Raw genomic sequence first — 57,671 nt, forward strand, 5'->3', positions numbered from 1 at the left:
CAGGTTGTTGAAGCACCTGTTGCACGTGGATTGCAATCAACAACTGTTGTGCTAGTTGAGAAAGCATAATTTTGTGAATAAACGTATAGATTTATTTACAGAACCTTCCTACTTGTTGGTGCTTGAATCGACTGAGCTTGCTCAAAGTTGAAAGCACAGTGCGCTTTCAACGCAAGCGAGGGTATGGATGTGGCTGTGAGGAATAAGGGTTGCTAGCGCGACGACCTGCCTGAGCGCTTAAAGCTCACAATGATATTAGTTAGGCAGAGATTTGAGATTTTTCGCCCAGAGCGAAATGAACCTCAGCACGAAGTGGTGATTCATTGAGCGAAGAAGGAAAATTGAAAAATCTCGGTGATTAGCCGAAGATTAAAAGACTAAACATGCCAAGAGCTGTCGGAGTTTCTCTTAGAGCAATGTAAAAATCTTGCGATGAGAGAAACTCCGACAACTCAGCAACACTAGAATGGAGCTTAAAACGCACAATGCTGCGCTCTAAACGCGAAATCACGTCATCAGCGCGTATTTGGAACAAATTCAATCCTGCAAGTTGTATTCAAAGCATTCGCAATACGATTCAAAAGCGCAATAGTCGGATTCCTCGAGCCATTTTCCAACCTGCTAATATCCGACTGACTTATGCCAGTCTTCTCCGACAACTCAGCCTGAGTCAAACCAGCCTTTTTCCTGGCCATAACAAGAGACATAGTCAGGTCTCTTTCAGGCTGAAGCGCATCATACTCTTTCTTAAATTCAGGATCCTTAATAAGCTCGTCAGTGAGTTCATGTAAATCATTCATTCGTTTTCCCTGCTCTACTTGTTTTCCCTGCAACTCTTGCTTTTTCATTACAAGCCTATCTTTCTATTAAAATATTCAGCCCTTCTTTGCATAGCTACCAATATTTCACTACGCGGAGTTTTTTGCTGCTTTTTAACAAATCCGTTGGTGGCAACAATAATCTTATTCGCATCAAAAAAGTATAAAATACGCACTATGTTGCTACCTAAAATAGTGCGAAGTTCAAAAATATGGTTGCCAACATGTTTACTAAGCGGCTCCCTTGCATCACTTCCTAACATCTCCAAACGATGCAAATCCGAAACCACTTTCGCTCGCAACTTAACGTCTAAACTTTTAATAAACTCACGTACCGGCTTATCACCATCCTCGTCAGTGTAAAAAATCACATCAAACAATTCCCTGCACCCCCAACTTTTTATGTTATATATAGCATAATCGTTTGTGTATATATCGTCAAACATGTCAACTAGAGACACTCTCTCCAACGCGACGGCCTGCTTGAAGCGCAGCATTGCGCGCTTTAAGCGTAGTTTTCTTACGACTTAGCCGTTCGGCTGATTTGTTGATGGAGGTATAATAAGCTGACAGTTTTGCTGGATTGTTTTATCGTCTGACTGTTTTATTAGAGAGATTTTTAACAGTGAGTGTTAGATTTGGAGGTTTGCTATGAGTGATGCCAACAATGGTATTGATGATTATCGGAGCAAAAATCAGATGAATGGTACTTCTGGTAATAATAATTCCAGTAGTGGTGCTTCTGCTGGGAATCAGTATGTTATGAATCAATCTTCTCAGCATCAGTTTTCTGGTCAGCAGTATCCATATGGTCAGCCAGTTCAACCGCAAATGGGTCAGTCATATGGTAGGCATGCCCAGCCTCAGATGAGCCAACCGCAGTTTGGTAAGCAGCAGTTTGCTCAGCAATACTCATACAGTCAGCCGTATGGTCAGCCTGTCCAGCCGCGTATGAGTCAGCAGCCTCCGTATTGTCAGCCTCCTATGGGTCGCCCGTATGGTCGTCCTCAGTATGGCGGTGCACCTTTTGCTGCTAGAGCTGGTTATGTGAATGGTAGATTTAATCCTGCTTATATTGAAGAGCAGGCTCGTAAGTTTTCTTTTAGGTGGAATGCTAAAGAAATTATTTCTGCAATTATAGTTGTTGTTGTAGCAGCGATTTTCGCATTTGTTTTTACTTTTTCTGCTGAGTATGGTTTCGATTTCTCTTTTAATATATCGCAAATAATTAGAAGTATTGTTAAGTATCGTGATGAGTTTTATATTTTAGAAAATGTTATATCTTATATGCAGCGTATGTTCCCGCTTGTGATATTGCTTAGTTTTGCTCAAGTCTTACGTAAAAGATTCTTTACTATTGCAGGTGGCTTCGTTGTTGCTACTAGTGCATTCTTGACACTATTTTTTAATCGTTATACTTTTGGGAATAGTAAATGGATTTTGGGATATTTGCTTGAATGCGCCACTATTGTTGTTTTCTTTGTTTCCGTAGAAATATTGCAATGGCTTATAACCAAATATAAGCCTGAAAACGATTTAAAATATATGCTTGTTAATTTCATATCAGTTATAATTTTCTGCATTGCTAATGCTATTTCTACTTATTATTGGCTTACTTTTTGGGACTCATCAACCTTGAGGCTACTATTAGATATAGTTGAATCCTTTATTGTTGCAATTCCTATGTTGGTGTTTTTGCCATGTCTCGTAGCTTTACTGTTAAAGGCTGTAAAGTTCACGAAGTTCCTTAATCCAGAACGTGAGATGATGCATTTATAAGAGTTTGCTTATAGCAAGCATTTATAAAGCATACATCAGTGCTATGTGTCCAGAAATGGGCACATAGCACTTTTTAATAAACAAATTATGCGTAATGAAATCTCAGTGCTTAGTTAGTAAGAGGCATGCATATTTGAAATGTTTCACATGAAACTAAGAAGTTTTTATGTGTTTTATGTCCATAGAAGAATAGAAACTTGACACTACGTGCTTGTAAAAAAGAGGGTGGGGGTGATACGGAGTGGTAGAGTCTGCAGAAGAAACTATTAAACGTATTTTTGGAGATTCTGGATCTTCTCTCGGCAGTGAATTAGCTGATGTGGCTTCACGATATCATGCACTTGAAGGAGTTGAATATCCGCATCCTGCGCGAACACGTTTTATTGCAGTAGCTAATCAAAAAGGTGGAGTTGGCAAAACAAGTTCTACTGTTAATCTTGCTGCAGCAATGGCAATCGGAGGATTACGTGTACTCGTAATTGATATGGATCCTCAAGGTAATGCGTCTACAGCATTCAACATACCTCATCTTTCAGGGGATTTATCTGTATACGATGTTATTGAAGGCCGTAAAACAATAAGTGAAGTTAAGCAGACTTGCCCAGATATTCAGGGTGTAGATGTAGTTCCAGCTTCAATTGATTTAAGCGGTGCTGAATTAGAACTTGCAGATATGGATGATCGCAATAATTTGCTTAAAAATGCTGTGAATGAATTCTTGAATAATAGCGAAGAGCATTACGATTACGTATTTATAGATTGCCCTCCGTCTCTCGGATTGCTTGTTATAAATGCTATGTGTGCTGCTCAAGAAATGTTGATTCCAATTCAAGCAGAATATTATGCTTTGGAAGGATTAGGTCAATTAATTCGCACGATTGGATTAGTGCAAAAACATTACAATCCTATTCTTGTAGTTTCAACTATGCTTGTAACAATGTTCGATAAGCGTACACTTTTAGGCCGTGAAGTTTATCAAGAAGTTAAAAATCACTATCCAAATATTGTTCTTAATACAACAATTCCGAGAACTGTAAAAATATCTGAAGCGCCAAGTTTTGCACAAAGTGTTATTACATATGATTCACGTGGAACAGGTGCAGTTTCATATCGTGAGGCTGCGTTAGAAATAGCGCGTCGTTCTGAAACAGTATTATCAGTCATCGCTGCAAAAGAAGAGGAGAATAACAAACGATGAGTGGAATGAAGTCTCGTTTAGGTAAAGGCTTAGGCGCATTATTCCCAGCATTGCCAGGTGAAGAGGAATTAGTATCTCCTCAAGAAGATAATCAAAATGTTTCTCGTGAAACAAATGGCAATTCATCGTTATCTGTTGCAAAATCTGCTGAAATAAATAATGGCGATAAAATTAATGGCGATGAAAATAGTCGCGAGCACGAAAATAAAGACGAGTACAATCCTGAAAACAAAAATGCAGAGAAGCAGGAAAATACTCAAGATGAAGATAAAAGTGTAAATCATTTTTCCAGGTCTAGTGTTTCACATGAAACTAAAGTGCCTAGTATTACGCATGCTATTGCTCCACATAATAATGAACTTCAGAACAACAATACAGTTTCACATGAAACAAAATCTTATGACAATAAAAGTTTCAAAACTGGTAAGAATAATAAAAGATCTGCAATGCCCTCTTTAGAAGATGTGACAAGACCTATTGATTTCTTCTTCGGTGATTCTGCTGAAAGAACATTTGTAAGTGATAAAAATAAGAGTGTTTCACATGAAACGAGCAATAATAACAATGGTTCGCTAGAAGATAAAAATAATACAGAAACCGCAGAAAATCAAGGATTAAAGCCTGTTGAAGGTGGATATTTAGAGTATGTTAAGCCTTCGGATATAGTTCCAAATGCTCAACAACCGCGATTAATTTTTGACGAAGAAGAACTTAGAGAACTTGCTGCTTCTATTAAAGAAGTTGGAGTTCTTCAGCCAATCGTTGTTCGTAAAATCGATAAAAATAATTCCGAAAGCACTCTGCAAAACAATAGCTCTGCTCATTATGAATTAATAATGGGTGAACGACGCTGGAGAGCTTCGCAACTTGCAGGTTTAGATGTAGTTCCTGCAATAGTTAGAACAACGTCCGATGAGCACATGTTGCGCGATGCATTACTTGAAAACTTACACAGAGTTGCTTTGAATCCGCTAGAAGAAGCAGCAGCGTATGCGCAAATGATTGATGAATTTGGATTAACTCAGATTCAACTTTCTCAGTCTGTATCTAAATCTAGACCGCAGATTGCAAATACTTTGCGACTTCTTAATCTGCCTCTATCGGTACAAAAACAAGTTGCTTCAGGATTGCTTTCATCTGGTCACGCTCGAGCGTTGCTAGGCTTGGAAAATGCTGAAGAAATGGAAGCAGTAGCGCAAAGAATTATCAACGAAGGGCTATCAGTAAGAACTACTGAAGAAATCGTGTCTCTTAAAGGCGTAGAAACAGGTCGTAGATCTGCTCCTACTCGTAGGCAGCGGAACGATAGGTGGGCTTCATCTCCTATACGCCATCAGCTAGAAGAGCATTTTTCTACTAAGGTTTCAATCAAGGGAACACCTAAACACGGCCATATTGAAATCGTGTTCTCGTCTCCTGAGGATATGCAGCGAATAGTAGATATGCTGATGTTGAAGCAAGAAAATAAGTAGTTTGATTTACAAAGTATGCTTTGCTACCGATTAGGCAGAGATTTGAGATTTTTCGCAGCGAAAGAGGCGAGCCTCAGCGTCGCTAGATGGTGACTCGCCGAGAGAGCAAGAAAAATCGAAAAATCTCGGTGATTAACCAAAGATTAAAAGACTAAACATGCCAAGAGCTGTCGAAGTTTCTCTTAGAGCAATGTAAAAATTTTGCGATGAGAGAAACTCCGACAACTCAGCAACACTAAAACGGAACCTAAAGCGCGCTACGCTTTAAGCTCGGTCGATTCGCAGCAACACTAGATAAGGAATTTTGTAAAAATAGTCATAGGCTTTTAAAAAGGGAATCGCGACTAAAATGTTGTAATTCCCTTTCTAAATAGCTCCGAGTAATTCGAAGCAAGTCTAGTTAACTCGAATTAACTATAGCCAACTTGAGTTAACTAGATTAGTCCTTAAGAAAATCTCCTTTTAGATTATTTTTCCTCAAGTTCTGTTAAATAAGACTGCGCATCAAGAGCTGCATGGCATCCCATCCCAGCTGCAGAAATAGCTTGACGATATACGCTATCTACAACATCTCCAGCAGCAAAAACTCCAGGAATTGATGTTTTAGTAGACGTGCCTTGAACAGCAATAGTCCCATCTGAATTAAGCTCTAAAGATCCATGCAAAAACTCAGTAGAAGGAGTATGACCAATTGCAACAAATATTCCTTCAGCTTCGATTTCACTAACTTCGTTAGTTTTCACATTGCGCACGGTAACTGATTTGGCTTCCGTATCCGAGCCGTTTACAGACTCAACGACGCTATCTAAAACGAAATTAATTTTTTCGTTTTCCTTAGCTCTATCAACCATAATTTTAGATGCGCGGAATTCATTACGGCGATGAATAATAGTGACGGAAGATCCAAAACGAGTGAGGAATTGTGCTTCTTCAAAAGCGCTGTCTCCGCCTCCAATAACAACAATCGGTTTTCCGCGGAAGAAGAATCCATCGCATGTAGCACAGTAAGAAACCCCTCGGCCAGAGTATTGCTGCTCTCCTGGCACGCCCAATTTGCGTACCTGTGAGCCTGTAGAAACGATTACAGCCTGAGCTTCATACAACATTCCGTCTCCGGTTGTAACGCTTTTTATAGGCTTATTAAAATCAACATCCTTAACATCGTCATAAACGATTTCTGCGCCGAATTTTTCTGCCTGCTTTTGCATAGCGTCCATAAGATCCGGCCCTAAAATTCCATCAGGGAATCCAGGATAATTTTCTACTTCAGTAGTATTCACTAATTGTCCACCTGGAGTAAGCGCTCCTGCGATAACTAGCGGATTGTATCCTGCTCGCCCTAAATAAATTGCAGCAGTATATCCGGCTGGACCTGAACCAATAATAATTGCCTTGCGTGGTTTATCTGTCATAAATCCCCTCATATCTTTAAAACGCGCCTGAGCTTTGTTTAAATACTTCGTTTGAATGCTTCGTTTAAGATTTTCGTTTAAGATCTTCATTTAGATGAAGCCTTATAAAGCCTCATGAAGCATTATCAATCATTATTAGTAAATCTTTGCATAATTAATATACAAACTATTATTTGGCATACTTTCCCTAGGAACCCACAACAAGAAGTCCTGAGCCTTAACAGGATGCGTAAACTTGACTTCAGTCTTACCACTTTCATCAAAAGTGAACTCTGCTAATTTATCACCGCTATTTGGGTCGTCTTTAGTATTAGCAAAGAGATATCCGCGTCCTCCGGAAGAACGTATTGAAATAACGAATTTATATGCCAGTTGAGGCTGAGTTAAATGCATGTAATATCCGTAGCCGTCCATATTAGAAGGCCTGTTTAAGAATTGACGAATATCTACTTCATACGCCGTTTTGTTAACAGGAATTGCAGGAGCTGGTACAGCTTTAGCGTATTTGCGGCCTTCAGGAACCTTACGACCTTTAGCTTTTTCTTCAGGCAAAATGCCGCGACTGCCAAAAGGCACGCTGTTAATGTTTTTACTATCCCAAGGATTCGCGTCTATGAAAGAAGACGAAGAATCCCCATGGTTTAATAATCCATGTAAAGCTAAGAATGAGCCAGCAACAAGAATTATGACCATTGCGCCAATTGCTATGACTTTAGTAGATAAGCCACCAAAAATCTTAGCGTCAGCAATATCGTTCGCGTTTTTACGAAGTTGATTCTGTTTGTTTAAGCTTGCAGTATGCTCGCGAGGCTCAAAGCTTGGAGGCAAGGATGAGAACGAGGAAACAGTGTGCAAATCCGTATCCGTATCTTCAAGAGATTCTTCTCGCAAAGCTCTAGCTGACTCTTCTCCAGGAGCTATAAAATGACTTTGATTGTCGACCACAGGAACTCTGCCTGTCAGTTCAGTTTCTTCGCCGATAAGCGCATTTACGCGTGATAAAGGTTCGGTATGGCGAGCGTTTTCAGTGAGCAAATCTGAAAAATCAAAAACATTAGAAGCAACTGTTGAAATATGATCTAAATCTGTATTTTCGTTGCCTTCAGTTGAATTTCCTGAATTTCCTGAATTGCCTGAATCACTAGACGCACTTGCATCATTAGAATAGTTAGAATCGTTAGAATTATTTTCATCGACCCCATTATTTGAATTCTTATTTATAGGATTTTCGACGTTATAAGAATTACCTGCGTTAGAATCAGAACTTTCATTGTCAACAGTCTCAGAAGATTTCTTGGCTAATTTACGGTAATCTTCCTTTATAATTTGAGTTCTTTGCTCAGAAAGAGGGAATAAGGAATCATCCGCATCTAACTCTGTAGGAGCCAAAATACTAGCCATTTCTGCAGCTGCAATATCGTGGAAATCTACGTCAAAACTGCCAGTGCTTGTAGTATCAACTCCAACTTCATAAGAATTTTGTGTTTCAAAATTATCAGAAGATTTTTCAGACTTTTTATGAGAATTACGTCTGAATAAAGTTCCAATAGTTTTTCCTGCTTTTCTAAGACCTGTTCCAGCTGCGGATACAGCAGCAGAGTGTATAGATGAAGCAGCGTTAGATGCAGATGCAGCAGACTCTATTTCTGAAGCTTTTGCAGATGTAGCTGAAGAAGCTGTGCTATTAACACCATTAGCAATACTTACGCCCAGGAAACCTTTTTTCGATGAAGATTTTCCAGCATTCCCTTTGCTTGAGCTACTGTCAGATTTATTATCTGAATCATTTGAGTTAACAAGCATAGAAGGAATATCTTTAGCGTTTTCATAAGATCCGATTGATTCAATTGCAAAATTTTCATTTAGCAATCCAGAATTTTCAGCTTGCTCTAATGCTGAATCAAGTTCATCTTCGTTTTGTGAAAGACCTTCAGGGAAAGGCAGAATAGTTTTTTCGTCGCTTGGTTTTAGCTTTACGGAATTAATTGAAGCTTCGCCTTCTAATCTTGGTAACAAAATGTCTTGAGCGCTTAAATTGCGAAGCTGAGTATATGTGCCAAGCAATGCAGAAAGTTCAGCTATTGAGGCCATTGGGATAACTTTTGAATCCGCTTGGCTGTTGTTCTGATTGTTAACTTTCGCTAATCCTCGCTTGCAAATCATACGAAACTCGGAAGGTATGTTTTCAGGAAGGCGAGACATGGAAAAATCTTGCAAATTTTGTGACTTTGTGCGCGTAAGAAGTGCATAAAGAAGTGCTGCTAATTGACGCGTTGCAACTTGCTCATAAAACTCAGGAGATGGAGTTTGTATATTTTCCGCGCTGTTTGACTTGTTATCATCCGCAGAATCAGATTTATTTTGTAGCAAAGTTACATCTTTAATCATAGGGCTAACAGGAGTATCTGCTAGCTCAATTCCGCGTGCTGTGAGCCTCACTGTGTCAGTAGAAATAGCATGATGTGTTATGCCATTAGCAATCATTTTGCTTACAATACTTGCGGTTTCCGAAACTATAGTGCGTATTGCTTCGTAGCTTAAAGGATTTAATTGGACTTTTTTCTTTTGTTTGAAATTATCTGAAAGATAGTCGCTTATGCTTAATCCAGAATCTAAAGCTGTAATAATAATCGCAACATCGTCAATATGTTGAAGTTGTAAAACCTGAGTGAATTTACTGCTTCGAGCAAGTGCAAGAGTTGAAGAAATAGTGTTAATTTCAGGCAGGAATCTGGAGTCTCTTACGATGAAAAGCTGGCAATCGCGAGCTAAAATATTGTCGCTTGTCTGCCAAACCTGAAGTTCCTCGTCATTACGCAATGGAGAAATCAGTGCGTAACGGTTTAGAACTACATCTCCTAAACAAGGTTTCATCTATTGCTCATCTTCCTAGTTTTAAAAAATACATATGCCGATATCAATATTCTAGTGGTGACGTGCCATAAGTGCATCATACTTTTTGTGGATTTTGTAACAAATATATTATTAGTGGCGTGTTTATTACATTTTTGCCGATTTTAAAATTATCTAAGTTATTTTGAGCTATGCGATCTTATTATTCTCGGCTTACGAGGCGTATCGCTATTGTCTTTTGTTTCAACGTTTTTATTTGTTTCAACGTTCTTCTTAACAAATCCAAATGAAGCTAGAGCTGGAATTTTAGAAGATATTTTATGCATGAAAGAGTTATATATTGCAGTAAGCTCTTCAGTCTTCAAAACAATTAAAGCGCCAATGTAAGAGACAAGAATTGCAATGGTTAAAATAAAGCAGATAAGAATCGCGTGAATCCATCTTAAAGCTCCATGAAGCTGAGAAGATTCAATGTTAATTGCATGCATAACAGGTTTTCTTACTAGCATCGTAAAGGCAATAGAAACAACAGTAGCAATCGCGATTTTAATATGTGCAGTAAGCAGTCTTGAATCATCTAAATCGTTGTTAAAACGTTTCCTAAGCACCCATATAAGTGCTGGGAATGTAATAAGAAATTCAATCGTAACTGACGAACTTAAAACTTCCACCCATTTCATAGGTGGGAATATCTGTATGCATGCTACAAGTATTAAAAGCTCAACTATTACTCCAGCAAGAGCAAAAATAAACGGTCGTTTTCCATCTTCAAAAGCGTAGAAAGTACGTTGAATAATTAGATATGCGCTCGCGAAAGGCAAACTAAAAGCTAATAACATTAGCGGAGGTGCCATAAGATGCGCTTCGTTAATATTTATAGACGGCAACAATGCTAAAGAAAGAGGTAGCGGCATAGTTACAAAAGCAATCAAGAAGAAGCACATAAGAAGACTTACATGTCTTAAAGATTCACTCAAATCTTTTCTTGCTAAAGCTATATTATGCTCTGCGATTGAGCGTGAAATCTTAGGGAATATTGCTGTAGCTACTGATACTGCTATAAGCGAATACGGGAGGATGTATATAGTGTACGCATTTTGATAAGTAGCATTACTAGCTACGTAAAATTGATCAATCCCAAATCTAGTTTTTGCAGCAAAAGGCGCGCTTGTGATTATATGCGTAGTGGCCATAACTGATAGCTGAGTTATAAGAACAATTCCTGCGCTCCAAGCAGCAACAGGACCCATAGAACGCAATCCGATACCTTTGATTCCCCAGCTAGGCTTGTAAACAATACCTACTTTTGTTAAAGGTATGAAAAGTAGTAAAGCTTGTACTGCAACGCCTAAAGTCCAAAATCCTGCTGTTAGTAAAATACTGCCGCCGTTCCAAAAACTTAAAGGTTTTGTAGTAGCTCTACCAAACAAGATAATAAAAGTTGCAAAGCCAATGCAGCTTACTACATTTGCGGCTACAGAGCTCCAAGCGTACATGGCAAATTTGCCTTTAGCTGCTAAAATCTGCCCTAAAACTGTGTATAAGCCATAGAAGAATATTTGTGGTATGCACCACAAAGTAAAAGCATTAGTTAAGGCAAGCATTTCAGGACTGCCACCTGCGTAAAGCCAAGTTAACACAGGCGTTGAAATGCCCATAATAATCGTCACAGACAATAAAAGAATAATGGCGAAAGTAATAAGTTTGTTAAGGCGATCTTTGGCATCTTTTTTCTCTAAAGTTCGTACGATTTGAGGTACGAGAACGGCGTTGAAGATTCCTCCAGAAACAAGAGTGTAAATAAGCTGCGGAATCATAGATCCGGCTTGATAAGCATTGGCTGCTAGGCCAGTTGTTCCTAAAGCTGCAGCAAGTAAGATTGTGCGAATTTGGCCCGTAACTCGCGAGGCTGCGGTGCCACTGGCCATAATAACTGAATTTCGACCTACTGAGCTCATTCGTTTGGATCCTTCTTACGGTGGAATTGCCTCCAAAGCCCCCATATTCCAAGAGCGAAAGCAAACATTATAATAATCGTACCGCTTTTATCGCTAATCTGTAGAGTCCCTGTAATAGTGGTGAATTGCGATTGTGAAAAAGTATCGTGTTGTCTATCTTCTAAGCTTAATGTCGCTTTAGTTTGCGTTGATGTAGTAACTCGAACAGGCAAAGTTACTTGAGTTTCGCTATTGGCTGGCACGCTAACAAGTGTTTTTCTGGCTAAAACAATTTCCATGGATTGCGTTGTAGCAGCTACATAAACTTTTATAGGATAAGGATGAGAGTTGCTGACAACAACAGGCAAAGATGCTGTTTCGCTAACGACCGTTATATTTTTAGGCGGAATAATACGAATTCCTGATACAAGGCTGTTAACAAGAGTTCGTGTTGTAAATTCGTTTTGATTGCTGTTGTCGTTTTGTTTCGACTTTTCTTTATCTGCTTGGTTTTTGTTTGCTTTGTCTGTACTTTTATCAGTGTTTTTGTTGGCATCTTTAGCAGTTGCGTTTTCGTCGTTTTCGTCGTTTTCGCCGTTTTTACTATCTTCGCTATCTTCGTTGTTTTCGCTAATGCTATTCTCTGTGGTTTTATCAGGAAGCTTAGATTCTTTTCGTACAGAACTATTCTTATTTTCTTTTGATTGATTATCAGAAAAATGCGATTTTCCGCTATAAGAAAGTATTTCTATTAATGCCATTTCGTCAAAAGCATTAATAAGTTGATTTCCCCAAGTTTTTGAGTTTATTGCTTTATTAAGATTACCCATTTTTGCGTGCTGTTTTGCTAAAGCCTGGGCGTCTCCAGCGTCGCTTTTTTCTTTATTGATTTTTTTATCGTCAAGAATATTGTTATTAAAGTTCAGTAATTTTTCTCTATTTTTAGTTAATTGCTGCAGCTTATTATTTCTTAATTGCGTATCCTCAGAGTTTAGTCCACTATTATCTGGAACTAGCTTTCGTAAAACGTTATTTTCAAATGGCTCAGATGAAGTAAGAGATTCAAAATCCTGAAGATTAATCCACGGCGATTTTTCCAGAGCTTTCATTACTGCATCAACCGTATCGCTGCTAGTTTCAGAATCAAAAGTGACTAGTAAGTGACGCGATGCGTAAGGCTGTTCCATCTGATAAAACGCGCTTTGTGCGACTAATCTAATAATTCGTCCTGCTTCTGTGGATTCAGCTGTTGATAATTCGTTTGTTGCTTTACCGTTCGCTAATCGCGTTAAAACTTCTTGTGAAGAAAGAACCTTAATTTCTCCAGCGTTAGTTGGGATTTTGTATACGCCAGTGTTTATAGCAAAACGATTTGCGTTAGGGTCAAATCCATTTGTGGAAATAACAGTATTGTATCCGTTAATTTTAGCTTGCGTTAAAGCGTTAAGAGTCCATTGTCCACTTGTTTGCCAAGCGATAACAGGTGTTTTGAGATCCTTGCAATTTATTTCGTTATGAGATTTCTTTTGTGAATCTTGTAGTGATCCAGCTATTTTGCAAGATTCTTTAGCTGACCATTTTTCTGGCGCGATTCCAGCAGATTTATATAGGCTTGGATAATTATCTTCTGCGTAAGAGCTTATATCAAATCCATCTTTCTGCATAAATAAGTTTGGCGTATAGAGGATCTTTGATATTTTTAGCGTTTCAGGATCTGCTATCGTCTGTAATTTATTATGTTTTACCGCAAGATTTACCTGTTTAATAATTCGCTTATCTTCGCTTTGATCTAGTGAAAGTGTTGCTTTTATTTCGCTAGGGAAGTTGAATACAGAATGATTTGCAGAGCTATCTTTTGAACTATCTTCTTTTTCTTTAGTTTTCTCTTTAGAGTTATCGCTAGATTTGTTATCTTTAGTATCTTTGTTATCTTTAGTATCTTTATTTTTATTTTCAGTTTGACTATTTCCAACGTTTTCTTCTAATTTATGTGCTGGAATAGTTACTTTCCACTTGCGAGGATTTGCCAGAATTGGCATAACAGCTGTTATATCGATAGGCGGAGTATTAGGATTTGGTAAGCCATCGTTTGATCTAGTTAAGAAAGATGTAAGTGAAATATAGTGCTTTCCATCTTCAGAAGTATATGTAATTAATAGCGGCTTTGGTCCCCAATGGCGTATCGCCTTAATATTAGCGGAGTCTGATTTTACGTCAACGTTAATAGTTCGCGAGCTATTAGCTGCCATAGTTTTTACAGATGCTGTTCCTAAAAGCTGCATAGTTGGTATTCGAGATTGGCCTTCTGACCACTTTTGCATATCAGTTCGAGACACAAAAGTGTGATATGGGTTCACGAACACATTTACTGTTCCCTTAGGAAGAGTCTGATTTTTAGCAGTATAAAGAGATACAGATAAGTGATATCCGCTTGTTTCAGTTACTACAGGTGTTGCTTGGAGAATTTTTAAAGAAAGACCTTTACTTAGCAGATTTGTGCGTTTAAAGGTATTAGTTTTGTGTTTGGCTCTAAAAGAGTTAATATTCGATTTTTTACTGTTGTTGGCGCTGTTATTAGAGCTGTTATTGTCGTTTTTGTTTGTGCTATCGCTTGCACTATCGTTTGCGCTATCTTTGGCGCTATTGCCGACTTTGCTATCGCTTCCGCTGCCATTATTGCTTGTATTACTGTTAGCGTCATTGCCATTACTACTACTATTTGATTCAGCGGCTATAGCATTACGATTCGGATTAAAAACATGATTGAAAAGTTGGCAATCTGCTATGCTAACTACGCATAAAGCGAGGCACAATATAATAGCGCAAGCAATATCGCCCAATCGTTTGATGAGTGATGTTGATTGTTTATTCGCAATTTTCATATCTGTTAGACCGCCTATTCGACTTTCTAGCATAAAGCCACGCTATTTTGCGTTCGTTTGGATAACTAAGAATATTATTAAGCTCGGAAAAATCAACCCAACGAGCTTCTTCAGCTTCATGATCCGGATCGCCAAGTACAGATATTTCCCCACTTAAATATCGCAAAGCAAAATGATGCACTAATTTATGTACTCTCTGACTTGTGCCAGTAAACCAATAATCAATAGTGGCTATTGAATCAACAATCTCGCCTAATATACCTGTTTCTTCGCGTATTTCACGAACAGCTGTTTGTTGAGGTGTTTCGCCCTTCTCTATATGACCTTTTGGAAGACACCATTCTAGGTGTCCGCTTCTGGAATGTCGTGCAATAATCGCGACACGCCCGAGTGAGTCAAAAACAAGACCTCCGGCTGAATATTCTCTCACAATTGGTAATTCTTGTGAGTCTAAAGAAGCAAAAGTTTTTGGTATTTCCGAGCTTCTTCTTTGAGGCATCAATGCTGGAGAAGGAGTGAAAGAAATTTCTTCACGCAGCAAAGATTCTTCAACTCGAATCACATTTTCTTCTATGTCTTCACCTGCTGAAAATACTGGTATATCAATGAAAATAGACGAGTCTTCATCTATAATTTTCTGCTGTTGCAAGTATAGCGATTTCGCTACATCCAGAGGTGTTACAGACTGTTTTTTAGGTTTTTGAGCATGGTTACCCGCGCTCTTGGCGAGCATGCGTTTCAAATCTGCGGGAGTAACCATACTCTCAACCATACTCAATCCGCTGTGCATTGGGGTAACGGTATGCTGGAATGTAGTTTGTTTGAATGCTGAAAGGGTGTCGCTAAGCGTGTCTGGAAACTTTGAAGTTTGGCCTGAAGCCATAGAATTAGGACGTTTATTTGCCGAACATAATTATGAGCTTGCATTAGTAGGTGGGCCTGTCAGAGACATGCTTCTTCACAGAGTGTCGCATGATCTTGATTTTTGTACTTCTGCTAAACCAGAGGAATTTGAGCCTATTCTCAGATCTTGGGGTCACGATGGCTTTTGGGATATGGGGCGAAAATTTGGCACTTTAGGTGCTGTTAGACGACGTAAAGATGGTACAGAAGTAAAAGTAGAAATTACAACATATCGTTCAGATGTTTACGATGAGGATTCACGTAAACCAGAAGTTCACTATGGAGATACTTTAGAAGGGGATCTTTCTAGGCGAGATTTTACTGTTAACGCAATGGCTTTGCGTGTGCCAGATATGGAATTTATAGATCCATTTGGTGGAGCAAATGATTTAGCTAAAGGTGTATTAAGAACTCCTGTAGACCCTCGTCAATCGTTTGACGACGATCCACTAAGAATGATGCGTGCTGTAAGATTCGTCGCTCAACTCGGTTTTACGATTGAAGCTAGTACCGCTGAAGCCATTCTTGAAATGGGTAGCCGATTAAATATTGTTTCAGCCGAACGTATTCGCGATGAGTTAACTAAAATGCTACTATCGGATCGTCCTCGTAAAGGCATAGAAGCTTTTGTTGATTCAGGTCTTGCAGAATATGTTTTGCCAGAAATTCCAGCTTTGCGTTTAGAAATAGACGAACATCATAGGCATAAAGATGTTTTCGAACATACGATGATGGTTCTCGAACGCGCTATTGCATTGGAAACTGATGAAGATGGAGCTGTTCCTCGACCAGATTTAACACTACGCTTAGCAGCGCTTATGCACGATATCGGCAAGCCGCGTACACGCAAGTTTGAAGACGGAGGGAAAGTAAGCTTCCACCATCATGATGTAGTCGGCGCAAAAATGACAGCCAAGCGTTTGAAAGCCTTGCATTGCGATCATCATCTTATTGAAGATGTAAGCGAGCTAGTGAATCTTCATTTGCGATTCCACGGTTATGTTGATGAGCCTTGGACTGATTCTGCCGTAAGAAGATACGTTAAAGATTCCGGCCATTTATATGAACGATTAAATCGTTTAACTAGAGCGGATGCTACTACTCAGAATCGTCGTAAGTCTTTGATGTTTGAGCATGCCATGGATGAGATGGAAGATCGCGTGCGACAACTAAAAGCTCAAGAAGATTTAAACTCTATTCGTCCAGATTTAGATGGCAATGAAATCATGACTTTGCTTAACGTAAATCCGGGGCCTGTGGTTGGATCCGCTTATAAGCATATGCTTAATTACCGTTTAGATAATGGTCCTGTTGAACATGATGTTGCTGTTCAAGAATTGTTACGATGGTACAACGACGAGTATTTAGGTAAGTAGTTATCGCGACGACCTGCTCGAGCGCCTATAGCTGCATAGTGCGCTTTCAACGCAAGCGAGGCATGACTCTGGCGGTGAGGAATAAGGATTACTTGTCTCGCAGACGTTACGCTCTCGTACAGTACATGGTTTTTATGCTTGTGCTACTAGTGTTTGGATTCTTAGTTAAGTTTTGATTCCCAATAGGATTGGATTATGTGGGAATTTATTTAGAATCGCTCCACTCTTATATTGCTCGACCAAGCAATCCTTATCCCTCACTAGTATCTGGCGAATCGAAGGGGCTTAAAGCGCGCATGTCGTAGGCAGAGATTTAAGATTTTTCGCCCAGAGCGAAATGTATCGCTCGCGCGTTACAGCGCGCTCACGTCTTCGCTTGCGTTGAAAGTCCACTGGACTTTCAACTTTGAGCAAGCTCACTCATCGAAGTGCATTCGCGCGCTACGCTTTAAGCGCTCATGCAAGTCGATTCGCAGCACGAAGTGGTGATTCATTGAGCGAAGAAGAAAAATCGAAAAATCTCGGTGATTAACCGAAGATTAAAAGACCAAACATGCCAAGAGCTGTCGAAGTTTCTCTTAGAGCAATGTAAAAATCTTGCGATGAGAGAAACTCCGAGAGCTCAGCACCATTTGTTAGGAAAATCTTATAAAATAGGTAAGTCTACGCGCATGCTTATGCGCTTATGTAGTGTTTATCTATCTTTATTGTCGACTTTGTGTTTTGCGGCTTTAGGCAAATTTGTAATTGAATCTGCATCCTTGCAATTAGAGATAGGCACTATTTCTGCGCCAGCTGGAGGAACATCCGCCTTTGGTCGCAAATTCCTAAAATCTGATCCAAGTACAACGTCAACAAGGTCATCTTCGCGATCATCCATGCGCAAAATAACATTGTTAAAATTACTGCTCAACGTATAAGCGTCATTTACAGCTTTTTTCCCAAAGTAGATTGTTGTTCGCTTTACGCCTTGAGTATTGTTATTGCCGATTTCAATCAAATTAAAACCGCGAAGTCGTAAAGCCTCACCGACAGCGCTTGCAAAGCCTCTGAACTTAGTGCCATTTAGCACGCGAATTCGCACTATACGCGAATCTAGATAAGAAATCTTATCCCCATTCTTACTTCTCACTGGGCATGGGGCAATGAAGCCATAATTTTGATTATCGTTTTTAGCTTTTGGAGCGTTTAATCCAAAAATATGAAACTGAATCAGAAAAGATATGAATGTAGCTACAATTAGAACAATTCCAACAGTAAACATTACGGATTTAGTCTTCTGATACATGAACTCTTTGCGAGCAATGCGCTCATCGTAATTTTGCGCCATGATACTCCAAATCTATCCGTATAAATGTTTCTGCTATATCTAATATATTCAATGCTCGTGTATTGCTCATATTGGCTTATATATTCCGTTATTGAATTTCAACAGTTGCGAAATACTTTTAAGTTATTTAAGTCATGAGCAAAACACATCACTTTACCCGCATTTTACTTACTATGCATGACCTAGAGCTACTTGAGTATAACTTGCTGCTTTTGCAAGAGCAAAAAATTCGTCGCACGTAAGTGTTTCCCCTCGCCGAGTCGGATCTATTTTCGCAATTTCATAAGCAGATTGAGGCACGCGATTTTTTAGAGCGGCATTTAGAGTCTTCCTACGCTGCTGGAATGCTGCGTCTACAAGTGCAAAAACGTTTTTTCTTTCGTCTTCGCTCCCCTTATTATCGCAGTATCGAGTGAATGACACTAAAGCAGAGTCAACATTCGGTGCAGGCCAGAATACGTTTCGTCCTATAACGCCAGCTTTTTCTGCATTACCGTACCAAGCGAGTTTTACGCTTGGGGTTCCATAAACTTTGTTTCCAGGTTGCGCGCATAATCTGTCTGCAACTTCCTTTTGAACCATTACTACGAAATGCTTCAAGTTATTAAACTTTTCCAATAAAGTCAAAATAATCGGTGTTGCAACGTTATATGGGAGATTAGCTACGAGAGTAACAGTTTCAGCGTTAGCAATGGCAGGCAAATCTTGTGGCGTTACTTCAAGAGCATCTTTTAATAGCACAGTAAATCTATTAGTTGCCTGAGGCATAAATTCTGCAACTGTATTAGGTAATCTTTTTGCTAAAGGTGGGTCGATTTCTACGGCTGTAAGATTTGCTCCAGTTTGCAAAATAGCCAGTGAAAGGGAGCCTAAACCAGGTCCAACTTCAAGAACTGTGTCTTTTTCGGTAATGCCTGAAATATGGACGATTTTTCTTACAGTACCAGGGTCGATAACGAAGTTTTGTCCAAATTTTTTAGTTGGAGTAATACCCTCTTCAGCTGCGATTCTTCTTATATCAGCTGCTCCGAGTAGTTGTCCTTCGTTCGCATCGTTGAATTGTGTCAATTTAATACCGTCCAGTTAATGTAATCAAATTAATGTCGTCCAATTTATATTTAAAAACTATTAGATTTTTTATTTTGCTTTTGTTTTGCTTTCTAACTTTGTTTTTTGACTCTGCTAGTTTTAGCGTTAATTTTGCTTTTAATTTATTGGGCTATTTAGTACCAGCCAATCTTACGCGAATGTTCAACAGCTGCACTAGGGCTTCCGTATCTATTTAGTATGTAATTTAGTCCCCAATTGATTTGTACAGAAGCATCATTTCGCCAGTTAGGGCCGCCTCCGCGCGATACGTCACCGAGTTTGTCAGCAGGATAAGCTTGCGGTATTCCGTATGCGCCAGAGCTCTTGTTTTCAGCATCCCATCTCCAGTGCGATTCGCGATTCCATAACCAAACTAAAGCTTCCCAATCTTTTCCAGTCCAACCTAATTGTGCGCAAGCTGCCTTTGCATAGAGTTTAGCTTGTTCAGGAGTTGCATGAATCATGCTATTGCTATTTTCTGGCGCTGGAGCTGGTGCAGGAGCGTTTGAAGCAGGTCCATTTGCTGTATTATCTGCAGGCTTTTGAGTTTGCGTATTTTGTGAATCATTCTTCTGCCCATCGCTCTGGCCTTTATCTTTGGATTGGCCATTGGATTGGCCTTTGGATTGACCATCGCTCTGGCCTTTAGCAGAGTTTTCAGAGGATGTGTTAGAAGAATTATTATTGGAATTATTTGAAGGATTTTGTTTGTTAGTATTTGTTTTTGGCTTATTTTCGGACGTCTTTTCTTTTAGGCTTTCAGAATTATTTTTATTATTCTTTTTAGGCTTACTCTGATTATTTTGTTTAGGATTTTTTGTTGTAGTTTTATTTGTATTAGCATGATTAGTTTGTGCTTTTCCGCCCACTAATACTACAGAATCTATAACAGGTTTAATAACTTTTTGAGAAGCAAGAGTAGCTGATTCTGCTTTGCCATCAACGTATGTGACGTTATAGACGTCTTCTCTCTGCCCATTTACGCCAGCTGTTTGTACAATACGAGTTCCTATAGGAAGATTTGTATCTGTGATAGTTTGCGTATCAAATGGTATTGTTACCGTGCGTTTTTCTTGTCCGTGAGTTACTCGCAATATACGCAATATTGTTTTATTATTTTCGTTTTCTACAGTAACTCGATCTTCTCCGCCTAAAACAATTCCTAAGGAATCGAGTATAGAGCTAACTGGAAGTTTGCCGTTAGGTGCAACTCTTGTTTTCCCATCGCAAACTACAGTTACTGGACCTTCTTTATTTACTGATAAACCTCCTGAAAGCTTGTCGTAAATATTTTGAAGATTAACTGTTATTTTTTCAGCATTTTTTTCGTTTGCTCTAAAGAATCCAATAAGCTGCTCTATGCTTGTAGCAACAGTCCAGAACTGTATTGTTACTCCGTCAACAGTAACAGTAGTTTGATAAGAGCTTCTCACAGTAACAGTGCTGTGATCTGTGAGTATTCCTCCGGAAGATGTGATTACTTGGTCGTGGGTTTTTACGTGTATATTTTGTTCTTCAAGAAGACGCTGTGTGCTCATTGCATAAGTCGTTACTATTTTCGACTTTCCATTTACAGTAAGCGCAACTGCTTTTCGAGAAGAAAAAACGAAGAATCCTGTGCATATAAGAGCGATAGTTATTACGCAAGCTATAACTCGTGCTCGTCTAAACACAACAAAGCGTTTTGGGGTCCATCGACGTATCATGCAACCTCACTTCCCGAAATCAGAATTTAATTATAACTAACTATTAATATGAATGCGATTGAAAATAAAGGCTTTAAACAAAAATAGAGTGTTTATTTTCAAAATATAGCTAGTTTACGAAAAAATGAAGTCTGCAAATCAAAAAATAATATAAATTTGCGATATTCGAATTAACTTAATCAACCTGAATTAACATGGGCTAATTTGAGACAACTTGAGTCAGTTGGATTTCTTCTGATATTGGGTATGAAAAAGGGGCGGGAGAGAAGGGGATTTTCCCGCCCCTGCGAGGTGGAGCAGGTTGGGGGACGCTCCACTCTCGATTCTCGGAAACCCTGAGTTGGGGGAAGGTTTCCGAGTTCTTACTCGCAAAAAGACTACTTCTGTATTTATGCATTGTTTACGTATTTTCTATGTTAACGCGTAATTGTTGTAATTCAAGCTAGCGCAACATGTTAATAACGCATATTTGCAAAATATCGCAGTATCAAGACAGCGTATATTTTAGTTATATTTTTTGCTTATGAAAATAGGCGAATTTAAGCTAAAAATTCAGAAAATAAGTGCTAATTCTCAAAATAAAAGGGAAAAAGATTAAAACAAGCAGAAATTTTAGGATATTTTATTATTTAAGTTATTCTCGGAGCCTTCTGTCGGGATCGAACCGACGACCTGCCGCTTACAAGGCGGCCGCTCTGGCCATCTGAGCTAAGAAGGCAAAGCGCATAAATATACGCGTTAGCAAAACATTGATTAGTGTACCAGCACCTCCTGCCAGTGGCAAGTGTGCACGTGTCATATTTAAAAAGTATTAAATCGTGACGGCTATGTTTTACTTTGCTTAATACTTATGCGCGATATTTATTTATAAATGTTTATAAGTCATTTGGCTTGTGAGAATCGTCAAGCTTTGGCTTTACTGTGCTTGAACCGATATCCTTCTTATTCAATCCAATAGACTTCAAAACGGCATCTATTATTTCAAGATTCTTTTTGCTTGCTGCAGGTATATCAACAAGTTTTCCGTTGATTGTGACTGTTGGGGTAGTCATAGCGCCTGCGTTTGAACCGCTAACATTCCACAATTCCTTACGATCAGGAGTTGTGCCGTTCATGATTTTTTGCCACTTCAAGTAATGACGGTTAAATGCGACCTTCGCTACATCTTCTGGGACGCCAGCTGCCACAGCTTGCTCAGCGAGTTTTTCATTGCTTACCGGCTTGTAATCTTCGCCTTCGCTTGGCTGGAAGTTTTCAGCGAAAATCTTGTTGATGAATTCAACAAGATGTTGTGGGTTGCTATCGTGATCTGCAATGTAGTAAATGCCACCCATAACTCTTGAGGAATAATGATCGCTAGACAAAGTGTCGAGGAATGACATTGGATAAATTTCCAAGTTAATTTGGCCGGCTTCCATCATTGATATAAGTTCTCTATCTGCAGAGCGGTTGAAGCTTCCGCATCCTGGGCACAGGGAATCGGAATAAACGCCAATAGTAGGAACTCCACTAACAGGATTGTTATATCCGTTTTTGCTGATAGGAATACCGCCATCTTTATTCATGTTGATAGGCTTTTCCGAATCTTTAATATTTTTAGCTGCTTCGCGAGCTTGTGTTTTTGCAACCTCTTTTGGATGATTTGAATTAGAAAGAGTTGTAGAAAGAATAACTCCTACAAACATGCATAAAATCACTACTACAGTAACGATTAATGCTACTAATTGATTTTTGTTGGTTTTTGTTTCCATATTGCATATCCTTTCGATTTTCTTCTGCTTTTCTTTCGCTATCCCCTTTGTGCGCAACACAATTGCGAAGTATTTATTTTTTTGTAAGGAAGTGAATTATTTAGCTTGGAACATTAGTTTAATGTACGGTATCAACGGGATTAAGTTATTTTGACCTAAATATTGCACCTAATCCTAGTCGAATTATTGCAGATTTTCTAAGTAAAGCTATTATTATCCATCCGATTAAGACTCCTATTGTGTAGCCGATTGATGTAGGTGAAAGTATTTCTGGAGCATACGATGGGAATAGTATTGTCAAGTTTTTAATTGATAACCATTCTGGAAGATTAATATAAAATGCAATAAGTTGTGAATTAGATTGAGTTAAAAATGGGTAGATATAAGCTCCAAGTATTGATGTTAAAAGAATTATAAGCATTGAAGGAATTGTGTAAATTATGGCTTTTATAAAATGCCATGGTATTGAAAATATGCGTACGAAGTTATCTTTACGCATTGTGCCGTTTATTGTTTGACGATGTATATGGGATGAAACGTTATAGCCTACTGTTGCCGATATAAGTAGTAGTAATACGTGCAAGCAAAGTGATGTTGTTAAAGATAAACAGGTTATAACTAGAAGTATTGGAATAAAGATAAGAAGGAATATTGTTCCTCTGAACATGTATGAGCTAGTTAATTGTTTAAGATTTTCTTGATATTGGCTATCTGCTTCAGATTCTGAACCAGATTCTGAAGCAGATTCTGCTTCTTGTGTTGCTTCTTGTGTTGGTTGGATTGTTTCTTGCGCGTTTGTTTCTTGCGCTTCTTGTGAGAGTGTTTCTTGTATTGGCTGAATTATTGTTTGTTCTAGTTGCGTGTCTTGCAGTTGCGCATTTTGTAATTGCGTTTCCTGTAATTGCGTTTCCTGTGAGAGTACTACTTGCGCGAGTGTTTCCTGAGTATTTGTTTCGCCAGCATTTGCAGCATATTGCCAACTTTTTCTAACGTTTTTTGTGCTATTAAGATTCCCGATAGCCGTTGTTCCTGATATTACTGTTTCATGTGAAACACTAGCAGTTCTCAAAATATCAACTGTTTGTGAAGTATCGAAATCTTGAGCATTGTTAGAGAAAATAACTGTTTTCGGAGCGTCTGATTTATATGCGAAATCAGCGTCGTTATTTAAATCAAAAGGGTGCATCGCCTCCTGCCAAGCAAGAGGATCTTCTGCATCTTTTGCAATAGCTTGTTCTAGTTCGTCTGGAGTGCATCTTTTATTGCGATCCGGGTTTAATGCAGATCGCAACGCATCCATAGTTAATGGAGGTAAGCCATTAAGATTTGCATTTCCTGAAGCAGCTCTTTCTAATACAGCCATCATAGGCTTTGTGCCAAAAACAGGTTTTCCTGTTGCTGCGAAAGCTAGAACTGCTGCGAGTGACCACCAATCTGTGAATTCGTCAGAATCTCCGCCTTCTATGATTTCAGGAGCTATAAATCCTGGTGTTCCCATAACTAGACCAGTTCTAGTAACGTGGCTTTCGCCTTCTCCCATCGCAATTCCAAAATCGACTAAAACTGGTCCTGTGGCTGAAATCATTACGTTTGTTGGTTTTATATCTCTGTGAATAATGCCTGCTGCATGTACTGCTTTAACAGCTTCAATAAGCTTGTGCGCAAGTCTTTCTAAATCGTCAGAAATATAAGGGCCATTTTCTGATACATCTTCTTTTAAATTTAAACCGTCAATAAGTTCTGTGACTATAAATGCGATTGACGCATCGAGTTCCATGTCTACTATTGAGCAAACTCCACTATTGTGAATTCGTTGCAGTGCAATCGCTTCTCGACGTAGACGCGTTCGTGCAAGATCTTGATCATTATCTGAGTTATCTTCAGTGTTGCACATACTTGCGCGCAAAATTTTCATGGCATATTCTTGGCCGCCGTCGTCGCTAACTCTCCACACTGAGCCCATAGCACCGCCGCCGAGTCTTTTTATAAGTGTGTATCCGCCAATATTTTGACCTTGGCTTAGATTGAACATGCTAATTTCGTCCATGGTTATTATGGTAAACCTACTCCGAGCTTTACTGTTAACCATAAATTATGCGTATTTATTTATATTATTTGCGACACGCCGAGAAAAGTTAATAAAAAATTTGGTGTTTTGTCACCTCGAACATGTTATATTGGATTATGGCTCAACGAAGAGAACCTTCAATGGACCAGATAAGTAATGTGTGCGTAAGGCCTCAGCCGAAGTTGGAAGCGGGCTTGTGTGCACACCCTTCACAACGGATCGTTCGGCACGTACCTGCCGATGAAAGGAACATATCATGGCAGAAGTTATATTTGATCATGTCACTCGTATTTACCCTGGCAACGATAAGCCATCGGTTGATAATTTGTGCATGACTATTAAGGATGGCGAGTTTCTTGTGCTCGTTGGCCCATCCGGTTGCGGTAAGTCTACTACATTACGTATGTTGGCAGGCCTTGAAGAGGTTAACCGCGGTCGCATCTTCATTGGTGGTCGAGATGTTACTACTATGCAGCCAAAGGATCGCGATATTGCAATGGTCTTCCAGAACTATGCGTTGTATCCACATATGACTGTTAGACAAAACATGGGCTTTGCCTTGAAGATTGCTAATGTACCTGCTGCAGAAATTGAGAAGCGAGTTTTGAAGGCAGCTCAGGTTTTGGATTTGACTGAGTATTTGGATCGTAAGCCAAAGGCTTTGTCTGGTGGTCAGCGTCAGCGTGTTGCTATGGGTCGTGCAATCGTTCGTCAGCCAAAGGTCTTCCTTATGGATGAGCCTCTTTCCAACCTTGATGCAAAGCTTCGTGTTCAGACTCGTACGCAGATTGCAGCTTTGCAGCGTCAGCTCGGTGTTACTACTTTGTACGTGACACACGATCAGACTGAGGCTCTTACGATGGGTGATCGTATTGCTGTAATTAAGCTTGGCGTTTTGCAGCAAGTTGGTGCTCCAACAGAACTTTATGATCGTCCAGCAAACGTCTTCGTTGCAGGCTTCATTGGTTCCCCATCCATGAACATTAATCAGCATCCAGTCGTAAATGGCCGTGCTCAGATTGGTGAAGATTCTATTGTTTTGCCTCCGGAAGCTGTGAACATGCTTACTCCAGAAGATCGTGGACAGATTATTGTTGGCTTCCGTCCAGAAGATGCAAGCTTGGCTACTTCAGACGATCCAAACGCATTCTCCTTGAATGTTGTTAACGTTGAGGATCTTGGCTCTGACGGTTACATCTATGGAAACATCGTAACTGATGGTTCTCCTGCAGAAGTATCTACTATGATGTCCGATCAGAACAAGCTCACTACTATTCGTGTGAATCCTCGTGCGCTTCCAAAGGTTGGCGATATAGTAAAGATCAAGATCGATCCAGCAAAGATGCATTTGTTTGCACCTTCTACTGAATTGCGCTTGAACTAATTTCTGTTTTGCATGATTGAAATGTTAATATAATGCAATGTGATGCGGGGTTTGCTTAACGCTGCCCCGCTTTTCACATCATTATATGAAAGCAAATTCTCTTATTATTTGTTTAATGTATGGGGATTTTGCTTAACGGCATTAAAATATTTGTGCATCTTATATGAATATCAAATACAAAGCGTAGCTATAATTCGAACTGATGGGTATATTAAACAATATGGAATGGAATGAAGCTCCTCTTATGGATCCGCGTGCTGTTCAAGCAACATCTGTTTCGGCTCAGGATGAAGAGTCTACAAAGAAAGAGCCTTCAGCGTTAAAAATTACTGCTGCAGTGTCGAACCCTCGAATGTTTATGCTTCCGTGGGAGCTTCCACTTTCACAATGGCCTAAAGATTTGTTTGTTAATCTTCCTCGCGGTATTTCTAGGCACGTTGTGCGATTCGTTCACGTTGGCGACGAAGTTTATGCTATGAAGGAAATCACTAGGCAAGTAGCTGAACGAGAATATGAATTGCTTCGTCGTTTGAGGAAACTGGAATTGCCAACTGTAACACCTCTTGCCGTTGTTGCAGGCCGTAAAGATGCAAATGGTGAGCCTTTAGAGGCTATGCTAGTTACTCGTCATTTAAAGTTTTCTCTTCCTTACCGTGCGTTATTTGCTCGCACTTTAAGACCAGATACTGCAGAAAGACTTATTGATGCTCTTGCAGTTTTAATGGTTCGTTTACATCTTTCTGGTTTTTATTGGGGTGACGTTTCTCTTTCTAACGTTTTGTTCTTGCGCGATGCAGATGCTTTTTCTGCGTTTCTAGTTGATGCTGAAACTGGTGATTTGCATAATAGTTTGACTCAAGGCCAGCGTGAGTATGATATTGATTTGGCTCGAACGAATATTATTGGCGAGTTAATGGATTTGAGTTCCGGTCAATTATTGCCTGGAGAAGTTGATGAAATTAGCGTCGGCAATCGTTTGGTAGATAGATATCATTCTCTCTGGAGTACTCTTACAGATGTTGATAAATTTAGCCCTGACGAAATGTGGCGTATCGAACGACGCGTTAATCGTTTGAATGAATTAGGTTTTGACGTTGATGAGCTTGAGATGAAAACATCTGAAGATGGCCGTCGAGTTTTGGTTCGTCCGCGAGTTGTAGATGCTGGGTATGCATCGCGTAAGCTTTTGCGACTAACAGGCTTAGATGTGCAAGAAAATCAAGCTCGTCGTTTGCTTAATGATTTGGATGCTTACAGGACTTCTACTTGGAGGCAAGGAGAAGAGCTGGAAATTGTTGCAACAGATTGGATGCGCGAAGTATTTGAGCCAACTGTCCGCATGATTCCGCCTGAATTCCGCTCTCAAATTCAGCCTGCTCAATTCTTCCATGAAGTTTTGGATCATCGTTGGTTTATGGCTGAGAAAGTTGGCCATGATGTTTCTATGCAGGATGCGGTGACAAGTTACATTAAAAATGTGCTTCCTCAATACAAGATGGATAAGGGTGTGCTTGCTGCGATTAATGCTGATGCTGATTCTGGCGTAGTTGATGATGAATATACGTATTCGAAAGCTGCATACAATCCGGATGAAGATGAAGACCAAGATGCAAGCGTCTGGGCAAGCTAAAAATATGTAATTTTTTCGCAGTTTATCTATTAAAACAGCAGCTATTTTTGTAAACGTAATTTACGATATGAAAGTAGCTGCTTTTATTATCCTTATAGCATCTTCAGATTTTTATTTTTTAATTAAATTAGGTTATTTTTCTTATAATTTCTCGCATTTTATAATAATTCACTATATTTTCACGTAGTTATAATTTGTGCCTCTTTTTTGAAGTAGCTTATTTATTTTCTAGCGTATAAATATGAGGCATTTTTGGCTTATAAATATATTAAAAGTAAGGAATAAGTATTAAAATATTTTCCTCAAAAACAGAAAGGTAATAGGTAAAAAACGCTGTTATATTACAAATAATTAGAGTATACCCCTGAATAGTATAAAAAATATTTATTTTTTATTTTACTTTTTGGAAACTTCATGTACAATTATTTTTACTTAATATTTATTCATAATGAGTTTAAGGCGCGAAGTTGCACAAAACTCAATGGATAGAAGGAGGTACAAGCTCAAAATAACAGTTTTACCGTGATTAAAATATTCGTAATATTCGTGTTGATTGTTAAAGCGAGCTCATTGAAGAGCTCGCAATAATAAATGATAAAAATTAATTAATTATCAAAATTTTTTATCCAAAATTTCACTGGTAGAAAAGGTAAAATATGAAACGATTGGTGGCTGGCACTGTTGCTGCTACCCTATCAATAATGCCATTGGTAGGTAGTTTTGCTTTTGCTACTCCGGCGTGGGCTAATGGCTTAAGTGCCATATCGCAAATAAGCACAGGTGCAAAAGAAAATCCGCAATCTGATTTTGATTGGTCCTTAGATGAATCAACAAAAAAGGGTGGAGAAGTACTCGAAAAAAAGTATGGCTGGTATCATTTTAAATCCAGCAGTCAGAATGGTAATTCGGCAGAAAATCCTTTGCAATACCCTGCAATAGCTGTTAATAAAGCAGAATATAATTTTGCGGATTCTTCTGGAGTGTTCACAACTATTATTAAAACCAAAGAAGATGGAGGTAAGAATCGATTCGGATTCTATCTTGGATACAAAAATCCTAATAGCGGCCTTTTTATAGGATTTGACGCTCAAGGATGGTTCTGGCAAAGGTATGGCGGAGACGGCGAATACTTTAACGGGAAGCGCGTAGCTCCTCCACAAGCTGGTAGAAAAACCGAAGTAAATATTCGCTGGGGCGAAAACAAGGCTGTAGTTCGCGTAGATAGACGAATTGTCCTCCAAGTTGATTACTCAAGCATGAAAGATAAGCTTTCAAATAAATTAGCTATTAGAGCAGGTTCCTACGGCAATGAAATCACGGATATAGAAGTGAGAGATCCTAATGCTCCTAGCCTCACTTATAGCGTTTCTGGAAAAATCTTAGGACAAGATAATGCTCCTCTTAAAAATGCTCGAGTTCAATGTGCTAATAAAGTTGTTAACACTAACAATAATGGTGAGTTTTCTATTAATGATTTAGAGCCTGGTAAATTCACTCTTTCTGCCATCGCTGACGGATACGATGAATTCACCAAGGAAATTTCAGTATCTGATTCAGATTCTAAATTAGGCGATATAACGCTACAAAAAACAGGCGTATTTGATACTGAAACACTGAAAACTGAAGATATGGAAGCTGTTCTCCATAAGAATTTCCCAGCTGTTTCTTACTACAAGATGCTAAAGCTTGAAAATCGCATAATGGAAGCCCAGCGCAGTGACATTCGCACTGTTTCTATAAATGGTGTAAATGTTAAACTACAAGATTCTGACGTTACATTTAAGAAAATCGATAACACTAAGGCTCAATACGTTCTTAAAGTAAAAAATGCAGATAAAAATATTGATGCAGAAATTACTGTTGATATGAGCGTTAAGGCAAATCAATTACACTTCAATGTCACAAAAATCGTTAATAATGCTGGCGAAAGTCATCCTATTCAAACGCTTTATTTCCCTGGAAATAATTTAGTTTCTGTAACCAGCTCTCAAGAAGGAGCTACATTTACAGGAGCTCGCATGTCTTCGAATACGAATATTCCTGGAGATAAAACTGTTGCAGTTACTAACGGATATTCCATAAGGGATAAGGGCGATTACACTTATGGATTTGTTTCAAATAATCAGCTAAGCGCTGGTTTGTGGAGCAATTCTGAACATAATGGAACTGCTGCATATTCTGGAATTGAAGGTGGTTCTAAGAATACTCGCGTTATTGCATCTACTAAATCAGAATTTGCAGGAACAAGGCTTGGGTTAACTAGTGCACCATGGTATTACCATCGAGTTGTCGAAGACAGCAAAGGACGTAGATATACTGTTCCAGAAACAGATATGCCAAAAATGTCTGTGGCAATTGCTGGCGATTTGAATGGTGATAATTCTATTACGTGGCAGGATGGAGCTATCGCCTATCGCGATATTATGAATAATCCGTACAAGTATGAAGAAGTTCCAGAATTAGTTGCATGGCGAATTGCAATGAATTTTGGTGGACAAGCGCAAAATCCATTCCTTACAACTCTCGATAATGTTAAGAAAGTTGCTCTTAATACTGATGGTCTCGGACAGTCAGTGCTATTAAAGGGTTATGGCAATGAAGGTCATGATTCTGGTCACCCAGATTATGCTGATATTGGCAAGCGACTTGGCGGCGCAGATGATATGAATACCTTAATGAAAAAGGGTAAGAAATACGGTGCTCGCTTTGGCGTACATGTGAATGCTTCGGAAATGTATCCAGAAGCTAAAGCTTTCACTGAAGATATGGTTCGCCGTAGGGGAAGTAGCTTGAGCTATGGCTGGAATTGGCTTGATCAAGGTATTGGTATAGACGGTATTTACGATTTAGCATCTAATTCCCGTGAAAAGCGTTTTGATAAATTGAAGGAAGAAGTCAAAGACAATATGGACTTCATTTATCTTGATGTTTGGGGAAATCTTGTTTCTGGCAGTCGTGAGGATTCTTGGGAAACTCGCAAAATGTCTAAGATGATTAACAAGAATGGCTGGCGTATGACTACTGAATGGGGTGCTGGAAACGAATATGATTCCACATTCCAACATTGGGCTGCTGATTTAACTTACGGTGGATCTAAGATGAAGGGAGAAAACTCTCAAGTTATGCGCTTCCTTCGTAACCATCAAAAAGATAGCTGGATCGGCGATTATCCTACCTACTACGGCGCTGCAAACGCTCCGCTGTTGGGTGGATACAATATGAAGGACTTCGAAGGCTGGCAAGGACGTAATGATTATGATGCATACATTAGGAATTTGTTCACGCATGATTTGTCCACTAAGTTTATCCAGCATTTCAAGGTATCTCGTTGGGTAAATAGCCCGCTGGATTCTTCTTCTGTGCGCGATCGTAATACTAATAACGGTAGCGAGCAAATTGATTTAGTAGATAATCATGGCAATAAGCTTGTTATTGCGCGCGGATCGAATAATTCTGGCTTAACTGCTTATCGCAATCGCACTATTACATTAAACGGTAAGTTAATTGCGACCGGTGCTGTAACGCCTGGAGATGGTAAAGGTGTAGGAAACGAGTCTTATCTTTTGCCGTGGATGTGGGATGTCAATACAGGAAAACTTGTGGATGATTCAAAGCAAAAGCTTTACCACTGGAATACTGTAGGCGGTACAACTACATGGAAGTTGCCGAATGGCTGGGAAAATCTTGCTAACGTAAGCGTTTATAAGTTAACAGATCTCGGTAAAACCGAGCGAACTGTTGTAAATGTCGCTAATGGACAAATTACGTTAAACGCTCTCGCTAAAACTCCATATGTTATTTACAAGGGTGATGCCAAGGCAGAACAATTGCATGTAACTTGGAGTGAAAATATGCATATTGTAGATGCCGGATTCAATGGCGGTGAAGAATCGCTTAAGAAGAATTGGAATATTGAAGGAAATGGCACTGCAAGTATTGCTAAGAGTCAGTTTAGTAATCCTATGCTTAAACTTACAGGAAAAGTGAAGGCAACTCAGAAGCTAACTGATTTGAAGCCTGGTAAGCGTTATGCTCTGTATGTAGGCGTTGATAATCGTTCTGATGCTGCTGCTCGTATGACAGTTCGTTCTGGTGGTAAGGTGCTTGCAAGCAACTCAACTATGCGAAGCATAGCCGCGAATTACGTTAAAGCTTATTCTCATAACACTAGTTCTGCAACAGTAGGAGGTAGTAGTTACTTCCAGAACATGTATGTGTTCTTTGATGCTCCGCAAAGTGGCGAGACTACTTTAGAGCTTGAGCATCTTGGCGCTGAAGATACTTATTTCGACGACGTTCGTGTTGTTGAAAATGAGTATAAAGGTTTGAAGTTTAACTCCAAGGGCGAGGTAATCGGTCTTGAAAACGACTTTGAACATAATGCTCAGGGTATTTGGCCATTCGTTATCTCTGGATCAGAGCGTGTAGAAGATAATAGAATCCATCTTTCTGAAAAGCACGCTCCATTTACTCAAGCTGGATGGGATGTGAAGGAAGTAGATGATGTTCTTGGCGGGAATTGGTCTGTTAAAATAAACGGTTTAGTTCGCAAGAATAATCTTGTTTATCGCACAATTCCGCAGAACTTCACATTTAAGCCAGGTAAAAAGTACACAGTTGAATTTGATTACCAGTCTGGTAGTAATGGCACATATGCTGTTGCTATTGGCAATGGTGATTTTGCATCTGATAAGGTTTCAAAGATTCCTCTCGATGAAGCTAAAGGTACTACAAAGCATCATAAGTTCACAGTTATTGGTGGAGATGATGGTGATACTTGGTTTGGTATTTTCTCAACAAGTACTGCAGAAAAATTACCTAGCGGCGTAAGTCCAGATTCTGCTAGAGCAAACTTTGGCGGTTATAGGGATTTCATTCTTGATAATCTTAAGATTAAAGAGGATGATTCTGTAACAACACGTGAGCAGGCTCAGAATAAATACAATGAAATTAAGCAGAAGTGGGATTCAAAGCGTAAGAATTTTGCAGAGTCAGCACAGCGAACATATGTTGAAAAGATGGCACTTGCTCACTCTATTCTTAATCGAAAGGGAGCAAAATCTGAAGACTTTGCGTCCGCTGTAGCTATTCTTGAGTACTTGGATTCATTTATGAAGACTGCTCCAGCTTTGCCATTAGACGATAAGTTTGACGTTGCTCGCAACGAATATGACATATCTGTTGGAAGCGCTCAAGAAAAGTATGGTAATGAAGGACCTGCAGAGTTTGCTGTCGATAATGACCCTAATACTTGGTGGCATACCGCTTGGGATGAATCTGCGGTTCATCAAGGTGATGCGTGGTTTGAGTTTACTCTTAAGAAGCCTATGACTATTAGTGCTTTGCGATATCTTCCTAGAAGTAGTGGAGATAACGGAAAGATTATAATGTATAAGGTTACTATCACTCCTACTGAAGGAAATCCAGTAATAAAGAGTGGTACTTTTAAGAATAACGGTAACTGGGAAAAGGTTGATTTCGGTAAGCAAATTGAAAATGTCAAGAAGGTACGTTTGACAGCGTTGTCTTCTAGCGGTGCAAAAAGCGATGAAAGAAATAGATTTGCATCTGCTGCTGAATTGCGTTTGACAACTAACCGTGAGATTCAAGATATTAAGATTGCTGCTGATAAAACAGAGCTAAAGTCAGTTATTAAGAAGGCTGGCGGCCTTTCTGAAGCTGATTACGCTGCAGATAAGTGGAGTGCATTGCAAAAAGCAATCGAATCTGCAAAGTCTGTAGATAAGAATGCTGATGCATCTGTTGAAGATGTACAGAAAGCTATTGTTGAGCTTCGTGCTGCAATGAAGGAAACTAAGGCTGCGGAATCTATTAATGGTAACGCTCCGGTTGATCCTTCTACAACTGTTCCTGACCCAGCAAAGCCGGCTCCAGCGGTGCCAACTCCTACGGTACCTGCAGTGCCTACAGTTCCTGCAGTTCCTACGGTTCCGTCTCCAGTAAAGCCAGCTCCGGCAGTGCCATCTGTTCCTCCTGTAGAAACTGTTCCTTCGAAGCCTGCAGCTCCTGCTCCTGCTGAACAGCCTGCTAAACCGGCTCCGGTTAAGCCAGCTACTCCAACGGTGCCGACTCCTGCTCCTTCAGAGCAATCTCCAGCTCCAGTTCAGCCGGCTCCAGCAAATCCTGTAGCTCCAACAAATCAGCCTGCTCCAGCAGAATCTACTCCTGATTCGGTAAAGCCAGCAGAATCTGCTCCTGCTCCTGCAGCTCCAGCAACGGTGCAGCACCTTAAAGCGGAATTAAATGGCAAACTTACTGTTGGCAATGATAATGTTGCGCAGCCGGGTGCGGTAAATAAAGTATTGCTCAATATTACGAATTCTGAGTTCTATGAAACTTTGAAGCGTGATGGTGTTGCGTATGCTTATGCCTACATCTACTCGTCTCCGCGATTGCTTAAGGGCGCCGATGGTTCAAAGTATGTAACCGTTCGCATTGTTAACGGCAAGCCTCAGTTTGATGCCATGTTCCCAGCTGATTATTCTGGAAAGCATACAGTTGCTTTGGTTGATAAGAAGGGCAAGCAGATTGCTTGGACGAATATTGTTGTGGCTAATTCTACGAAGAAAGCTACTGGAAGTAAGGAGAGTGCCGCAAATAATGCTACTCGCCTTACAAACAGTGGTGTGAACGTGATTAGTGTTCTCGCTGTTGGCGTATTGCTGATTATTTCAGCTGGCGCTATTCTCGTTCGCCGCGCAATCTGATAATTAAATGATGCATAATTAAATGATGCATAATTAAATGATGACGGCTTTACGCCGTTATTTGAGGGGTAAAAGTTTGTGAATTATAGCAATCTTTTGCCCCTCTTTTTATGTAAGGATAGATTATTATGAATCCAATAATGCTTTAGGTCTTTGTTTAAATGCGATGGTTTTAAATTACAATTATGTAATTTTTGTTTCAAAATCGCCTGTCATTTTCCTTATAAATGTTGATGTTATTAGTTAAATGTGAGTGTAAAAAATATTATTAAAACTTTTCTGATTTTTTATTTTGTTTTTTGGAAACATAGTGTACAATTAAAAATGTGTGAGGAAGCACATACACAAACGTCGATCAGTTGAAGCAAGGCTGCTAAACCGGTTCGGCATAAATAGGAGGTACAAGGATGTCTTGTTTTAATAAAATAACGCGTCTTGTTGCAGCATTAGGCGCCGGCGCGATGTTGCTCGGTGTTGCTGCCTGCGGTACTAATTCAACTGGTGCCAACGGTAAAGTAACGCTTAAGTTTGCTGCATTTGAGGGCGGATATGGTTCTCAGATGTATAAAGACGTTGTAAAAGAATATGAGAAGCTGAATCCAAATGTCAAGATTGATTTAGTCACTTCTAAGAAGATTGAAGATGAAATCACTCCTGGTATGAAGGCTGGAAATTATCCAGATATCGTTGAGCTTGCCCAGGGTACTCCTTCTGGTTTAACAGAAACTCTGTTAAAGGATAAGGCCTTGGATAAGTTGAATGACGTTTTGGACATCAAAGTTCCAGGCGAGTCTAAGACTGTTAAAGAGAAGCTTATTGATGGTGTGATTGGTTTGTACACAAATCCTTACGGGAACAGTGATACTTATCTTATGCCAATGTATTACTCTCCATCTGGCTTAGTTTACAATAAGACTCTGCTTGAGAAGAATGGTTGGAAAGTTCCAACAACTTGGGATGAAATGTTCAAGCTCGGCGATCAAGCCAAGGCAAAGGGTATCTCGCTGTTCACTTACCCAACCGCTGGTTACTTCGATGGATTCTTCAATGCTCTTATTGCTGATATCGGTGGTCAAGAATTCTTCAAGGATGTTATGACATACAAGAAGGATGTTTGGAAGACTGATAATGCTAAGAAGGTATTAAGCATCGCAACAAAGCTTGTTACTGAATACCTCAATCCTAATACTGTTGGTTATGCTAATGCTCAGGACTTCACCAAGAATCAGCAGTCCATTTTGGATGGCAAGTCGCTGTTCATGCCAAACGGTACTTGGATTGTTAATGAGATGAAGGATGCTCCTCGTATGGATGGATTTGAGTGGGGATTCGCTCCAGTTCCTACCTTGAATAAGGATGGAATCCGCCATATCAATACCACGATTGAAGCTGTCTGGATCCCATCTAAGGCAAAGCATAAGGAAGAAGCTAAGAAGTTCATGGCCTTCTTGTACTCCGATAAGGCTGCTGAGATCTTCGTAAAGACCGGTGCTGTACAGCCAATCAAGGGTATGCCTGATAAGGTTGATCCTAGCATGAAGTTCTTCTATGACGCTTATAACGAGCCAAATGTTCACGCTGTTTCAGGATCGTTCTCCACTACAGCTTCCGTAGAAGGAAAGAATATTAAGGAAGATCTTTACAACGCTGTCGATTCTATTGCATCTAAGCAAAAGACTTTGAAGCAGTGGATTGATCAGTTGAACGATACAAGCAACGCTTTGAATGCTGCTGCTGCTCAGTAGTGAGTTCGTCCGTTAAGCATGTGAATTAATTCACCTAAAATAGGCGGGCACTGCAGTTACCGCTGTTGGTGCCCGCCTTTTGCCGATAATTTCTAGTTTTTATAAATTAATGGCATTGATACTTCAGGCTGCTCAAATAGTTACTTAGATGAAATAACAAGGTTGTTATGCTAGTCGTAATTACATGCAGTAGGGGTTATTTATTTACACACAAAGGAATTTATAATGTTAAATCTTAAGCAATCGTTAAATCGTTTGCGCAACAAAGGTGTTAGCACCGATTTGGATAAAAAGCGTGCGAGGTTTGGCCTGCTGTGTTCTTTGCCTACAGCAATTCTGTTGTTAATATTTATCTTCATCCCAGCGATAAATATTTTCCGCATGTCTGCATATAAGTGGAGCGGATATTCCGACGATAAGAAGTTTGTTGGTTTAGCTAATTTCCAAAAGCTTCTTGGCGATATGAAGTTCATACACGTATTCCAAAATACTGTTTTGCTATTGGTGGTTGTTACGTCTGTTACGTTGCCTTTAGCTGTTATTTTCGCCGCTATACTTATGCAAAATCGAATTATTGGAAGCAGTCTTATACGCTTTATTTTGTACGTGCCTGCTGTTCTTTCGATTGTTGTTGTAGCAGCAATTTTCTCTTCGATTTATGATCAAAAAGATGGACTTTTAAATGCTTTGTTACATTTATTGCATTTAGATGCAGTTAAGATAATGTGGCTAGGCGATCAAAAAATTGTAATTTATTCAATAGGATTGGCAATGCTTTGGCAGTCGTTGGGCTACTACATGGTCATGTATATGTCTTCGATGGCTGGAATTGATCCGCAAATATATGAAGCTGCAAGAATTGATGGAGCTAGTAAAACGAGACAATTGTTCTCAATTACTATCCCACTTATTTGGAATAATTTGCGCACAACGTTGACGTTCTTTATTCTAAGTTCTGTTAATTTAAGCTTCGTTCTTGTAATGGCGTTGACTAATGGTGGTCCTGATAATGCGTCACAAGTTCTTCTTGGATACATGTACTCGCAAGCTTATACGAATTCTTCATATGGATACGGTATGGCAATCGGCGTAGTTATCTTCGTATTTAGCTTTGTCGTGTCTCTGATTGTGAACATGGTTACAAAGAGCGAAGTTCTTGAGCATTAAGGAAGGTATGTGATTATGAAATCTAATAATAATCTTAGGGCTCACGAGCAGGGCAATAGTTGGAATTTTGGCCGCATAGTCGGTCAGATAGTGCTCGTTTTTGCTGCATTAAGTATTGCTGTTCCAACTATATGGGTATTTATTGCATCGTTTAAAGATAAAAGCGAGTTTTATGGAAGTCCTTGGACTTTACCAAAAGGTTTCCATTGGCAGAATTATGTTGATGCTTTCGTAGATGCTCATTTAGGCCAATACTTCGGAACTTCGGTAATAGTAACTGTGCTATCAATGATTTTAGTTTTGGTTATTGGCTTGCCATGCTCGTACGCTTTGGCTAGATTTGAGTTTCCTGGACGAAGGTTGCTTAAACTCGCTGTTCAATGCGGACTGTTTATTAATGCAAATTATATTATTGTTCCAATCTTCTTGATGTTTGTTGGAGCAGACAAAATTGTTATGGAATTTTTGCCAGAAGGCATTTTTGTAAATAATATATTTGTGTTGTCGCTTGTTTACGCAGTTATGTCATTGCCTTTCACAATATTCCTTTTGCAAGATTATTTTGCGTCAATTCCTAAAGCATATGAAGAAGCTGCAATGATTGATGGCGCATCGCAATTTAAGATTATGGTTCGAGTGTTCTTCCCTATGGCTAAGCCTGCAATCGCGATGTCTATGCTTTTCAACTTCTTAAGCTATTGGAATGATTATATTATTTCCATGACTTTGATGCCTGGCGAAAATCATACTGTTCAAGTTGGCTTACTAAATCTTATGCAAACGCAAAAGGCGGCTACAAATTATGGTCGTTTATATGCTGGCATGGTTATTGTTATGGTCCCTGTTCTTATATTCTATGCAATCGTGCAAAAGCGTTTGCTTGAAACCTCAAATATGGGAGGTATCAAATGAGTGAGAAATTAATTAAAGCATTAAGTGTCTTCTTCAAATTAGTACTTTATTTGGCTTTTGTTGTGCTGACAATTGTGGGTGCAAGTAAAACAAGCTTATTTAATCTCGGATTGGAGTTAATTGGCTTGATTGGTGTTATTTGCATGCTTTGGTGGTACAACTTGCGCAATAAGTAGTAAGTAACAGATAAATAATTGATAACAGTTGATACTACTCGATAATTAATCGATAAGTACTCAATAAGTATTCAATAATTAAGTATTCAATAATTAAGTATTCAATAATTACATAGCATTGACTTGCAGTGTGTACGTTCTGAATATTTGGATTTGTATTTATACGAATATGAATATTTAGCTAACGTGCATTGCAAGTCAATGTTTTTTTTGGGGGGGGGGTATAACCCGGGATAACCCCGTTTTGATTTATGCGTGTGTAATAAGTTTTTTGGGAAATAATCCGAACAACCCCTAAATAACCCGTAATCAAGGCATAAAAAAGTGCCCCCTGTGGGACTCGAACCCACAACCCAAGACTTAAAAGGACTCTGCTCTGCCAATTGAGCTAAAGGGGCAACAGCTGATAAGTATACTACATTCAAACGACTATGTGAATGCAATGTGTTGCGCGTGTTGATTACTAACAGTTAGGCTCAAGTTTTGTTAAACACTCAAGCCTTTTAAATCGCTCGCACTTTTTAAAAAGCTGCTATTTAATTATTCAAATTATTTTAATTATTCAAATTCGTCTGATTTGTCTAATTACTTTAAGGAATCTAACTTTTCCTTAATCTGCACAGCAGAAGGCTCAACCATAAATGAGTTATCTGGGAAAATTACTACAGGTATATGTTTTTGTCCGCTAATTTCTACAGCTTTTTCTGCGGCACCTTCCTCGGATTCAATGTCATGCCATATAAATGCAGCTCCGTATCTGTTAAGTGCAGCTTTGGCTCTAATGCAATCTCCACACCAATCGGCTCCATATACGTGAATGCTTGCGCTATTGATTGCATTATTGTTTGCGTTTTCCTGCTCTGCGTTTTCAGTAGATTCAGTGTAAGAATTCATGATCCTTCTTTTCTTTATTTATTTTCGGATTTATAGGTAACTTATTCGATATTACGACAACATAAATAAATTACTTATCTTCACTTATTTAATCAAGTTTAAGTAAATTTAATTTAGTCTATATAAGTCTGATTGAGTTCATTTAAGTTTGATTGAGCATCAGAATCGTAAATAATAGACAGCAGATTTATGTGATAAATAATTGTTTATGCCAGTAATTTCATTGTTCAAAATGTGAAAAAGTAATAAAAAAACTTATATATTATATTGTTCATGTACTTTGAGTTTCATATGCTTGATGTATGTTTAACTTGTTTAGTTTATTTAGCGTTTTCGACTCGGAAAATTTTTTTGCGTATTCCGTTGTTGCTGTTGTTCTTATCGTAATTTGTTATAGCTTTGTTCGATTCTTTAAGAATAAAAATAAAAAAAATGAAGAGAATAAAGATAATAATATTGAAGAAGCTGTCAGAAAAGAATCTTTAGAAGGTGCGTCTGAGGAGCGTGCGTCTGAGAAGGCTGCGTCTGAGAAGGCTGCGTCTGATAAACCAAAAGCTGATCAGCCCGAATCTGAGATTAAGGCAGATTTAGTTTCTGAGCCAGAGATTGAGCGTGAATCAGAGCCTGAGTCGCAGGTAGCTTTGGAGCCTGAGATTGAGGAAGTGAAGCCTGAGCCAGAGCCAGAACCAGAGTCTGAGCCTGAGCCAGAGCCAGAACCAGAGTCTGAGCCAGAGCCAGAACCAGAACCAGTTTCTGAGCCTGAGGCAGCTTTAGATTCTGAATCTGGTCTTGAGCAAAATACGAAAGAAGCTGAACCAGAGCAGGTCCAAGAGTCTAAGCCTATTAATCTTCCTGAATCTACTCCTTCTCGTTTAGAGCGTTTGCGCGCGCGATTATCTAAGAGTGCAAATCCTTTTGGCAAGGCACTATTTGCGATTCTAACTAAGGATCGTATTTCGCAATCAGATTGGGAAGAAGTTGAAGATACGCTTCTTCTGGCTGATGTCGGCACTCAAGCAAGTGAAGAGCTTGTTGAATCTTTACGTAAAGACGCTCGTATTACCGGTGTTTCAACTTCTAATGAAGTGCATGATGCTTTGCGAGCTAAGCTTTTAGAGCTTGTTGGTGAGCATACGGATCGAAGTTTAAATATTGATAAGCCTAGTGCTCATCACCCAAGCGTAATCATGACGGTTGGAGTGAATGGAACAGGTAAAACAACAACTGTTGGCAAGTTAGCTAGGTTGTTTGTATCCAAAAATCGTTCTGTCATGCTTGCAGCTGCTGACACATTCCGTGCGGCCGCTGCAGATCAGCTTTCAACATGGGCTGCTTCTGTTAATGTCCCAGTGGTACGTTCCGCTAAAGATGGAGCAGATCCAGCTTCTGTGGCATTTGATGCGGCTGAGCAGGCGAGTAAAACAAACGTTGATGCGTTAATAGTAGATACTGCTGGACGTTTACAAAATAAGTCCAATTTAATGGATGAGCTAGGTAAGATTCGCAGAGTTATAGAAAAAACTATGCCTGTTGATGAAGTATTGCTTGTGCTTGATGCAACTACTGGTCAAAACGGAATGGCTCAAGCAAAAGTATTCGCTGAAGCTATTGGCATAACAGGTGTAGTTTTAACTAAACTTGACGGATCAGCTAAAGGTGGAATCGTAATTTCTGTTCAACGAGAATTAGGCGTTCCGGTAAAACTTGTTGGATTGGGAGAAGGACCAGATGATTTAGCTCCATTTGAACCAGAAAGTTTCGTAGACGGAATACTTTCATGAAATTACAGTAATTTGCAAGATTTTGCATAAATTTATTGTCAATTTTCTTGGAACGATAAAAATTGTATATCGCTTTGCAGGTACAATAAATAAGGTATAAGAAAGTCAACAAAAGTAAGTCAACAAGAGTAAGTTGCATAATCGTGAACGTTTGAGGTGATGTATATGGATCCACAGTGGGCATTACTTGCTGCAGCTTTAGTGTTTATTATTACTCCTGGTATTGCACTATTTTATGGAGGTCGCGAGCGCGCAACTTCCATGGTTAATATGATGATGCTTTCCGCGGGCGCTATTGCTGTAACAACTATTGTATGGACGTTATGGGGGTGGTCTCTTGCGTTTGCTGGGAAAGATATGGCAGGTGGAATTTTCGGTGATCCTATGAGCGGATTGTTATTCCGGGATTCCATGGTTCCAGATAAGGGAATGTTTACATCCGTATATAAGAATTTAGGTGTATCGGCTGAGCTTCCTGCTGCTTTTAGATTAGCGTGCGCAATTGTTGCAGTATCTTTAATTACAGGTGCGCTAGCAGGTCGCGTTCGTTACGCTATTTGGCTGATTTTCGTTGCTTTCTGGATTACCCTGGTTTTTGCTCCAATCAGTCATATGGTTTATGGAGGCGGTTTGCTTTCTCCTAACGGTGCTATTGCGCAGGCAATAGGGGTTTCGCCTCGTGATTTTGCAGGTGGTTCTGTGCTAAACATTACAGCCGCTATTTCTGCGTTAGCTATAGTATTTGTTATTGGAGGGCATGCTAAATTCCCACTTAAGAAGCCATTAACGAATCTTATTTCTCAAGCTAAAGGCGTGTTTAATAATTCTCGCGCTGGCATGAAATCTAATTCTGTAAGCGATTCTAAGAATTCAAATAAGGGAAAATTAGAGCGAGCTTTATGGGAAGATGTTGCTCGTTCTAGCGGTAATAATACGACTGTTGAAAATTCATCACAAGAATTAATGAGTAGTGATGCTTCTTCAGCTAGTATTCGACATCCACATAACGTTCCTTTTGTTATGCTTGGTATTTTCATTATTTGGTTCGGTTGGCTGGGTCTCATGATTGGCTCGTCTACAAATCTTCCTTTTGTAGCCGCTTACGCTTGGGTTTCTTCTACTATCACAGCTTCTGCGTCTATGCTTGCTTGGGGCGTCACTGAGCGTTTGCGTTATGGTCGTTTCACTGGACTTGGTGCAGCGTCTGGAGTTATGGCAGGTTTGGCTGCAAGCTCTGCTGCGGCAAATGTAATTTCACCTTTATGCGCGCTAATTCTTGGAGTTGTTGTTGGTGTAGTTACATCGCTTGTTTCTCATTCCAAGACTTTTTCGCGTTACGATGGCGCTTTGCACGTAGTTAGTGTTAACGGTGTTGCTGCTGTTATTGGTTTGATTACAGTAGGTTTATTTGCTGATTGCTATGGGTTATTTATCTCTTGGGATTGGCATCAACTTGTTGCGCAATTATGCTTGATTGGCATTACGATTCTTTACGCTGGCGCTGTAACCGCTGTTGTTGCTTTTGCTCTTGAAAAGCTCTTTGGATGGCGCATTTCTGAAGCTAAAGAACGCAAGGGAGTTGATTTGGCAGATCAAGGCGAAAGAGCTTATGATTTTTCAGCTATTTCTCAAGTGCGTGATGTAGTTACAGCGGAAGCATCTGATGAGTCTGCTGATAAAACTCAAGTAGCAGTATCGGTTCCTGCTGATTTGGCTAACGAGGCTGTTGATGAAGCTAGTGAAGTTAGCGAAACTGGCGCAGCTAGCGGAGTCGATAATCCGGATTCTGTAGCTGCAGAATCTGTAGTTGACGATTCTGTGTCTGCGGAATCTGAAGGTGATGTTGCTAAGTCTGATGTTTCTGGGGGCGATGTTGAAGATTCGGATATTGAAGTAAAAGAATCAGAAACAGATTCTAAAAAAGACGACACTGAATCCGATGATGATTCTGAAAAAGAGTCTGATGAATCTGAATCTGAGGAGTCTGAGACCGATAATGACGAATCTGATAATGAAAGTTCAGATGATAATAAATCGGAATCTAAATCACGAAATACTGATAGCAAAGATTCTGAAAACAATAATTCTCAGAATAATAAAAATACTAGGTATAGGAAGCGCAATAACAAGAGAAATCGATCTGATAATAATTAAAAATATCAAATAATTTAAAATATACATTAAAGCCATCAGCTTCTTTGAAGTTGGTGGCTTTTTGTATATCCACAACACGCACGGAGTTTGTAGTGTGGATAAAAAAACAAAGTTATCCACATTCTAGGCGTGTCTGCGTGGATATCTCGCAATTTTATCCACATGTTGGGGATAAAGGTGTGGATAACCTGCGAATAACTTTTAATTTTAAAAACTCGATTTGTGTTTTAGTAGATTTTGTGTTACTAATCTGCTCTAACTTAAAATTTATAAACAATGCTATAAATAACGCTAATTGCAAGGCTATAGAATAAAACATTATGAAATATCAACAGCAAGAAAATGAGATTGACACAGAGGCATCTAGAGAATCCTCTGAAATTAATCAAGCTAAAGTTAAATTACCTAAAACTAATGAAGAAAATGATGAAGGCATTGCATCTGAAAATAGTACATCTAAAGACAGTGCATTTGATAAGCGCGAAATACTTCATAGCATATGGATTCTTGCTGTTCCTACTTTCGGTCAACTTATTGCTGAACCTGCATTCGTGCTTATTGATACCGCAATCATTGGGCACATTGGTCGTACTGCTCTAGCTGGTCTTTCAATTGGATCAACTGTACTACTAACTATTGCGGGATTATGTTTGTTCCTTGCGTATAACACGACTTCACAAGTTGCTAGGCTGCTTGGATCAGGCAAAAAACGTGAAGGTTTTAGCATTGGAATGGATGGATTATGGTTGGCGCTGTTTTTAGGCGTTGTTCTTACGGCATTATTAATGATTGCAGCAGAACCATTATGCTATGCAATAGGAGCTAGAGGCGAAACATTACAGAATGCTATTGTTTACACACAAACAGTTATGCCCGGATTGCCGGCTATGCTGCTAATCTATGCTGCGAATGGGATTTTTAGAGGTCTTCGTAAAGTGCGGATTACTTTATTCGCAGCAGTAAGTGGAGCTATTGTTAACACTGTTCTTGATTTAATAATGGTATTTGCTTTGAAATGGGGAATTGCTGGGTCTGGAATCGCTACGATGATTGCACAATGGTATATGGGATTAGTGCTAGTTGTCCCAGCTGTATTTTGGGCTGCTAAAAGTGGAGCAAGATTAAAGCCTAATTTCCATCACATACTTCATTCAGCTGGTAGCGGAATGCCATTATTTGTTCGTACTCTTGCGTTACGAGTTTGCATGGTAGCTACAGTAGTTACGGCAACTCGTTTAGGAACAAATACTCTTGCTGCTTATCAAGTTGCTAACTCTTGTTGGAATTTTGTAATGAATATTCTTGATGCAATTGGAATAGCAGCTCAAACTATTGTGGCTACAGCGCTTGGAGCAAATTTGCGTAGGCGTGCAAGAGTAATCACTCGTATGTGCGCTAGCGTGGGAGCTTTAAGCAGTGTAGTTGTTGGAATATTCATGATTGCCATTGGATGGACTTGTGCGCCTTTATTTAGCAATCATCCTTATGTTCAACTTCTTATTTCTGTGAGTATGACAATTCTTGGAATATTCCTTCCATTATCTGGTTGGATGTGGGCTTTAGATGGAGTGCTAATCGGAGCTGGAGATCACAGATATCTTGCAAAAGCGTGCTCAATAATGGCTGTTATTTATATTGCAACTTTAGTATGCACAGGATTAACTGATATTACGTTTGGCGTTAACGATGTTGTAAGAACTATCACATTATGGCTGGCGCTGAACGTTGTGTATATTGGTGGGCGTGCTGTAGGAAATAGCTTGCGTATAGGCACAGATGAATGGATGGAATCTGCTAAGCATATTTAATTGTGAATTTAATTGTGAATTTAGTATAAGAGTTTTATTTATAATCGTTTAACTTTAAAAAGTTAGTATTATTCTTAAAATGGCTTTAACGTTTGTATGTATCGCGTAATACTTGCACACGTTTATACTCGTTTCTATAGGAAATTGTGCGTAGTAATTTTCGCGAGGAATACAGCGGGGAATACGTATTGCACATGAAAATTTAGTGCCAAATAATAGCACTGCGGGGTATGGTAAAACTATGAATCAAGATTCTTCATCATCGGATGCTCGTAGCATATTTGATCGCGTGCCACCGCACGATGTTGATGCAGAAATGGCTGTGCTTGGCGGAATGCTTATGAGCAAAGACGCGATAGGCGAAGTTTCACAAGAGCTTGAAACATCTGATTTTTATTTGCCTCAGCATCAAACTATTTATGATGCAATCATTACGCTTTTTTCTGCTTCTCAGCCTGTAGATTCTGTTCTTGTTGCTAATGAATTGTTAAAAAATGGCAATTTGGAAAAGGTTGGCGGAGCGGATTATTTGCATAGCTTGGTTGCTTCTGTTCCTACAGCTGCGAATGCAACGTATTATGCGGATATAGTTCATCAAAATGCTATTTTGCGTAACGTAATTACAGCCGGTACAAAAATCGCACAAATGGGATATTCTGCAGACGGAGCTGTTGCTGAAGATATTGTTAATCTTGCACAATCTGAAGTATATGAGATGAGTACGGGTAGAGTGCGTCAAGATTACGTGTCAATTGGATCAGTTTTAGAAAGCACATTGAACCAGCTTGACGATATACAAACTAATGGTATATCTCGCGGTATTCCTACAGGTTTTAGAGATATTGATAATGTGACTCAGGGATTGCAGCCTGGTCAAATGATTGTTGTTGCGGGACGTCCTGCTATGGGTAAGTCGACTCTGGGTGTTGATTTTGCACGTTCTGCTGCTTTGCATCATAATATGACTTCTATTATTTTCTCTTTGGAAATGAGCAAAATCGAATTGGCTCAGCGTATTATTGCTGCAGAAACAAATATGCCTTTAACCGCATTACGTCATGCTGAAGAAATTACTCCTGATAGGTGGAATCAGCTAAATACTTTTTGGGATAAGATGAAAGATTCCCCATTATTTATTGACGATAGTCCAAATATGAGTTTGATGGAGATTCGTGCAAAATGCCGTCGTTTAAAGCAAACTCATGATTTGAAATTAGTTGTAATTGACTATTTGCAATTAATGACGTCTGGGAAACGTGTTGAAAGCCGTCAGCAAGAGGTTTCTGATTTTTCGCGCGCGCTAAAGCTTTTAGCAAAAGAGCTTGAAGTTCCAGTTGTGGCGTTAAGCCAGCTGAATCGTGGCCCTGAAATGCGCAATGATAAAAAACCGCAGCTTTCAGATTTGCGAGAATCTGGTTCCATTGAGCAGGATGCTGACGTTGTGTTCTTAGTGCATAGGCCTGATTTCTATAATAAAGACGACCGTCCTGGAGAAGCTGATATTATTATGGCTAAGCATCGAAATGGCCCTACAGACACATTTAAGCTTGCTTTCCGTGGAATTAATTCGAAGTTTGAAGATATGGCTCAAGAGCAGCCACAGGCGGTGTGATTTAAATATGAATAAAAGTCATTCGCGTAAATCTTCTGATCCTGTTACTTACAAAAAGTGTTTCTATGGTTTTGCTATGCCCGCAGTAGGCAAATTCGTTCGTGCTGTTTCCAGAGCGTTGCATCATGGCGGAAGCGCGTTGCCTGGTAAAGTCGTTGAAATGCTGGATTCAGGATTTTTAGCAAGAATCTTAGGGCAACTTCCTTATGGAGTAGTTCTTGTTTCTGGTACAAACGGTAAAACTACTACCACTCGCATGATTACATCTATGCTTAGAGATGCAGGATTACGTGTTTTTACGAATCCTACAGGATCTAATTTTACGCGTGGTGTTGTGGCAGGTCTTGTGCAAGAAATGCCTGCGTTTAGTACGAAGCTTGATGCAGATATTGCAGTTTTGGAGCTTGATGAAGCCTACGCTGTTCATTTTGTTCATCAAATTCGCCCGAGGTATTCACTGTTATTAAATGTTATGAGAGATCAGCTTGATCGTTTTGGAGAAATTGACACTACAGCAAAACTATTGAGCAATGTTTCACGTGCAACAACGAATACTCTTGTGCTTAATCGTGAAGATTCTCGAATTTCTGCGCTCGCAGCGGATGTTCTTCCTTCGTGCAAAGTTAAATATTTTGGATTAGATCCTGAAGTACGAAATATGTTCCCATCCGATGATGATTTGCATAGTGACGATAATCAGGAAAATAATGATAGTCAAAAATATGACGAGAATAATCTACCAAAAGCAGATGTTGTTTTAGCAAGAGTTGGAGATCATGAAGCTGACTTCATAATAGACGGTAAGCGCAAAACTACGTCGTTAAAACTCGATGGCGCATATAATATTTTCAATGCTGCCGCGGCTGCAACAATTGTTAGAGCGATACTAGAAGATGTAGCTGCTAAAAGCGAAAAAGGTTTGAAGCCTGATGACAATTCTTTAATGCATTCGATTTCGCGCGTAACTCCTGCATTTGGACGCGGAGAAGTCATTAAAGTAAATAATGTACCAGTAGAATTAGTTTTAGTGAAAAATCCTATTGGATTCAGGCTTGCGCTAGCTTCAGATCATCCTGAAAAACACAATACAATGATTGCAATTTGCGACGAATACGCTGATGGCCGTGATATGAGTTGGCTATGGGATGTTGATTTTAGCTGCTTGCGCAGAAGTGGCGTGAAATGTGTTTCAGGAACTCGCGCATGGGATATGGCGTTGCGTTTGCAATACGACAAGGTTTCAGCTAATAACGTAAATACAGACTTGGAAGAAGCTGTTCGAGCATTTGTAAACGGCGATTATGGCGATAAGAAGAAAGCCAAGCGAATATATTGCACATACACTGCCATGCTTCGAGTACGCGCTACTTTAGCTCAACTTACTGAAGTTAAAGATGTTGGAGTTGGGCGCTGAAACTCAAAATAATAAACTCAAAATAATAAATAAAAACGGATAAAGTCGAAAACGGATAAAATAAATGAATAAAATCGAAAACGAATAAATAAACGAAAATCAAAAATAGTATTATTTATAAAATATTTAATACGGAAGCGCTTATAGTTTTCGATAAGAAATTTTAAGAAAATAAGGTAAGTGACGTATGGGAAAAACAACAAAATCACGAAAGTCCACGAAAGCATATGCTGCTCGTGTACTTGATATTATGTCGCTGTACCCGAAAGACATGAATATTTACGGCGACTATGGCAATGTGCTTACAATTATGCGCCGAGCGGAATTGTACGGTTACAAGCCTGTGCTTCACGAGTACAATGTTGGCGATGATTGGCCAAAGCGAGTAGATATGATTCTTGGCGGCGGTGGCCAAGATCATGGGCAAAGTAGAGTTACTGAAGATTTATTTGCGCGCGCAGACGCGATTCGTGAGCTTGCAGAAAATGGCGTTCCAATGCTTATGATTTGCGGACTTTACCAGCTTTTTGGAGAGTATTTCGAAACCGTCGAAGGGGAAAAGCTTCAAGGAATTGGAATACTTGACGAGCATACGGTTGGTCAAGACGTGCGCATGATTGGGAATCTTGTGGAACATAGCGACGATTTTGGCGATATTGTGGGCTACGAGAACCATTCTGGACGAACAAGCTTGGAGGGTGATACTCAGCCGCTCGGCTCTGTTGATGGTGAAAATTGCGGAAATAATGGCGAAGATCACACTGAAGGCGCTCGCAAATACAATGTTATCGGCACTTATATGCACGGATCAGTTTTGCCCAAAAATCCACGTTTAGCTGACTTTTTAATTCGTACAGCTGCACAAAATCGTTACGGAGAATTTGCGCCAAAACAGACTAATGCTCAGCGCGCGGAGCTTGAGAAACTAGACGAATTAGCAGATCGCGCTCGCGAAGTTGCCATAACTCGTCCGCGGTAAATGAATATAGGCATATGCATGATTTAGTAAAAATTTGATTGATTATTTTATTTTATGCGCATAATGTGTATAATCTTTTTATGAGATACAAAGAGATTGAAAAACGTCTTAAGAAGGACGGCTGGATACTTTTTGCACAGCGTGGAAGCCATTGTCAATTCGTACATAAAACTAAAACGGGTAAAGTCACAGTACCTAAACATCCAGGTGATATTAACCCGTCGGTTGTTAAGTCAATCTGGCGCCAGGCAGGAATTAGTGAGACAAAGGTGAAATGATGAAATTAGCGTATCCTGTTATTCTTACTCCATATGAAGATAATAGCGGAGGTTTTGTTGCAGAAGTTCCTGATTTGCCAGGGTGTGTAACTGGCGGTAGTAATCTTGCAGAGGCTCTGATTATGGCAGAAGACGCAGCAAGTGGATGGGTTCTTACAGAACTTGAAAGCGGAAAGCCTGCACCAAAAGCTAGTGATATTAGTGATATTGTTGTAGAAAATCCTAATTCAAAGTTATCTATGGTTGCGCTTGATATGGATTCTTATGCTGCAAAATACGGTTCTCAGTCAGTTCGTAAAAATGTTACTCTTCCAGCTTGGCTTGATACTTGGGCACAAAAAGCTGGCATCAGCTACAGTGGGACTTTGCGCGATGCTCTAGAATCTTTATATGCTAAAGGCGCTGTAAATAAAGCCTAGTTATATTATCTGATTTGACGCAATATTGCGCAATGAATTAATGCAAAAGCCTGCTTAAATTGCAAAGTGTTGCAAATCAGCAGGCTATTTTGTAGTTTTTGATTCTAATTTTTGATTCTAGTTTCTATATTCTAGTTTTCGTTTGATTTAGCTAGTGACTATTAGTCAATCAAACCATACAAGCGATCGCCAGCGTCGCCAAGGCCTGGAACGATATAAGCCTTGTCGTTTAAACGCTCATCAACAGCGCAAACAACAACCTTAAAATCAATAGAAGGATCAATTTCCTTCTCCAAGCGCTTCAAACCTTCCGGAGCTGCCAAAATATTAATAGCTGTAACATCTTTAGCTCCACGCTCAGCCAAGTAATGAGTAGCAGCAACTAAAGTGCCACCGGTGGCAAGCATTGGGTCAAGAAGGAAGCACTGACGACCAGTCAAATCTTCTGGCAAACGATTGGCATAAGTTACTATGTCGAGCGTCTGCTCGTCACGCTTCATGCCAAGGAATCCAACCTCAGCGGTTGGAAGAAGACGAGTCATGCCGTCAAGCATACCGAGGCCAGCGCGCAAAACCGGCACAACCATTGGGCGTGGGCGGTTTAAATGCTTGCCAGTCATCTTGCAAATAGGAGTTTCAATCTCGCGATCGCTAACTTCCAAATTGCGGGTTGCTTCGTATGCTTCGAGGGTTACCAATTCGGAAACCAACTCGCGGAAAATGTTAGAAGGTGTATTCTTATCTCGCAAAACGGTGAGCTTGTGGTCCACCAGCGGATGATGTAAAACATGAAGATCCATACCTTCTAGGTTAATGCAAGCATGGCATGTAAAGCTATCGGCGTGCCGTGAGATTTATAACAAAATATAAACAAAATAACAGTTAAAAGGCAGTATTGGCTTCTAATCTCAAATATAAAACGCTGACTTGCGAAAGCGCCTGTCGGCGCAAACGCCGCTCGTAGCGGCAAAAAATGGAGCCCGGGGCTTAAACACAAGCCAGCGTCAACCTCGAGTATACATGTTTTTAATTTTCAGCGCGCCGCATAATTAGAATCCAATTCAAATCACAATCAGAATCCAATTCGAATCCGATTCAAATTGCCAATAATTTACTCAAGTTTCCCTAATCGCCATAATCCTGCGCAATTACGGAAAGTGTATGAAAGTGAATTAAGATTTGCAGAAGTGTGCAAAATATGTGCAATTTTTTCTGTATTAATCGAATTAGAATTTTGCTTATCCAACTTTTTCGCGTAAACGTGCATTCCGCGCGAAATGATAGAAGTAAAAGCTGAAGCGCGATAAAGTGCTACAGCAAAATCACCTGTAAAAGCGCCGGAAAGAATAGAATCTGCAAGTCGCGCAATATCATCTCCCGTAGGAGCTTCATCAATTCCTGTAATAGCTGATGCGCTCGTGGCTTCAGGTTCGCCAAGACGCCAATATTCTGCGTAAATTTCACGATTCTTACGCAAAGAGATGCGCAGTAAATAAAGTCTCCAAAGTATTCCAGGAAGAGATTCAGCTTCTGCATGATTCCACAGATCTGCAATAACTTCAATGCCCTCATTTTCAACTAAATTCAGCACGCGCTCAACGATTTCTGGCGATTGCGTTTTATGTACGCGGTTAAGTAGAACGGCCGCGGAAGTGTGGCTAATCTCATTGACAATCTGCGGATCTGTACCACCTTCTATTTGTGCGAGCATGGCTGGATCCATTTGCGCAGGTCTGCTTGGACGATTTGAACCGTTTGGGCTTGGCATAAAAGCAGATCTGCTTGAATGAATAGAACTTGATTGCGAATTTAAACTAGTAGACACTTGGAAGAACCTTTTCAATATCAATAATGCGAGCGCCTTTAGGAGTATTAATTATATGCAAAACTATTGCGCTTCCGGTAGGCATGTATGGAGATTTTTGGCTGAGTATGCGCTTGTGTGCTCTAGGTTTTGTTATTCCCCGCAAATAATCGAAGAAAGTGCCGATAACCGGTCTGTGCAGGCATATGACAGTTGAGTTTGTATTGTTTGTAACGCTTGCATTTTGTGCATTACGCTCAAGATTTTGTATTTCGTTCACAAGAACAGACAATGTAGATTTTGGTTTTTTCTCGTGATGATCTTCGGTAAGTTCCGCAGCCTGTTCTATAGAAAGCGAAGAATCGTTTGCAAAAGCGTCGAGCGTTTCTAAGCAACGCTTCCAAGGAGACGATATGATTTTATCCGGCGCGTAGCAGGCCAGTTCGCGGCCTAGAGCGTATGAAGCGGCAGCGCCCAGAGGTGTTATTGGCCGAGTCGCTTCGCTTCCTTGCCAAGTTTTTCTAGACTCAGCTTTTCCGTGACGCACTAAAAGCAGTGTGCTATATTCTGATTGACCTTCGTGGAGCTTCTCTAAGAAAGCGTCTAGCACTTCGCGGTCGCTATCGTGCGTAAGCTTTTTTCGCGCTTGTGAAGGAGTAAGCCATAACACATTGCCGATTTCAGTGGGTTTAGCAGGCTTAATTGGTCCGAAAGCGGGAAGACGTTTTGCTGCGGACTGATTGTCTATTAAGCGCATCATCCAGTAGTGGATTCGCTTTATTACTTCCGGTTGGCCATTGCGGTTCTGGCTGCTATTTGACGCGTTGTTTTTGGAGGATTTTTTGCCTTCGTGATCAAGCGGATACTCTATTTTAGCGATATGTGGGCCGAGCGTGACCGAATATCCTGTTTCTTCTCCAACCTCGCGAACTGCAGTGTGACGATGCGATTCGTTTAGCTCGTTTTTGCCTTTTGGCCAGCTCCAATCGTCATATTTAGGACGGTAAACAAGGCAAAGCTCAAAGTCGTCATCGCTAGGCTTTATTGCACTGATTGGCTTAGTTGCACGATTTGACTTGCTTGCATTGCTGCCTGTTTTTGTATTTTCGTCTGCGTTTGAGCTGTTTGTAATATTGCGCTTGCGATAAATAATCCCGCCAGCTGCTTCAACGTATTGCGTCGTTACTGCACTCATATTCACTATTTTAGCGGTTTTCTTTCGCAACTTTTAGTCGTGCCGTAATCTTTTACTTTTGTCACAGTCGTAGCAGCAACAAAAGAGCTGTTATTGTTTTATAATCCTTAAACCTCCTAAAACTGGCAAATGGTTTAAATATGTAAGTTTGTGAGATTTAGTGTAAGCAAGTGGCGCGTGCTGGAGTGTCACGTGCTGGAGTGTGGTGTGCAGAGTTTAGTATTGGCTTAGAACAAATCAGTTGCTGATTTTCGCATATTTACGCTGTCTACTTGTTGCTTTTCCTAGTGCTTTTACTTTATTTTCTGCAATTAGCTTACGCAAATGTCGTCTAATTGTTTCTGGAGACTTTTTAGTTAGTTCAGCTAATTCTGGAGTTGTTATTGTAGAGTCAGTAGGTATAAGCGCTAGTAAAATATCGTCATTTAATAGATTCCTTTTGCTATCCTCTTGTGCGCGTTCTTCTTGAGTGTAATTTTCCAACGTTTGTTTAGTATTAGCGAGTTCCTCAACATAGTTTTTGTTAGAATCCATTATCTCAGAGCGGTTTGTGTAATCTACGTAATTTACATAATTTATGTTGCTGGGAAGTTTTGCTTTTGCGCGCTGCAAAATCACGCTAAAAGAGCCAAGATTAGATATAAATTGTGGTTTTGGTAGTGACCATGCTTGCATTTCGTTAATCATAAACGCAATTCCACTACCTTGACCTTCAACTGGGCCTGCTCCAATTCTATTTGCTTCAATTGGAGTGTATTGTGCCAATTGCATAAGCGCAGAGTTTCTGCACTTTGATTCGCCGTCATCAATGTTGTCAAGCGTTTTTCCTCCCCATAATCCTCCAGGATTTGTTATAACAACCCTGTTGTGGAAAATGTCAACGCTTACAGGCTGACCTTGAAAATATTCGTGGTATTCTCTGTGAATTACTGCATTAGCTATGGCTTCGCGTAGAACTTCGCGCGGAATCTCCGATTCTTCTATGCGTTCGACGCCGTTAATAAATGTGCTAACTCGAAGATTTTTAATAACCGCGTTTACTGCATCCTCAATCATTTCTGATATTGCTCCGCTGCATTCTTCGCGGTCTATAAAGCGCTGTACTCCAGTCGAAGATTTTTCTGTTCCAGCGTGAGCTGTTACGTCAATAAATAATCGCGGGAAAAATTGCTGTGGATAATTTCCAAGAGTTAAAAGTCCTGCCATTCGTACGCGCCCTTGCTTATCTGTAATATTAAGACGCGTAAGTTTTTCATCTTCTGTTGTAGTTCCGCGCAAAGCTTTGGAGTTCGCTCGCTTTGTTATAAGGTTTTCGACTAAGTCCTTATTTAAATCAGATTTTGTAGCTTCTTTAACGATTGATAAATCTATATCGCTTGGGCGTAGCGCGTTTTCTATTTCGTAAACTTCGTCATTCGACATGCGAATGTCTTTATCATCAACGCGTTTGTAGCTTCCGCCTTTACTTCCTTTAGCTGTAATATAGCATGGCTTTTTGTCGGCAAGGTTCTCGTAGATTTTTATTGCTAGAATTTGAGAATTATCGTCTACGATTACTCTCTCTAAGTCATATCTTGGGGGATATGTTAGCCGTGCTCCGTTTACGCCGCCGTCGCCTATTCCTTCAATAAATTGGTCGCGAACTTTGTTAATATCAAAGTTTTTTGTTGGAGAAAAATTATTGCCTTCATCTAGTCCGAGTAGTAGTGTGCCGCCATTTGTGTTAGCGAATGCGCTTACTGTTTCCCACACGCTTACGCTGAGCTTTGCATCACAGCTTTTTGCCTCATAATTGGAGTCATCTGTTTTTTGCATGCGCAATCGCTCTATGGCGTCTTTGATTTGTTCGTTTACGATTGCCATTGCTTGCTCCTTGGTTAACTGTGATTAGGCGTGGAAGTTTTTTTGAATAATTATTTTGCTGATATTTTGTTGTTAGGTTTGTTTTCTCTATCACAATGTCACTGTTATTTTATCACGGTCGTGACTGTGATAAAAGTGTTGTGACTGTCATTTTTCTCGTTTGTGACAGTGATTTTTGTATGTATGACTGTCATTTTTTCGATTTTGACAGTCATCTACTATATTTTGACAGTGATCTTGGGTATTTTGACCGAGATGCGTAGACTTATGACAGTCATTTTGACTTCTGTGACTGTGATATTCACATTTATGACTGTGATGCAGATGCTCTGCGTAAATCAGATATTTTGTTACATAACCAAAACTACCCAAAACTGGCAAATGGTGTTATAGAAGATTTCGGCTATTGCGGGAACGCTTGAGATTTAGCAGATTATAAAGGGTTAATAAACACAACAAGAGCCAGAAACATGTTACTGAATCTGGCTCTTGCTTATCGTTTATTAGTTACTTGCGATTAATTCGCACCGCGAGGCTTGCGCGTGTGAGTGTGAATTAAGTAAGCCTGACTGTCTACTAGCGGACGACCTTCCTTATCGCGAGAATGCAAGGTATACGTGCCGTCGCCATCCATCCACCACGAGACCGTAGAATCAGCCATTTGCAAATCAATATACTGAATCAAAGCTTCAACTTGATCCGGTGCGCTTATACGAACCAGTGTTTCAACGCGTCGGTCAAGATTGCGGTGCATTAAATCAGCCGAACCAATCCAAACTTCTGGACCACTTGCAGGCCCGTCACCAATTTGCGGTCCGCAAGAATTAGCAAACGCATAAATGCGGCTGTGTTCAAGGAATCTGCCAAGTACTGAACGAACGCGAATATTGTCGCTCAATCCTTCAATGCCAGGTTTCAGTGAGCAAATTCCGCGCTCAACAATATCAATCTTCACTCCAGCTTGAGATGCTCGATACAATGCGTCAATAGTCTGTTCATCAACAACAGAATTAACCTTAATCTTAATCCAAGCTTCCTTACCTGCAAGAGCTGCAGCTTCCTCACGACGAATGCGAGCAATAATGCCAGTTCGAACTGTGCGAGGAGCTACGAGCAAACGGTGGAAGCTTGACTTTGGAGCGTAACCAGAAAGCTGATTAAATAGGCGAGTCAAATCCTGGCCGACTACAGGATCGCAAGTAAGCAATCCCAAATCTGTGTAAAGGCGAGCAGTCTTAGGATTGTAATTACCAGTGCCAACGTGGCAGTAGCGGCGTAATCCTTCGGCTTCCTGACGAACCACAAGAGAAAGCTTGCAGTGAGTCTTTAAACCGACAATGCCGTACACAACGTGAACGCCGGCGCGCTCAAGCTTACGAGCCCAAGCAATATTTGCGTCCTCATCAAATCGCGCCTTAATCTCAACAAGCGCAAGTACCTGCTTGCCAGCGTGGGCTGCGTCAACAAGAGCGTCAATAATTGGCGAATTGCTAGACGTGCGATACAAAGTTTGCTTAATTGCAAGCACTTTTGGATCTGCAGCTGCTTGAGCGAGGAATGCCTGTACAGAAGTAGAGAACGAATCGTAAGGATGATGCAGCAAAATATCATGTTCACGAATCGAAGCGAAAATATCCTGCGCGTGGCTAGTTTCAACTTCTGCAATCTGACGGTTAGTAGTAGGAATAAACGGACGATACTTCAAATCTGGGCGATCAAGCGCCTGCAATTCAAACAGTACCGTCATGTCAAGCGGCGAAGGCAAGCGATAGACTTCCTCAGGGCTTACTCGCAACTGATTAGCAAGAAGCTGCGAAAGGAATGGGCTAGCTTCGTCGGAAATTTCCAAACGAATTGGCGGTCCGAAACGACGACGAAGAAGCTCCTTCTCCATGGCGTTCAGCAGGTTCTCTGCATCGTCTTCCTCAACGTCAATATCCTCGTTACGCGTAACGCGGAATGAGCGAGCTTCCTTAATAATCATGCCTGGGAAAAGCGATTCCAAGTGAGCTGCAATCAGCTTTTCCATAGTGATGAAGCCGTAACGCTCTTCGCGGCCTTCTTCATCTGTTAAATCGTCAACTGGTACAAGACGATTCAAATTATCTGGAATTTTTACGCGAGCAAAATGCGATTTTCCAGAATTTGGATTTTCTACGATAACCGCCAAGTTAATAGACTTGCCTGAAATATATGGGAACGGGTGTGCTGGATCTACTGCAAGAGGAGTAAGGACTGGGAATACTTGCTTTTTATAGTAATCTGAAAGTCTTTCCTGCTCTGACTTTGTCAGCTTATCCCAGCTGAGCATAACTATGCGCTGTTTTGCAAGCTCCGGCAGAATGTGCTCAATAACATAGTGAGCGTGCTCGTCTTGGCGACGATGCGTAACTTCGCTTATAGCTCGCAATTGCTGACGAGGACTTAATCCGCTTGCTGCAGTTACCGCTATACCGGAATCAATTCGGCGCTTTAAACCTGCGACTCGAACCATAAAGAATTCGTCGAGGTTTGAGGCAAAAATAGCAGCAAAATTAGCGCGTTCAAGAAGTGGTAAATCAGTATTTTGCGCTAGCTCAAGCACGCGACGATTAAACTTCAACCAGCTTAGTTCGCGGTCGAAGAAACGATCTTTTGGCAACGGTAGCTCACCCTCACGAGCTTCACGTTTTTCTGCCTTTTCGTCTTCGGCGATATGCTCTGCAATTTGACCACGCAGAATCGCCTTTGAGGGAGCGTCAAAAATCTGTACCATAATCCGTAATTGTATGCGTTAGAAGGGATGTATGCGAATGAGTGTCGCCTTTAATTAAGCGAATAAAGCACACATTTGACTCGTGCAACACGCCGGTATTTATGTGATGTGAACGTAAGTGAACAAGAGTGCTATTTTATATGAACAAAATGCTTCAATAAAAGTGTTTTTATGAATGAAAGTTAACAGTTGCGACAATAATCTAACAAATTGAATTTTATTGGTTTTTGTTCTTGCCAAAGCAAGTTATTTTAAGCATAATAATAAGTACAAGAACAAATAAAAAGAGCGGTAGACCCACAAAGGTGTATGGATAAAATATCCGTGAACGTTGAACGGAACATGAGACTTTAACCGTTGCAACGATGTTGTTGTGAAGATGAGACCGCTGATATTGTT

Annotated in this window: 37 protein-coding genes, 2 tRNA genes and 1 pseudogene (1 of these 40 only partly in view); 20 read left to right on the forward strand and 20 right to left on the reverse strand. The window is 39.9% G+C overall.

Going from position 1 to position 57,671, the window contains the following annotated elements; all coding sequences use genetic code 11:
• Positions 1–69: the final stretch of a 16S rRNA (guanine(527)-N(7))-methyltransferase RsmG gene (gene rsmG, locus BFS05_RS02040; RefSeq protein ID WP_103084394.1), read on the forward strand. The gene continues 753 nt to the left of window position 1, outside the view; the window shows 69 of its 822 coding nt (coding positions 754–822); the start codon falls outside the window, past its left edge; its stop codon occupies positions 67–69.
• A gap of 446 nt (positions 70–515) precedes the next feature.
• Here the strand turns inward: rsmG and BFS05_RS02045 are convergent, their stop codons facing one another.
• Positions 516–848: a helix-turn-helix domain-containing protein gene (locus BFS05_RS02045; protein WP_219726415.1), complete on the reverse strand. Its 333-nt coding sequence runs from the start codon at positions 846–848 to the stop codon at positions 516–518.
• The gene (locus BFS05_RS02050) at positions 848–1,315 is read right to left on the reverse strand and encodes a type II toxin-antitoxin system RelE/ParE family toxin (protein ID WP_258004190.1); all 468 of its coding nucleotides are present in this window, start codon (positions 1,313–1,315) and stop codon (positions 848–850) included. Before BFS05_RS02050 ends, BFS05_RS02045 begins: the two co-directional genes overlap by 1 nt.
• A 154-nt stretch (positions 1,316–1,469) precedes the next feature.
• Between BFS05_RS02050 and BFS05_RS02055 the strand changes: the two genes are divergently transcribed.
• From BFS05_RS02055 to BFS05_RS02065, 3 genes are all read left to right on the forward strand, one after another.
• Entirely contained in the window at positions 1,470–2,597 is a 1,128-nt protein-coding gene (locus BFS05_RS02055; RefSeq protein WP_103084395.1) for a hypothetical protein, read from the forward strand.
• A 241-nt stretch (positions 2,598–2,838) separates the two neighbouring features.
• Positions 2,839–3,795 carry a ParA family protein gene (locus BFS05_RS02060; protein WP_103084396.1) on the forward strand — a complete coding sequence of 319 codons (957 nt, stop codon included), beginning with the start codon at positions 2,839–2,841 and terminating at the stop codon, positions 3,793–3,795.
• Entirely contained in the window at positions 3,792–5,267 is a 1,476-nt protein-coding gene (locus BFS05_RS02065; protein WP_103084397.1) for a ParB/RepB/Spo0J family partition protein, read from the forward strand. Before BFS05_RS02060 ends, BFS05_RS02065 begins: the two co-directional genes overlap by 4 nt.
• A 467-nt stretch (positions 5,268–5,734) precedes the next feature.
• On the opposite strand, the gene trxB is transcribed toward BFS05_RS02065, so the two are convergent.
• The 5 genes from trxB to BFS05_RS02090 form a co-directional block, all read right to left on the reverse strand.
• Positions 5,735–6,679 (reverse strand): thioredoxin-disulfide reductase, encoded by a 945-nt coding sequence (gene trxB / locus BFS05_RS02070; RefSeq protein WP_103084597.1) that lies wholly within the window; start codon positions 6,677–6,679, stop codon positions 5,735–5,737.
• A 135-nt stretch (positions 6,680–6,814) separates the two neighbouring features.
• A complete protein-coding gene (locus BFS05_RS02075) occupies positions 6,815–9,553 on the reverse strand; it encodes a protein kinase family protein (RefSeq protein WP_103084398.1) in 2,739 nt (912 codons plus the stop codon).
• A gap of 158 nt (positions 9,554–9,711) precedes the next feature.
• Positions 9,712–11,490, reverse strand: a complete 1,779-nt coding sequence (murJ, locus tag BFS05_RS02080; protein ID WP_103084399.1) for a murein biosynthesis integral membrane protein MurJ — start codon at positions 11,488–11,490, stop codon at positions 9,712–9,714.
• On the reverse strand, positions 11,487–14,351 hold the full coding sequence (locus BFS05_RS06770) for a DUF6049 family protein (RefSeq protein ID WP_180978563.1): 2,865 nt from the start codon (positions 14,349–14,351) through the stop codon (positions 11,487–11,489). Before BFS05_RS06770 ends, murJ begins: the two co-directional genes overlap by 4 nt.
• On the reverse strand, positions 14,335–15,111 hold the full coding sequence (locus BFS05_RS02090; protein ID WP_180978579.1) for an NUDIX hydrolase: 777 nt from the start codon (positions 15,109–15,111) through the stop codon (positions 14,335–14,337). Before BFS05_RS02090 ends, BFS05_RS06770 begins: the two co-directional genes overlap by 17 nt.
• An 88-nt stretch (positions 15,112–15,199) precedes the next feature.
• Between BFS05_RS02090 and BFS05_RS02095 the strand changes: the two genes are divergently transcribed.
• Positions 15,200–16,630, forward strand: coding sequence for a CCA tRNA nucleotidyltransferase (locus tag BFS05_RS02095; protein WP_103084400.1), 1,431 nt, complete (start codon positions 15,200–15,202; stop codon positions 16,628–16,630).
• 694 nt (positions 16,631–17,324) lie between these two features.
• Here the strand turns inward: BFS05_RS02095 and BFS05_RS02105 are convergent.
• The 6 genes and pseudogenes from BFS05_RS02105 to BFS05_RS07195 form a co-directional block, all read right to left on the reverse strand.
• Positions 17,325–17,960 carry a LytR C-terminal domain-containing protein gene (locus tag BFS05_RS02105; RefSeq protein WP_103084401.1) on the reverse strand — a complete coding sequence of 212 codons (636 nt, stop codon included), beginning with the start codon at positions 17,958–17,960 and terminating at the stop codon, positions 17,325–17,327.
• Between the two features lie 171 nt (positions 17,961–18,131).
• Positions 18,132–19,043 (reverse strand): 16S rRNA (adenine(1518)-N(6)/adenine(1519)-N(6))-dimethyltransferase RsmA, encoded by a 912-nt coding sequence (gene rsmA, locus BFS05_RS02110; protein ID WP_103084402.1) that lies wholly within the window; start codon positions 19,041–19,043, stop codon positions 18,132–18,134.
• A gap of 140 nt (positions 19,044–19,183) precedes the next feature.
• Entirely contained in the window at positions 19,184–20,755 is a 1,572-nt protein-coding gene (locus tag BFS05_RS02115; RefSeq protein WP_103084403.1) for an aggregation-promoting factor C-terminal-like domain-containing protein, read from the reverse strand.
• Between the two features lie 644 nt (positions 20,756–21,399).
• Positions 21,400–21,473: transfer RNA gene (locus tag BFS05_RS02125), tRNA-Thr, on the reverse strand.
• 157 nt (positions 21,474–21,630) lie between these two features.
• A complete protein-coding gene (locus BFS05_RS02130; RefSeq protein WP_103084404.1) occupies positions 21,631–22,506 on the reverse strand; it encodes a DsbA family protein in 876 nt (291 codons plus the stop codon).
• A 1,171-nt stretch (positions 22,507–23,677) separates the two neighbouring features.
• Positions 23,678–24,553, reverse strand: a pseudogene (locus BFS05_RS07195) (serine/threonine-protein kinase); the annotation flags it as partial.
• 277 nt (positions 24,554–24,830) lie between these two features.
• Between BFS05_RS07195 and BFS05_RS02140 the strand changes: the two are divergent.
• The 7 genes from BFS05_RS02140 (at position 24,831) to BFS05_RS02170 (ending at position 38,316) form a co-directional block, all read left to right on the forward strand.
• Positions 24,831–25,958, forward strand: a complete 1,128-nt coding sequence (locus tag BFS05_RS02140; protein ID WP_103084406.1) for an ABC transporter ATP-binding protein — start codon at positions 24,831–24,833, stop codon at positions 25,956–25,958.
• A gap of 220 nt (positions 25,959–26,178) precedes the next feature.
• Positions 26,179–27,588 (forward strand): DUF4032 domain-containing protein, encoded by a 1,410-nt coding sequence (locus BFS05_RS02145; protein ID WP_103084599.1) that lies wholly within the window; start codon positions 26,179–26,181, stop codon positions 27,586–27,588.
• A 656-nt stretch (positions 27,589–28,244) separates the two neighbouring features.
• Positions 28,245–34,316: an endo-alpha-N-acetylgalactosaminidase family protein gene (locus BFS05_RS02150; protein WP_103084407.1), complete on the forward strand. Its 6,072-nt coding sequence runs from the start codon at positions 28,245–28,247 to the stop codon at positions 34,314–34,316.
• Between the two features lie 407 nt (positions 34,317–34,723).
• Positions 34,724–36,061: a carbohydrate ABC transporter substrate-binding protein gene (locus BFS05_RS02155; protein WP_103084408.1), complete on the forward strand. Its 1,338-nt coding sequence runs from the start codon at positions 34,724–34,726 to the stop codon at positions 36,059–36,061.
• 225 nt (positions 36,062–36,286) lie between these two features.
• Positions 36,287–37,228 (forward strand): carbohydrate ABC transporter permease, encoded by a 942-nt coding sequence (locus tag BFS05_RS02160; RefSeq protein WP_103084409.1) that lies wholly within the window; start codon positions 36,287–36,289, stop codon positions 37,226–37,228.
• Between the two features lie 15 nt (positions 37,229–37,243).
• Positions 37,244–38,140 (forward strand): carbohydrate ABC transporter permease, encoded by an 897-nt coding sequence (locus BFS05_RS02165; RefSeq protein WP_103084600.1) that lies wholly within the window; start codon positions 37,244–37,246, stop codon positions 38,138–38,140.
• Complete coding sequence (locus BFS05_RS02170; RefSeq protein WP_103084410.1) at positions 38,137–38,316, forward strand: DUF6903 family protein; 180 nt, start codon at positions 38,137–38,139, stop codon at positions 38,314–38,316. The genes BFS05_RS02165 and BFS05_RS02170 overlap by 4 nt, the downstream gene beginning before the upstream one ends.
• Before the next feature lie 325 nt (positions 38,317–38,641).
• On the opposite strand, the gene BFS05_RS02175 is transcribed toward BFS05_RS02170, so the two are convergent.
• Positions 38,642–38,714 (reverse strand) — tRNA-Lys (locus BFS05_RS02175).
• Positions 38,715–38,901: 187 nt separating this feature from the next.
• Positions 38,902–39,210 carry a mycoredoxin gene (locus BFS05_RS02180; protein ID WP_103084411.1) on the reverse strand — a complete coding sequence of 103 codons (309 nt, stop codon included), beginning with the start codon at positions 39,208–39,210 and terminating at the stop codon, positions 38,902–38,904.
• 455 nt (positions 39,211–39,665) lie between these two features.
• Between BFS05_RS02180 and ftsY the strand changes: the two genes are divergently transcribed.
• From ftsY to BFS05_RS02220, 8 genes are all read left to right on the forward strand, one after another.
• Positions 39,666–40,991 (forward strand): signal recognition particle-docking protein FtsY, encoded by a 1,326-nt coding sequence (gene ftsY / locus BFS05_RS02185; protein ID WP_374703760.1) that lies wholly within the window; start codon positions 39,666–39,668, stop codon positions 40,989–40,991.
• A 156-nt stretch (positions 40,992–41,147) separates the two neighbouring features.
• A complete protein-coding gene (locus BFS05_RS02190) occupies positions 41,148–43,145 on the forward strand; it encodes an ammonium transporter (RefSeq protein ID WP_180978565.1) in 1,998 nt (665 codons plus the stop codon).
• Positions 43,146–43,465: 320 nt separating this feature from the next.
• A complete protein-coding gene (locus BFS05_RS02195; RefSeq protein ID WP_103084414.1) occupies positions 43,466–44,953 on the forward strand; it encodes an MATE family efflux transporter in 1,488 nt (495 codons plus the stop codon).
• A 241-nt stretch (positions 44,954–45,194) separates the two neighbouring features.
• The gene (gene dnaB, locus BFS05_RS02200) at positions 45,195–46,565 is read left to right on the forward strand and encodes a replicative DNA helicase (protein WP_103084415.1); all 1,371 of its coding nucleotides are present in this window, start codon (positions 45,195–45,197) and stop codon (positions 46,563–46,565) included.
• Positions 46,566–46,572: 7 nt separating this feature from the next.
• On the forward strand, positions 46,573–47,979 hold the full coding sequence (locus BFS05_RS02205) for a Mur ligase family protein (RefSeq protein WP_258004194.1): 1,407 nt from the start codon (positions 46,573–46,575) through the stop codon (positions 47,977–47,979).
• A gap of 187 nt (positions 47,980–48,166) precedes the next feature.
• Entirely contained in the window at positions 48,167–48,958 is a 792-nt protein-coding gene (locus BFS05_RS02210) for a type 1 glutamine amidotransferase (protein ID WP_103084416.1), read from the forward strand.
• 80 nt (positions 48,959–49,038) lie between these two features.
• Complete coding sequence (locus BFS05_RS02215) at positions 49,039–49,236, forward strand: type II toxin-antitoxin system HicA family toxin (RefSeq protein ID WP_032841657.1); 198 nt, start codon at positions 49,039–49,041, stop codon at positions 49,234–49,236.
• Positions 49,236–49,655 (forward strand): type II toxin-antitoxin system HicB family antitoxin, encoded by a 420-nt coding sequence (locus BFS05_RS02220; RefSeq protein ID WP_103084417.1) that lies wholly within the window; start codon positions 49,236–49,238, stop codon positions 49,653–49,655. The genes BFS05_RS02215 and BFS05_RS02220 overlap by 1 nt, the downstream gene beginning before the upstream one ends.
• A gap of 161 nt (positions 49,656–49,816) precedes the next feature.
• Here the strand turns inward: BFS05_RS02220 and upp are convergent, their stop codons facing one another.
• The 5 genes from upp to BFS05_RS02245 form a co-directional block, all read right to left on the reverse strand.
• A complete protein-coding gene (gene upp, locus BFS05_RS02225) occupies positions 49,817–50,455 on the reverse strand; it encodes a uracil phosphoribosyltransferase (RefSeq protein WP_103084418.1) in 639 nt (212 codons plus the stop codon).
• A gap of 311 nt (positions 50,456–50,766) precedes the next feature.
• Entirely contained in the window at positions 50,767–51,423 is a 657-nt protein-coding gene (locus BFS05_RS02230; protein ID WP_103084602.1) for a thymidine phosphorylase, read from the reverse strand.
• 46 nt (positions 51,424–51,469) lie between these two features.
• Positions 51,470–52,654 (reverse strand): NUDIX hydrolase, encoded by a 1,185-nt coding sequence (locus tag BFS05_RS02235; RefSeq protein WP_180978566.1) that lies wholly within the window; start codon positions 52,652–52,654, stop codon positions 51,470–51,472.
• 237 nt (positions 52,655–52,891) lie between these two features.
• On the reverse strand, positions 52,892–54,517 hold the full coding sequence (locus BFS05_RS02240; RefSeq protein ID WP_103084420.1) for an ATP-binding protein: 1,626 nt from the start codon (positions 54,515–54,517) through the stop codon (positions 52,892–52,894).
• 517 nt (positions 54,518–55,034) lie between these two features.
• The gene (locus tag BFS05_RS02245; RefSeq protein WP_103084421.1) at positions 55,035–57,272 is read right to left on the reverse strand and encodes an RNA degradosome polyphosphate kinase; all 2,238 of its coding nucleotides are present in this window, start codon (positions 57,270–57,272) and stop codon (positions 55,035–55,037) included.
• Positions 57,273–57,671 lie beyond the last annotated feature (399 nt).

The sequence above is a fragment of the Gardnerella coleohominis genome (assembly GCF_002896555.1).
Classification (GTDB): domain Bacteria; phylum Actinomycetota; class Actinomycetes; order Actinomycetales; family Bifidobacteriaceae; genus Bifidobacterium; species Bifidobacterium vaginale_F.

Bases quoted from the DNA above. Each gene is read 5' to 3' on its own strand.
- BFS05_RS02045 (WP_219726415.1), bottom strand. From the start codon at position 848: ATGAAAAAGCAAGAGTTGCAGGGAAAACAAGTAGAGCAGGGAAAACGA.
- BFS05_RS02050 (WP_258004190.1), bottom strand. From the start codon at position 1,315: ATGCTGCGCTTCAAGCAGGCCGTCGCGTTGGAGAGAGTGTCTCTAGTT.
- BFS05_RS02055 (WP_103084395.1), top strand. From the start codon at position 1,470: ATGAGTGATGCCAACAATGGTATTGATGATTATCGGAGCAAAAATCAG.
- BFS05_RS02065 (WP_103084397.1), top strand. From the start codon at position 3,792: ATGAGTGGAATGAAGTCTCGTTTAGGTAAAGGCTTAGGCGCATTATTC.
- trxB (WP_103084597.1), bottom strand. From the start codon at position 6,679: ATGACAGATAAACCACGCAAGGCAATTATTATTGGTTCAGGTCCAGCC.
- BFS05_RS02075 (WP_103084398.1), bottom strand. From the start codon at position 9,553: ATGAAACCTTGTTTAGGAGATGTAGTTCTAAACCGTTACGCACTGATT.
- murJ (WP_103084399.1), bottom strand. From the start codon at position 11,490: ATGAGCTCAGTAGGTCGAAATTCAGTTATTATGGCCAGTGGCACCGCA.
- BFS05_RS06770 (WP_180978563.1), bottom strand. From the start codon at position 14,351: ATGAAAATTGCGAATAAACAATCAACATCACTCATCAAACGATTGGGC.
- BFS05_RS02090 (WP_180978579.1), bottom strand. From the start codon at position 15,111: ATGGTTACTCCCGCAGATTTGAAACGCATGCTCGCCAAGAGCGCGGGT.
- BFS05_RS02105 (WP_103084401.1), bottom strand. From the start codon at position 17,960: ATGGCGCAAAATTACGATGAGCGCATTGCTCGCAAAGAGTTCATGTAT.
- BFS05_RS02115 (WP_103084403.1), bottom strand. From the start codon at position 20,755: ATGATACGTCGATGGACCCCAAAACGCTTTGTTGTGTTTAGACGAGCA.
- BFS05_RS02130 (WP_103084404.1), bottom strand. From the start codon at position 22,506: ATGGAAACAAAAACCAACAAAAATCAATTAGTAGCATTAATCGTTACT.
- BFS05_RS02140 (WP_103084406.1), top strand. From the start codon at position 24,831: ATGGCAGAAGTTATATTTGATCATGTCACTCGTATTTACCCTGGCAAC.
- BFS05_RS02145 (WP_103084599.1), top strand. From the start codon at position 26,179: ATGGAATGGAATGAAGCTCCTCTTATGGATCCGCGTGCTGTTCAAGCA.
- BFS05_RS02150 (WP_103084407.1), top strand. From the start codon at position 28,245: ATGAAACGATTGGTGGCTGGCACTGTTGCTGCTACCCTATCAATAATG.
- BFS05_RS02155 (WP_103084408.1), top strand. From the start codon at position 34,724: ATGTCTTGTTTTAATAAAATAACGCGTCTTGTTGCAGCATTAGGCGCC.
- BFS05_RS02160 (WP_103084409.1), top strand. From the start codon at position 36,287: ATGTTAAATCTTAAGCAATCGTTAAATCGTTTGCGCAACAAAGGTGTT.
- BFS05_RS02165 (WP_103084600.1), top strand. From the start codon at position 37,244: ATGAAATCTAATAATAATCTTAGGGCTCACGAGCAGGGCAATAGTTGG.
- BFS05_RS02170 (WP_103084410.1), top strand. From the start codon at position 38,137: ATGAGTGAGAAATTAATTAAAGCATTAAGTGTCTTCTTCAAATTAGTA.
- BFS05_RS02180 (WP_103084411.1), bottom strand. From the start codon at position 39,210: ATGAATTCTTACACTGAATCTACTGAAAACGCAGAGCAGGAAAACGCA.
- BFS05_RS02195 (WP_103084414.1), top strand. From the start codon at position 43,466: ATGAAATATCAACAGCAAGAAAATGAGATTGACACAGAGGCATCTAGA.
- dnaB (WP_103084415.1), top strand. From the start codon at position 45,195: ATGAATCAAGATTCTTCATCATCGGATGCTCGTAGCATATTTGATCGC.
- BFS05_RS02205 (WP_258004194.1), top strand. From the start codon at position 46,573: ATGAATAAAAGTCATTCGCGTAAATCTTCTGATCCTGTTACTTACAAA.
- BFS05_RS02210 (WP_103084416.1), top strand. From the start codon at position 48,167: ATGGGAAAAACAACAAAATCACGAAAGTCCACGAAAGCATATGCTGCT.
- BFS05_RS02215 (WP_032841657.1), top strand. From the start codon at position 49,039: ATGAGATACAAAGAGATTGAAAAACGTCTTAAGAAGGACGGCTGGATA.
- BFS05_RS02220 (WP_103084417.1), top strand. From the start codon at position 49,236: ATGAAATTAGCGTATCCTGTTATTCTTACTCCATATGAAGATAATAGC.
- upp (WP_103084418.1), bottom strand. From the start codon at position 50,455: ATGGATCTTCATGTTTTACATCATCCGCTGGTGGACCACAAGCTCACC.
- BFS05_RS02230 (WP_103084602.1), bottom strand. From the start codon at position 51,423: ATGCCAAGCCCAAACGGTTCAAATCGTCCAAGCAGACCTGCGCAAATG.
- BFS05_RS02235 (WP_180978566.1), bottom strand. From the start codon at position 52,654: ATGAGTGCAGTAACGACGCAATACGTTGAAGCAGCTGGCGGGATTATT.
- BFS05_RS02240 (WP_103084420.1), bottom strand. From the start codon at position 54,517: ATGGCAATCGTAAACGAACAAATCAAAGACGCCATAGAGCGATTGCGC.
- BFS05_RS02245 (WP_103084421.1), bottom strand. From the start codon at position 57,272: ATGGTACAGATTTTTGACGCTCCCTCAAAGGCGATTCTGCGTGGTCAA.